The 56,961-nt window shown below is 65.3% G+C and carries 53 protein-coding genes and 1 tRNA gene (2 of these 54 running past the window's edge); 19 read left to right on the top strand and 35 right to left on the bottom strand.

The genetic code is table 11. The features are described from left to right. Window positions 1-228: the final stretch of a multidrug effflux MFS transporter gene (locus ACFB49_RS23075; protein WP_380874120.1), read on the top strand. The gene continues 1,035 nt to the left of window position 1, outside the view; 228 of the gene's 1,263 nt are visible here — the last part of the coding sequence; its start codon lies off the left edge, out of view; it ends in the stop codon at window positions 226-228. Here the strand turns inward: ACFB49_RS23075 and ACFB49_RS23070 are convergent. After that, a complete protein-coding gene (locus tag ACFB49_RS23070; protein WP_380880088.1) occupies window positions 222-4,388 on the bottom strand; it encodes a translocation/assembly module TamB domain-containing protein in 4,167 nt (1,388 codons plus the stop codon). The genes ACFB49_RS23075 and ACFB49_RS23070 overlap by 7 nt on opposite strands. A 23-nt stretch (window positions 4,389-4,411) precedes the next feature. Beyond that, a complete protein-coding gene (locus ACFB49_RS23065) occupies window positions 4,412-6,484 on the bottom strand; it encodes a BamA/TamA family outer membrane protein (RefSeq protein ID WP_380874118.1) in 2,073 nt (690 codons plus the stop codon). A 370-nt stretch (window positions 6,485-6,854) separates the two neighbouring features. Here ACFB49_RS23065 and ACFB49_RS23060 point away from each other — a divergent pair, with 370 nt between their 5' ends. Then, a complete protein-coding gene (locus ACFB49_RS23060; protein WP_380874117.1) occupies window positions 6,855-7,037 on the top strand; it encodes a hypothetical protein in 183 nt (60 codons plus the stop codon). A gap of 9 nt (window positions 7,038-7,046) precedes the next feature. Here ACFB49_RS23060 and ACFB49_RS23055 read toward each other — a convergent pair whose 3' ends face one another. The 6 genes from ACFB49_RS23055 to ACFB49_RS23030 form a co-directional block, all read right to left on the bottom strand. Then, window positions 7,047-7,502 carry an Lrp/AsnC ligand binding domain-containing protein gene (locus ACFB49_RS23055; protein ID WP_380874115.1) on the bottom strand — a complete coding sequence of 152 codons (456 nt, stop codon included), beginning with the start codon at window positions 7,500-7,502 and terminating at the stop codon, window positions 7,047-7,049. Window positions 7,503-7,574: 72 nt separating this feature from the next. Then, window positions 7,575-9,263 (bottom strand): amidohydrolase family protein, encoded by a 1,689-nt coding sequence (locus ACFB49_RS23050; protein ID WP_380874113.1) that lies wholly within the window; start codon window positions 9,261-9,263, stop codon window positions 7,575-7,577. Between the two features lie 91 nt (window positions 9,264-9,354). Next, the gene (locus tag ACFB49_RS23045) at window positions 9,355-11,043 is read right to left on the bottom strand and encodes an amidohydrolase family protein (RefSeq protein WP_380874112.1); all 1,689 of its coding nucleotides are present in this window, start codon (window positions 11,041-11,043) and stop codon (window positions 9,355-9,357) included. A 78-nt stretch (window positions 11,044-11,121) separates the two neighbouring features. Beyond that, window positions 11,122-13,380 (bottom strand): TonB-dependent receptor, encoded by a 2,259-nt coding sequence (locus tag ACFB49_RS23040; protein ID WP_380874110.1) that lies wholly within the window; start codon window positions 13,378-13,380, stop codon window positions 11,122-11,124. Window positions 13,381-13,832: 452 nt separating this feature from the next. Next, window positions 13,833-13,908: transfer RNA gene (locus tag ACFB49_RS23035), tRNA-Ile, on the bottom strand. A 66-nt stretch (window positions 13,909-13,974) separates the two neighbouring features. Continuing rightward, window positions 13,975-15,675 (bottom strand): sensor histidine kinase, encoded by a 1,701-nt coding sequence (locus ACFB49_RS23030; protein ID WP_380874109.1) that lies wholly within the window; start codon window positions 15,673-15,675, stop codon window positions 13,975-13,977. Window positions 15,676-15,852: 177 nt separating this feature from the next. Between ACFB49_RS23030 and ACFB49_RS23025 the strand changes: the two genes are divergently transcribed. Next, entirely contained in the window at window positions 15,853-16,332 is a 480-nt protein-coding gene (locus ACFB49_RS23025; RefSeq protein WP_380874107.1) for an Lrp/AsnC family transcriptional regulator, read from the top strand. Window positions 16,333-16,394: 62 nt separating this feature from the next. Here the strand turns inward: ACFB49_RS23025 and ACFB49_RS23020 are convergent, their stop codons facing one another. Then, complete coding sequence (locus ACFB49_RS23020; RefSeq protein WP_380874105.1) at window positions 16,395-17,636, bottom strand: hypothetical protein; 1,242 nt, start codon at window positions 17,634-17,636, stop codon at window positions 16,395-16,397. Window positions 17,637-17,837: 201 nt separating this feature from the next. Here ACFB49_RS23020 and yaaA point away from each other — a divergent pair, with 201 nt between their 5' ends. The 6 genes from yaaA (at window position 17,838) to ACFB49_RS22990 (ending at window position 26,325) form a co-directional block, all read left to right on the top strand. Then, on the top strand, window positions 17,838-18,608 hold the full coding sequence (gene yaaA, locus ACFB49_RS23015; RefSeq protein ID WP_380874103.1) for a peroxide stress protein YaaA: 771 nt from the start codon (window positions 17,838-17,840) through the stop codon (window positions 18,606-18,608). A gap of 151 nt (window positions 18,609-18,759) precedes the next feature. Then, complete coding sequence (locus tag ACFB49_RS23010) at window positions 18,760-19,092, top strand: hypothetical protein (protein WP_380874102.1); 333 nt, start codon at window positions 18,760-18,762, stop codon at window positions 19,090-19,092. Window positions 19,093-19,214: 122 nt separating this feature from the next. Next, on the top strand, window positions 19,215-21,926 hold the full coding sequence (gene gyrA, locus ACFB49_RS23005) for a DNA gyrase subunit A (RefSeq protein WP_380874101.1): 2,712 nt from the start codon (window positions 19,215-19,217) through the stop codon (window positions 21,924-21,926). 41 nt (window positions 21,927-21,967) lie between these two features. Continuing rightward, the gene (locus ACFB49_RS23000; protein ID WP_380874099.1) at window positions 21,968-23,359 is read left to right on the top strand and encodes an FAD/NAD(P)-binding protein; all 1,392 of its coding nucleotides are present in this window, start codon (window positions 21,968-21,970) and stop codon (window positions 23,357-23,359) included. 294 nt (window positions 23,360-23,653) lie between these two features. Further along, on the top strand, window positions 23,654-24,877 hold the full coding sequence (locus ACFB49_RS22995) for a helix-turn-helix domain-containing protein (RefSeq protein WP_380874097.1): 1,224 nt from the start codon (window positions 23,654-23,656) through the stop codon (window positions 24,875-24,877). A gap of 83 nt (window positions 24,878-24,960) precedes the next feature. Further along, a complete protein-coding gene (locus ACFB49_RS22990; RefSeq protein WP_380874095.1) occupies window positions 24,961-26,325 on the top strand; it encodes a putative bifunctional diguanylate cyclase/phosphodiesterase in 1,365 nt (454 codons plus the stop codon). A gap of 191 nt (window positions 26,326-26,516) precedes the next feature. On the opposite strand, the gene ACFB49_RS22985 is transcribed toward ACFB49_RS22990, so the two are convergent. The 8 genes from ACFB49_RS22985 to flgC form a co-directional block, all read right to left on the bottom strand. Beyond that, complete coding sequence (locus tag ACFB49_RS22985) at window positions 26,517-26,939, bottom strand: flagellar biosynthesis protein FlgN (RefSeq protein ID WP_380874094.1); 423 nt, start codon at window positions 26,937-26,939, stop codon at window positions 26,517-26,519. Next, window positions 26,939-27,235, bottom strand: coding sequence for a rod-binding protein (locus tag ACFB49_RS22980; protein WP_380874092.1), 297 nt, complete (start codon window positions 27,233-27,235; stop codon window positions 26,939-26,941). The genes ACFB49_RS22985 and ACFB49_RS22980 overlap by 1 nt, the downstream gene beginning before the upstream one ends. A 1-nt stretch (window position 27,236) precedes the next feature. Further along, a complete protein-coding gene (locus ACFB49_RS22975; RefSeq protein ID WP_380874090.1) occupies window positions 27,237-28,352 on the bottom strand; it encodes a flagellar basal body P-ring protein FlgI in 1,116 nt (371 codons plus the stop codon). Window positions 28,353-28,414: 62 nt separating this feature from the next. Continuing rightward, the gene (flhB, locus tag ACFB49_RS22970; RefSeq protein ID WP_380874088.1) at window positions 28,415-29,482 is read right to left on the bottom strand and encodes a flagellar biosynthesis protein FlhB; all 1,068 of its coding nucleotides are present in this window, start codon (window positions 29,480-29,482) and stop codon (window positions 28,415-28,417) included. Window positions 29,483-29,485: 3 nt separating this feature from the next. Then, window positions 29,486-30,241, bottom strand: coding sequence for a flagellar biosynthetic protein FliR (gene fliR / locus ACFB49_RS22965; RefSeq protein ID WP_380874086.1), 756 nt, complete (start codon window positions 30,239-30,241; stop codon window positions 29,486-29,488). 3 nt (window positions 30,242-30,244) lie between these two features. Further along, entirely contained in the window at window positions 30,245-30,508 is a 264-nt protein-coding gene (locus ACFB49_RS22960; RefSeq protein ID WP_380874084.1) for a flagellar biosynthetic protein FliQ, read from the bottom strand. 6 nt (window positions 30,509-30,514) lie between these two features. Beyond that, window positions 30,515-30,835: a flagellar hook-basal body complex protein FliE gene (locus ACFB49_RS22955; RefSeq protein ID WP_380874082.1), complete on the bottom strand. Its 321-nt coding sequence runs from the start codon at window positions 30,833-30,835 to the stop codon at window positions 30,515-30,517. 11 nt (window positions 30,836-30,846) lie between these two features. Beyond that, on the bottom strand, window positions 30,847-31,254 hold the full coding sequence (flgC, locus tag ACFB49_RS22950; protein ID WP_380874080.1) for a flagellar basal body rod protein FlgC: 408 nt from the start codon (window positions 31,252-31,254) through the stop codon (window positions 30,847-30,849). Between the two features lie 110 nt (window positions 31,255-31,364). Here flgC and ACFB49_RS22945 point away from each other — a divergent pair, with 110 nt between their 5' ends. The 3 genes from ACFB49_RS22945 to fliP are packed head-to-tail and all read left to right on the top strand — an operon-like array spanning window position 31,365 to window position 32,639. After that, entirely contained in the window at window positions 31,365-31,598 is a 234-nt protein-coding gene (locus tag ACFB49_RS22945) for a FliM/FliN family flagellar motor switch protein (protein WP_380874078.1), read from the top strand. Continuing rightward, on the top strand, window positions 31,598-31,915 hold the full coding sequence (locus tag ACFB49_RS22940) for a flagellar biosynthetic protein FliO (protein ID WP_380874077.1): 318 nt from the start codon (window positions 31,598-31,600) through the stop codon (window positions 31,913-31,915). The genes ACFB49_RS22945 and ACFB49_RS22940 overlap by 1 nt, the downstream gene beginning before the upstream one ends. Continuing rightward, window positions 31,908-32,639 (top strand): flagellar type III secretion system pore protein FliP, encoded by a 732-nt coding sequence (gene fliP, locus ACFB49_RS22935; protein ID WP_380874075.1) that lies wholly within the window; start codon window positions 31,908-31,910, stop codon window positions 32,637-32,639. The genes ACFB49_RS22940 and fliP overlap by 8 nt, the downstream gene beginning before the upstream one ends. Window positions 32,640-32,726: 87 nt before the next feature. Here the strand turns inward: fliP and ACFB49_RS22930 are convergent, their stop codons facing one another. The 13 genes from ACFB49_RS22930 to motA are packed head-to-tail and all read right to left on the bottom strand — an operon-like array spanning window position 32,727 to window position 42,174. Then, window positions 32,727-33,398: a PilZ domain-containing protein gene (locus ACFB49_RS22930; protein ID WP_380874074.1), complete on the bottom strand. Its 672-nt coding sequence runs from the start codon at window positions 33,396-33,398 to the stop codon at window positions 32,727-32,729. 60 nt (window positions 33,399-33,458) lie between these two features. Next, window positions 33,459-33,881: a hypothetical protein gene (locus ACFB49_RS22925; RefSeq protein ID WP_380874072.1), complete on the bottom strand. Its 423-nt coding sequence runs from the start codon at window positions 33,879-33,881 to the stop codon at window positions 33,459-33,461. Window positions 33,882-33,894: 13 nt separating this feature from the next. Next, complete coding sequence (locus ACFB49_RS22920) at window positions 33,895-34,764, bottom strand: flagellar motor protein MotB (RefSeq protein WP_380874070.1); 870 nt, start codon at window positions 34,762-34,764, stop codon at window positions 33,895-33,897. An 8-nt stretch (window positions 34,765-34,772) separates the two neighbouring features. Next, the gene (locus ACFB49_RS22915; RefSeq protein ID WP_380874068.1) at window positions 34,773-35,060 is read right to left on the bottom strand and encodes a hypothetical protein; all 288 of its coding nucleotides are present in this window, start codon (window positions 35,058-35,060) and stop codon (window positions 34,773-34,775) included. A 33-nt stretch (window positions 35,061-35,093) separates the two neighbouring features. After that, window positions 35,094-35,612: a chemotaxis protein CheD gene (locus ACFB49_RS22910; protein WP_380874066.1), complete on the bottom strand. Its 519-nt coding sequence runs from the start codon at window positions 35,610-35,612 to the stop codon at window positions 35,094-35,096. Window positions 35,613-35,616: 4 nt separating this feature from the next. Beyond that, window positions 35,617-36,006, bottom strand: coding sequence for a response regulator (locus ACFB49_RS22905; RefSeq protein ID WP_380874064.1), 390 nt, complete (start codon window positions 36,004-36,006; stop codon window positions 35,617-35,619). 16 nt (window positions 36,007-36,022) lie between these two features. Then, a complete protein-coding gene (locus ACFB49_RS22900) occupies window positions 36,023-37,045 on the bottom strand; it encodes a chemotaxis response regulator protein-glutamate methylesterase (protein WP_380874062.1) in 1,023 nt (340 codons plus the stop codon). After that, window positions 37,042-37,941, bottom strand: a complete 900-nt coding sequence (locus ACFB49_RS22895; RefSeq protein WP_380874060.1) for a CheR family methyltransferase — start codon at window positions 37,939-37,941, stop codon at window positions 37,042-37,044. Before ACFB49_RS22895 ends, ACFB49_RS22900 begins: the two co-directional genes overlap by 4 nt. Continuing rightward, a complete protein-coding gene (locus tag ACFB49_RS22890; RefSeq protein ID WP_380874058.1) occupies window positions 37,938-38,426 on the bottom strand; it encodes a chemotaxis protein CheW in 489 nt (162 codons plus the stop codon). Before ACFB49_RS22890 ends, ACFB49_RS22895 begins: the two co-directional genes overlap by 4 nt. After that, window positions 38,423-40,624: a chemotaxis protein CheA gene (locus ACFB49_RS22885; RefSeq protein ID WP_380874056.1), complete on the bottom strand. Its 2,202-nt coding sequence runs from the start codon at window positions 40,622-40,624 to the stop codon at window positions 38,423-38,425. Before ACFB49_RS22885 ends, ACFB49_RS22890 begins: the two co-directional genes overlap by 4 nt. Next, window positions 40,615-40,980, bottom strand: coding sequence for a response regulator (locus ACFB49_RS22880; protein ID WP_380874055.1), 366 nt, complete (start codon window positions 40,978-40,980; stop codon window positions 40,615-40,617). The genes ACFB49_RS22885 and ACFB49_RS22880 overlap by 10 nt, the downstream gene beginning before the upstream one ends. Beyond that, window positions 40,977-41,306, bottom strand: coding sequence for an STAS domain-containing protein (locus ACFB49_RS22875; protein WP_380874053.1), 330 nt, complete (start codon window positions 41,304-41,306; stop codon window positions 40,977-40,979). Before ACFB49_RS22875 ends, ACFB49_RS22880 begins: the two co-directional genes overlap by 4 nt. Beyond that, entirely contained in the window at window positions 41,290-42,174 is an 885-nt protein-coding gene (motA, locus tag ACFB49_RS22870) for a flagellar motor stator protein MotA (protein ID WP_380874051.1), read from the bottom strand. The genes ACFB49_RS22875 and motA overlap by 17 nt, the downstream gene beginning before the upstream one ends. Before the next feature lie 194 nt (window positions 42,175-42,368). On the opposite strand from motA, the gene flaF reads away from it, so the two are divergent. The 5 genes from flaF (at window position 42,369) to ACFB49_RS22845 (ending at window position 50,403) form a co-directional block, all read left to right on the top strand. Then, window positions 42,369-42,728 (top strand): flagellar biosynthesis regulator FlaF, encoded by a 360-nt coding sequence (flaF, locus tag ACFB49_RS22865; RefSeq protein ID WP_380874050.1) that lies wholly within the window; start codon window positions 42,369-42,371, stop codon window positions 42,726-42,728. Between the two features lie 208 nt (window positions 42,729-42,936). Continuing rightward, a complete protein-coding gene (locus ACFB49_RS22860; protein ID WP_380874048.1) occupies window positions 42,937-45,261 on the top strand; it encodes a PAS domain S-box protein in 2,325 nt (774 codons plus the stop codon). Further along, window positions 45,258-45,908: a response regulator transcription factor gene (locus ACFB49_RS22855; RefSeq protein WP_380874046.1), complete on the top strand. Its 651-nt coding sequence runs from the start codon at window positions 45,258-45,260 to the stop codon at window positions 45,906-45,908. The genes ACFB49_RS22860 and ACFB49_RS22855 overlap by 4 nt, the downstream gene beginning before the upstream one ends. Window positions 45,909-46,095: 187 nt before the next feature. Further along, on the top strand, window positions 46,096-48,003 hold the full coding sequence (locus ACFB49_RS22850; RefSeq protein WP_380874045.1) for a methyl-accepting chemotaxis protein: 1,908 nt from the start codon (window positions 46,096-46,098) through the stop codon (window positions 48,001-48,003). Between the two features lie 975 nt (window positions 48,004-48,978). Continuing rightward, window positions 48,979-50,403 carry a ComEC/Rec2 family competence protein gene (locus ACFB49_RS22845; RefSeq protein WP_380874043.1) on the top strand — a complete coding sequence of 475 codons (1,425 nt, stop codon included), beginning with the start codon at window positions 48,979-48,981 and terminating at the stop codon, window positions 50,401-50,403. A gap of 83 nt (window positions 50,404-50,486) precedes the next feature. Here ACFB49_RS22845 and ACFB49_RS22840 read toward each other — a convergent pair whose 3' ends face one another. The 5 genes from ACFB49_RS22840 to ACFB49_RS22820 all read right to left on the bottom strand — a co-directional run bounded on the left by ACFB49_RS22840 (window position 50,487) and on the right by ACFB49_RS22820 (window position 54,725). Next, window positions 50,487-51,410: a sigma-70 family RNA polymerase sigma factor gene (locus ACFB49_RS22840; protein ID WP_380874042.1), complete on the bottom strand. Its 924-nt coding sequence runs from the start codon at window positions 51,408-51,410 to the stop codon at window positions 50,487-50,489. Between the two features lie 173 nt (window positions 51,411-51,583). Beyond that, window positions 51,584-52,552: a peptidoglycan-binding protein gene (locus ACFB49_RS22835; RefSeq protein WP_380874040.1), complete on the bottom strand. Its 969-nt coding sequence runs from the start codon at window positions 52,550-52,552 to the stop codon at window positions 51,584-51,586. Then, on the bottom strand, window positions 52,549-52,983 hold the full coding sequence (locus ACFB49_RS22830; protein ID WP_380874038.1) for a hypothetical protein: 435 nt from the start codon (window positions 52,981-52,983) through the stop codon (window positions 52,549-52,551). The genes ACFB49_RS22835 and ACFB49_RS22830 overlap by 4 nt, the downstream gene beginning before the upstream one ends. Continuing rightward, on the bottom strand, window positions 52,967-54,304 hold the full coding sequence (gene fliI / locus ACFB49_RS22825) for a flagellar protein export ATPase FliI (protein ID WP_380874037.1): 1,338 nt from the start codon (window positions 54,302-54,304) through the stop codon (window positions 52,967-52,969). Before fliI ends, ACFB49_RS22830 begins: the two co-directional genes overlap by 17 nt. Before the next feature lie 13 nt (window positions 54,305-54,317). After that, window positions 54,318-54,725: a flagellar biosynthesis repressor FlbT gene (locus tag ACFB49_RS22820; protein WP_380874035.1), complete on the bottom strand. Its 408-nt coding sequence runs from the start codon at window positions 54,723-54,725 to the stop codon at window positions 54,318-54,320. Window positions 54,726-54,894: 169 nt separating this feature from the next. Here ACFB49_RS22820 and flgE point away from each other — a divergent pair, with 169 nt between their 5' ends. Both flgE and ACFB49_RS22810 read left to right on the top strand, forming a co-directional pair. After that, the gene (gene flgE, locus ACFB49_RS22815) at window positions 54,895-56,193 is read left to right on the top strand and encodes a flagellar hook protein FlgE (protein WP_380874033.1); all 1,299 of its coding nucleotides are present in this window, start codon (window positions 54,895-54,897) and stop codon (window positions 56,191-56,193) included. A gap of 49 nt (window positions 56,194-56,242) precedes the next feature. Then, window positions 56,243-56,961, top strand: partial view of a flagellar hook-associated protein FlgK gene (locus tag ACFB49_RS22810; protein ID WP_380874031.1) — the beginning only. It continues 1,378 nt past the right edge of the window; the window shows 719 of its 2,097 coding nt (coding positions 1-719); its start codon is at window positions 56,243-56,245; its stop codon lies beyond the right edge, outside the window.

Raw genomic sequence — 56,961 nt, 5'->3', positions numbered from 1 at the left:
GTGGGCCATATCGCCGGCACGGCCTCCTCGATCCAGGGCTTCATCTCCACCGTCGGCGGCGCGCTGCTCGGCATCGTGATCGGCCAGAATTATGACGGCACGACCGTGCCCGTGGTCGCCGGATATACGGTGCTCGGGCTGGTATCGCTGGTGATCGTGCTGATCGTCGAGCGGGGTCGATTGTTCCGCCCGCACCATCCGCCCGTTGCCAGTGAGCCGGCTCAATAATCCTTCGACACGCGGACGTTGCCGCTGGTCCGGCCGATCGTCGAGATGCTGGACAATAAAGACAGCCAGCGCGTGATCTGGAACTCGATCCGGGTGGCCGAATAACCCTGCCCGTCGGTGATCAGCTCAACATAGGTTTTGCGGGTGATATATTTGCCCGCCGCGATCGAGGCCTGCTGGCCGGTGGTGGTATCCGCCGGCAGGATGCGCAGGCGATCGAGCCCGGCGGCCTGACGAACCGCATTGATGGGGTTGAGCCCCGTACCGCCGCCCTGCAGCGACGCGACCGCGGCGGCAAGCTGCAAGGCTTCCGGCGCCGACAGGTTAGTGATGGAGGTGCCGAACAGCAGCCGCGACAGCAACTCATCCTCCGGCAGCGCAGGGATGCTGGCGAAGTTGATCTCCGGCCGCTGGCCGGTGCCCGACACCCGGATGGTGGCGTTGATCCCCTGCGCGTCGGCGCGCGCGACGATATCCAGCACGGGATCGGGCGGCGCTTCGCCGAGGAAGCGGATCGACCCGCGTTCGAGATCGAAGCGTCGGCCGGCAAATTCATAGCCGCCGCGCACCAGATCGGCCCGCCCGCTGATCGCGGGATTGTCGATCGTCCCCTTGATGACGAGATCCGCGCGCCATTCGGAATCCAGGCCGAGCCCCGTGACGACAAGGCGGTTGCGCGCATTGGCCTTGAGATCGAGCCGCCAGGGCATCGGCGGCGTATCCAGCTCGCCTTCATCAACCGGACGGTTGAGTTCGGTCACCTTGAGCCGGGGGATTTCCGCCGCGGCAGCACGACCCAGGCGGAAGCGCGAGCGATCGAGCGAGACATCGCCGCCGATCACCCCGCCACCCTTGTCAGCGGTGATGCGGAGCGGGCCGGTGACGGTGGCGCCGATATCGTCGCGGTTGATCAGCACCGCATCCTTGGCATCGACTGCGATATCCATGCCGAAGACGCCGCCCGCAAAATCGAAGCTGCCGCGGCCGGAGACGCTGCCATCGTCACGCGTCGCGCCGGTAAAGCTGTCGATCACCAGCCGCGAGCCGCCGAAACGGCCTGCGGCCTTGACCCCGGTGATGATCGTGCCGCTGACCGCGCTTTCGAGCCGGGCATTGTCAGTGCGCAGCGAACCGCGGATCTGCGGATCGGCAAGCTTGCCGGTAATGTCGGCGCCGACGGCCAGCGGGCCGGATACGTCGATCGTGCCGATCCCTGTCAGCCGCCACAGCGTATCGGCGGGGCCGTCGTAGCGGAGTTGCGCGAACAGGGGCGCGCTCATCAGGCGATCGCCAAAGTTGCCTTCACCGGACAGCGGCGCGATCCGGGCCTGGGCGCGACCAAGCGTCTTGCCGCCGCTTGCCACCACCGCGCGGGCCACGGCACGATCGCCGGTCAAGGCCGCAGCGATGCCGAGATCGACCGGCGTCGAGGAGAGGACGAGACCCGAACGGGTTAGCCCGCGGACCTTGAGATCGGCGCGGCCGGTCGGCTGGCTGCCTTCGGCCGCACGATAGCTGAGCTTGCCCGTCGCCTGTCCGCCCAACGCCAGCCGCGGCACGACGATATCGAGCACCGACAGCGGCATCTTCTCCAGCCCGGCATCGACCTCCACCGCGTTGGACGCATAGAGACCGCCCAAGGTGGCCGCGCCGCCGTTGAATTGCAGCCGCGTCGTCGCGAGACGCCAGCCTTCGCCTTCCTTGCTGATCGTCGCTGGGGAAACGAGCCGCAGCGGCCGGCCGTCGAGCGTGCCCTGCCCCGTCAAGGTGACGCGGCCAGGCGCGACATCCGCCTCGGTATTGAAGGCGAAGGCGCGGCCGCGGGTGCCGGCCAGCATCGCCGTCACCTTGCCATGGCCGCCTTCCAGCTCTGCCTCCGCCCGCAAGCGGCCGAGCGTGACGTTGCCGCGCCGCACGCCCTGGGCCGCGATCCGGCCGTTGATCGAATTGCCCACAGGATCGAGCCGGATCGACCCGTCGATACGGCCGCGGCGAACGAGGATTTCAGGCGGACCGGGGAAGCTCGCGTCGCGCAACGCGACATGCGCCTCGATCTGCTGCTGGCCGACAACCGGCCGGAAGATCAGTTCGCCATCAAGCCCGCCACCATCCAACGCGAGCCGGCCGAGGAAGCCCCCCGTCTGCGACTGGAGCGCGCCGCTGGCATGCGTGTTGGCGACGTCGAGCGAAGTGATGCCGATGGTCGCCGGGCTTCCCGCCGGCAGCAGGATCTGGCCGTTGCTGGTGAACGGCCCGAGCATCGAGCCGCCATTGGCACGATAGGCGAAGCCCTGCGGATTGGGATCGAGGAACAGCTTCACGTCGCTGAGGCCCAGCGCATCCATCGGCCTTGCCAGAGCGAGGTCGATCTTCGGGCGGCTGATGTCGCCATCGAGCGTCATCGTGAAGGGGCCATATTCGCCCTGCGTGCCGCTCCCTTCGAAATAGAAGGTGCCGTCGCGCCGCCGCATGCCGTTGCCGGTGATGGTGATGGTGGGTCCACGCAGCTTGAGGTTGCGCAGCAGCAGGATGCCGTCGGGGCCACGGACCAAGCCGGTTTCGATCGTCGGCAGGCCACCGGCGAGGCCGGCGAAGAAGGCATTGTCGAACCGGCGTACCCAGGCGCGGCCGGTGCCCTGGACGATCGTGCCGCGTCCATTGGGACCGGGCACGACCTTGAGGTCGCTGGTCACGTCGACGAGGCCGATGCCCGGGATCAGATAGCGCGTCATGCCGCCCGAGACGGTGACGTCGTAGCGACCGGTGACGAGATCGAGATAGAGAGCGAGCTTGCCCTTGAGCTTGTCCGACGAGAGCCGCAGGCCGTTGCCGCGTACCTCCTTCGCCGTCACGTCGAGCACGCCATCCACCGCGAGATTGGCGAGGATGCCACCGGCCACATCGCCCACGCCCGTAACCCGCCGCGCGGTGAGGCGGACGGGTAGCTTGACCGGCGGATCGGACAACTTGCCGCGGCCCTGCGCACGCACCACCTCGAAGCCGGTCTGGTCGAAGGCGGCGCGATCGGCGGTGAGGAGATAATCGAACTCCGCGGCCTTGAACGCACCGTTGAGCAACACCCGAAGACGGATATTGGTGCCCGTCATGTTGGGGAACATCGCGGGCGGCTTGAGCAGTCGGGCGTTGACCTGCACCCCATCGAACGCGCTTTCGGCGAGATCGAGCACGCCGGTCATGTCCATGGTGAGCGCGGGCGAACGCAGCGACAGTGTGGAATCGAGCCGGCGGTTGGCGAGTTTCGCCTCACCGGTGACGAGGATGCGTGGGTCGGTCAGGCGCTGGAGCTTGCCCTTGAGCAAAGGCGAAGGTGCGAGCACGCCCGATAGCGAATAGGCCCCCTCGCGGACGCCGAGCTTGAGATCGACGGCATGAACCGCGCCGATATCGAGCTTGGCGGCGCCGTTCCATATCTTCCACGTCCCATCGCCGGTGACGGCGAGTGCGATCGGACGGTTGGTGCCGGCGATCTTGCCGACCACGCCGCCCGAGGGCGAGGCGAGTTTCGCATCGAGATCGAAGCGATCGCTATCGGGCTCGGCATCCAGCAACAGGCGAAGCTTGTCCCCGGCGTTGGTGCTCGCCGCCAGATCCACCAGCGCGCGGCCATTGCGTATGTCCGCCTTGCCCTTGATCCGGCCCACGCGCCGCTGGCCGGCGACGCCGGGTTCGAGCCGGATCGTCGCGATGTCGAGATCGCCGATATAGATGTCGAAGCCGGGCAGGATCGGTCCGGGCTTCTTGCTGGGATTGAGCTTGGGCAGGTGGTGGAGGATGGCGATGTCGGTCGCCAACCGATCTATATGAAGCGTGTTAGCGAGCCAGGCGCGCGGCCGCCAGTCGAGATCCACTTCCGGCACCTCAAGGAACAGCCCGCGCGGATCATAGAGGCGCAGATCGCGCAGCTTGGTGCGCCCCCAGATCGACCCGTCGATCCGGCCGATGCGAATCTTGAGGCCAGAAGAGGGCGAGAGCGCGGCGATGCGATCGGCCAGGAAGCGATGGCCGGGATCACTATCCACGGCGAGCAGGGCCGCGCCGATGAGCGCGAGGATGCCGAGCAGCCCGAACAACAGCCAGCGCAGCGGCGCCCACAAACGGCGGCGACGACGCGGCGGCGGCGCGGCTTCCTCGGGAAGCATGTCAGCCGGGGGGAGGTCGCTGCTCAAAACGCCTGCCCCAAGGAGACATAGACCGCGACCTTGGCGTCACCGGGCTGCGGGTTGAGCGGCGTGCCGATATCGACGCGGATCGGGCCGAAGCTGCTGTAATAGCGCGCACCGATGCCCGCGCCGTAACGCAGGCCGGTGAATTTCGGCAGGGATTCGGTGTAGATGTTGCCGGCGTCGATGAAGGGCACGACCCCGAAATTGCCGAACCGTACGCGCGCTTCCAGCGAGAATTCGGCGAGGCTGATGCCGCCGATCGGATCGTTGTCGGCATCGCGCGGACCGATATCCTGATAGCCATAGCCGCGCACCGAGCCGCCGCCGCCGGCATAGAAACGCCGCGACGGCGCGATGCGATCACGGCTGGCACCGACGATCGAGCCGACCCGAACGCGCCCGGCGATCGTCGCGCGATCGTTGATCGGATAATAGCCGCTGCCATCGACCTGCATCTTTGCATAGCCGAAGGGGCTGCCCTGGAAGGATAGTTCGGGCGAGACCCGGCCCGACAGGCGGAAGCCGCGCATCGGATTGAGCAGATCGTCCGACCCGTCATAAGCGAGCGTGGTGGGGAGTGCGGCGATGAAGAAGGTGCGCCGCCGCGGCTCGGCCGTGTCGCCGACGACGTCGCGTTCGTCCGAAGCGACCAGTTCGGCCCCGAGCGACCAGGTCCATTTCTTCTGCCAGATCAGGTTGGTCTGGCGTTCGAGCGCCGCGCCGATGGTGAAGGTGCGGGCTTCATAGGCATCGCGATCGGTGTGGCTGGCGACGACCTGCCCGGTCAGCACGCGATCGCGCGCCTTGTAATTGTTCCGACGGAGCACGGCGCCGAGCAACTGTTCCTGCGTACCGCCGACCGCGCGGAAGGTGACCGCGCCTTCGGGCTTGATGAGATTACGGTGCTGCCAGCTCACTTCGGCCCGGAACCCTTCGCTCGTGCCGTAACCGAGTTCACCGGCGATCGTGCGCAGCGGTGCGGGCTCGAGCGCCACAGCCATGTCCACCGTATCGGGCGTATCGCCCATTTCGGGCGTGATTGAGACTGAGGAGACCAGGCTCGTCTGGATCAGCGCGCGGCGGAAATCGTCGACCTTGGCGCTGTCGTAGGCATCGCCGGGATGGAAGCGGGCGATGCGGCCGAGATGCTTGGTCGAGAAGAGCGGCTTGCCGCGGATCTCGATCTCGCCGAAGCGCTTGGCGCCGCCCGGTTCGACGTCGATCGCGATCGATGCGCCATGCGTGTCGTGATCGACGACGATATCCGGCGCGCCGACCTTGCCGAAGGGAAAACCCTCCCGCCCCAGCGACAGGTTGAGATTGGCGACCGCAGCGTTGACTGCGGCGGCATCGACCACATCATCCTGTTTCACGCCGAAGGCGTTGCGCAGCGCGACCGCCTTGTCCCCCGCCGCTTCGAGACCGGTGATGTTGACTTTAGTGAAGCGGAAGACATCGCCCGGATCGGCCGTCAGGGTGACGGTGATCATGCCCGCGCGCTGCCCTTCGACCCGCGTGCGCACGGTCGCGTCATAATAGCCATGCGCGCGCAATATATCGCGCAAGGTTGCCTCATCCTCACGCGCGCGGCGGTCGATCTGGGCGACGTTGGCATCCTTGTCGTCCCCAGCCTCCAGCGAGGAGACCGCGTCGAACTGCGCGCGCAGTTTTTCCTTGTCGGCAGTCAGGCCCTCCAGGCCGGCGACTATGACATGGTAGCGGCGTTCCGCCGCGGCATCGATCTGCTCGGCGGGCGCGGACGACACGGCCTCCGGCGGTTTGGCCGCTTCGCCAGTAACGCCCGGTTGCGGCGGCACCTGGGGTGCGGGTTCGGCCATGTCGACAGGCGCCTCATCCGGAGCGTCCAGATCTGGCCAGGCAATGCCGATATCGGGCATGTCCTGCAGCGGCGACGCGGGATCGAGCGCGTCTCCCGACGGCAGATCGGCAGCGGGAGGAGCCGGCGCCGGCGGTGCAGTTTCAGTCTGCGCCTCGACTGGCACCGACCACGCCAGCAAGGCCGTTGCCAGCGCAAGGCCACCCGTTCTGCGCCGGCGAGTTTCCAACTGCATAAGGCCGGTAACTAGCGCCGCCTGTCGCCGCCCGCCAGCAGGGAAACGCGCGTTCGTCGCCGGTCGGGCCAGAAAGCGCGCCGGGCCATGCGTCGATGCCTCAAATTGCGATCGGGCAACCCCAAATCCGCCGAAACGAAATTGGGGGCGGACAGGTTGCCGACACACAGGTTGATTATAGTCATCGCATCCGCCAGAAGCGCCGCGAGCAAAGCCTTTTCGGCCGTTACTTGAATGACGCCGGCCAGGCCGCGATCGACGGGTCCGGTTTTACTGCCTCAGCGCTGTCTTCCACCCATTGCAAATCATGAGCTTGTCCTGCCCGGAATTTCCGCGGCCGGAAATTGTGGAATATTTTGAGAGAGTTGGAATGAACAACGATCGTCTCCGCGAGATCATCGCTGAAACCAGGGCTTTGCTGGCGGTTCAGGCCGGTGCGGTGAAGAAGCATAGCGACGAAGCCTTCCGGCTGCGTCAGATCGCCGATCAGGTCGAAAAGCTCGACGCGGCAGCGCTGGAACAGGACGCCAATCCCATGCGCGCGGCGGCGTAACGATCGCCGTCAGATCGGCAGCGCGACTTCGTTCTTCACTTCTTCCAGCACGGCATAGGTACGGGTCTCGCGCACGCCGGGCATCTGCACCAGCGTTTCGGCGAGGAAGTTGCGATAGGCGACCATGTCGCGGACGCGGACCTTGATCAGATAATCGAAGCCGCCGGCGACCATGTGGCATTCCAGCACTTCGGGAAGCGCGATCACGGCGGTGGCGAAATCCTTGATCGTCTCGCGCGTGGTGCGGTCCAGCAGCACCTCAATGAACATCATCAGCGAACGATCGAGCTTGGCGGGGTTCAGGAGCGCGGTGAAGCCGGTGATGTAGCCCTGCTCCCGCAAGCGCCGCAGGCGATCGAGGCAGGCCGATGCGGAAAGGCCGCAACGGCTGGCCAGTTCCTGATTGGTGATCCTGCCGTCCTTCTGGACTTCCCGCAGGATCCGACGATCGCTCTCGTTCAGCATGGCCGCGCTTTACTTATCCTCCCGCAAGTGAGGTTCGGGGCGCGACACATGGCCGCGCCCCGTCCTCGGCGCTCACTGGTTGGGGTTGGGCGCCGGGGCACCTGGTTGATTGAGCCGTGCCTTTTCGGACGCGACCATGTCGGCCACTTCGGCGAGCAGCTTCTTGGCGTCGTAAACCACGCCGTCCTTGATCGTGTAGCTGACGCCGCCGACCATCTCCTGCTTGTTGGTTTCCGGGTTCAGGCGCGAATGGCCGGTGCCATAGAGCGTCTTGAGATTGGCGAGCGGGTTTTCCTTCACGATCACCATGTCGGCGAGCATGCCCGGCCGCACCACCCCGGTCGGTGCCGGAACGCCCTTGGGACCCCAAGCCTCTTCCGCGCCCCACATGGTTGCCGAACGCAGGATTTCGAGCGGCGAGAAGCCGGCTTCGCGGAACAGCTCCAGTTCCTCGACATAGGCGAAGCCATAGACCTTGAAGATAAAGCCGGAATCGGTGCCGACCGTCACCCGGCCGCCGATATTCTTGTAGCCGTTCACCAGGTCGAAGAAGTTGCGGTAGAAGCGGTTCCAGGCGAACTCGTTCTCGGTCGTCCAGTCGTAGAAATAGGAACCGTGATTATCACGCGTCGACTGGAAATAATTCCAGAGCTGCGGCGTCGTATATTTGTTCTGCCAATCGGCGTTGCGCGCGCGCATCAGATCCCGCGACGCCGCGTAGATGTTGAACGTCGGGTTGAAGGTGACGTGGTTTTCCTTCTGGTGCTCCAGATATTCCTGCCACTGCGGCGAGTTCGCCGGATAGACCTCGTCCCAGATCTCGGCGATGTCGCCGAAGCGGTGCTGCTCATTATTGTAATTATAATCGAGCGGGAATTTCTGGATCGTCGATCCGTTCAGCAGTGACTCCATATGCCCGTAATAATGGGTGATGGTGTCGAGATGCGCGTCGCCGGCATTGCGGCCGTTGAAATTGGCGACGCCGGTCTGCGCGAGGTGGGCGACGGTGCCCATCTTGTTCTTGTGCGCCTCGTCGATCGCGGCCGTGATGATCTCCGGCGTTTCCTCCGGGCGATTGAAGAACTTGATGCCGTCGATATTGTTCTTGGCGGCCCAGCGCACCCAGAGGCGTGCTTTTTCAGCGGAATCGATGGGGCCGCCGCTCCAGCCCGCACCCAGCGTCTGATAGTTGAAGATGCGCGGCGCCGCGATCTCGTTGGCGGCCGAACGGTTCTTCTCGGAGCTCGCGACCGCCGGATCGGCGAGCGGCACGCCACGCACCGTCGTCACGCCATGGGCGAGCCACAGCTTGTAGGCGTAGCTGACGTCGGGCGCCTTGTCGTTCGCGGGCGTGTGGACATGCGTGTCGACGAAACCGGGCATCACATACATGCCGGTCGCATCGATCTCATAGTCGAAGTCGCGCGGCTCGCGGTCCGCCTTCTGCGGCAGGCCGGGCCAGCCCGCCTGGGTGACGGCGGTGATGCGATTGCCTTCGACGACGATGTCCATCGGCCCGCGCGGCGGCGCACCGGTGCCGTCGATCAGGGTTGCACCACGGATCACGAACTTGCGGAACGGCCCCTTGCTTTCGGCCGAGGTGCGCGGCGGCGCCGGCACGAAATGCGGCTTCGCCCCGGCGACGGCGCCGGTGGCGCCGCCTGCATACCATTCGTCCGGATCATGTGCCGACGCGACACTGGCAAGCCCGGTCGTGGCGAGCGCCAGCGCCGTCAGACGGAGGATCATCTTTCTCATCATGCAACCCCTGCTCAGGAAATCCTGCCGCCCTCTCCCGGCCCGGCAGGATGTGAAACGAAAAGGGGGCGGCCGACACGCCGCCCCAAGTCAATCACGGATGCGGCAAGCCTTCTTCCGGCATGCCCATGCGGCGCTTCTCGGCCTTCACCATCTCCGCGACTTCAGCCAAGAGCTTCTTGGCGTCGTAGATGATGCCGTCCTTCACCGTGTAGTTGACGCCGCCGACCCGCTCGAGCTTCTGGGTCTGCTCGTTCAGCCGCAGAGCGCCCGTGCCGTAGAGCGTCTTGAAATTCTGGAGCGGGTTTTCCTTCACGATGACGAGATCGGCGAGCTTGCCGACCCGCACCGATCCGATCGGCGGCACCGGCTGCCCCTTGGGCTCGTAAAGCGTGAGCGCGCCGTTGAGCGTCGCCGCCATCACCACCTGGTTGGGGTTGAAGCCGGCTTCCTGCAGCATCTCCAGTTCTTGGATATAGCCAAAGCCATAGGGTTCGAAGATGAAGCCCGAGTCCGAACCCGCAGTCACGCGGCCGCCGATATTCTTGTAGTCGTTCAGCAGGCGCATGAACTTGTGGTAGAAATTGCGCCACTTGATCTCGGTGCCCACGGTCCAGTCGTAGAAATAGGAACCGTGATTCTCGCGTGACGATTGGTAGAATTCCCAGAGCTGCGGCATCGTATATTTGTCATGCCAGTCGGCATTGCGGGCGTGCATCAGATCGCGGCCGGCCGCATAGATCGTCATCGTCGGATCGAAGGTGACGTGGTTTTCCTTCTGATGCTCCAGATAGGCCCACCACTGCGGCGACCCTTCCTCGACGCTTTCCGCATAGAGGTTGGCGACATCGCCGAACCGGTCCTGCTCGTCGGCATAGTTGTAATCATGCCGCCAGTTCTGGACCTGGCCGTTCTTCAGCATGGATTCGAAGTGGCCGTAGAAATGGGTGACGGTGCCAAGGCCCGCGTCGCCCGCCTGCTCGGCATTCATCCGGCCGACGCCGATCTGGGAAAGATGGGCGACGGTGCCAAGCTTCAGCTTCTTGGCCTCGTCCATGATCGCCGCCATCACCTCCGGCGGCTGATCCTCATTGTTGATCAGCTTGATGCCGTCGATGCCCTGCTTGGCCGCCCATTGCACCCAGGCGCGCGCCTTTTCGGGCGTGTTCGTCCGGCCGCCGGTCCAGCCCTTGCCCTGGCCGGGCCGCTGATAGGCGAAGATGCGGGGTGCGACGATCTCGTTGCGGGCCGAACGCGCGCGTTCGCTCAGTGAGGTTTCGAGCGGGGCGAGATCGACGCCGCGAACCGTGGTAACGCCATGGGCGAGCCACAGCTTGTAGGAATAGCTGAGGTCCGGCGCCTTGTCGTCGGTCGAACCATGGACGTGCATGTCGACGAAGCCGGGCAGCACATACATGCCTGTCGCATCCAGCTCATAATCGAAATCCCGCGGCTCGCGCCCGGGCTTCGGCGCCAGGCCCGGCGTGCCGGCGGGCAGGATATCGGCGATGACGTTATTTTCGATGACGATGTCGACCGGACCGCGCGGCGGTGCGCCGGTGCCGTCGATCACGGTGACGCCGCGGATCACGACCTTGCGGAACGGACCCGCGCCTTCGCCGGCCTGCCGGGCCGGGGCAGGCTTGGCGCCTGCGCGCGGCTTCACCGCCTCCACTTTCGCCGGCCCCGCCTCATGCGCGACGGCCATCGATCCGGCGACGAGCGCGGCACCGGCCGCACCCAGCACAAAACCCATGCGAACAAGCTTGTTGATCTTCACCATTTGCTAGACCCCTCTTCCCGGAAAACCGACGCTGGAAGGCGGGCTTGCCGGCGTGGAAAGCCGGCAAGCCCAGTTCCGTCAGCGGAACTGCTTCGTCAGGGTCAGGCCAATGGTGCGCGGCGGCGCGCTGTAGGTGATCGTCTTGCCGCCGGTATTCGCGCTCGATGAGCGGCTGTTGATCGCCGCCGCATTGAACACGTTGTTGACGAACAGAACCGCGCTCCATTCGCTGTCCGGCGCCTGGATGCCGAAGCGGGCGTTGACCAGTTCGAAGCCATCGATCTTGCGACGATAGATGTCGAGCGGCGACAACGTGCTGTAGGAGTTGCTGGTATAAGCGGCATCCGCCCGCACCAGGCCCTCGAAGCTGTCCGTCAGCGGGAAGACATATTCAGCCGAACCGCTGACATTCCACTTCGGCACGAAGGCGAGGCGATCGCCCTTGCGGCCGGTCGCAACCACGACGGTGCTGACCTGATCTTCCGACAGCTTGGCATCCGTGTAGCCGACATTGCCGACGAGCGAGAGGCCGTGGATCGGCGTCGCGTTCAGCTCGACCTCGACACCTTCGATCCGCGCCGCACCGGCGTTGGAGATCAGCCCGAAGACCGATCCCGTGCCCGCCGTACGGCCCGAAACCTGCAGGTCGTCCCAATCGATGCGATAGCCGGTGACGTTGAAGTAGAGCCCCTGGGTGAGCTTGGTCTTCACACCCAGCTCATAGTTCCACAGGCTGTCCGACTTGTAGGCGGCCAGTTCCGCCGGCAGGCCGATCACCTGGTTCACGCCACCTGGACGAAAGCCCTGCGCGGCCTGGGCATAGACCATCACGTCCGGATTGATCTCATAGGACGCGTTGAACTTGAAGACGAAGCCGTCCTCGCTGGAGCTTTCCTCCGTATACGGCGTTACCTTCGAGGAGTAATGTTCCTGCCCCTTGTCGATGCGGCCGCCCACCGTCTTTTTATAATCATAATAGCGGGTGCCGGCCGTCAGGGTCAGCTTGTCGAAGAACTTGTAGGAGACCTCCGCAAAAGCAGCCTTCTGCTTCAGGCGATCGTTGATCGTGCGATCGTAGAAGATATTCTCATCCACGAAATCCTGAAGCTGGCCCGTGGTGGGATCTGCCGTCAGCAGAGTGCTGCGCACCGTGGTCTTGCGATCTTCCGAGAACACGCCGACCGTCCAGTTGAACGGGCCATCGCTGGTCGAGCTCAGGCGCAGTTCGTTGGTCCAGTTCTTGATCGACTGCGGCTGATAGAGGCTCGAATAGAGGATACGATCGGTCTGCTCGAGATAGGTCGCAAGCTCGGCCGGTGAGCAGGTCGCGGGGTTAGTGGGGTTGGTAATACCGAGATGGTAGCGCTTGCAGCCAGCGGGATTATCGCGACCGTTGAAGGTGTCGCTGACGTCGCCCACCTGGGTGCGATCACGATCGAAATAGGTGGTGACGCCGGTCACGCTGACGGTTTCGAACTCGTAATTGACGGTCGCGCTGTAGATGCGGTTCTCGTCATAATTACCCGATTCCGAGCGGCCATCGGTGACGTAGCGCTTGCCGGTTTCACCGATCCAGCGCGGGCTGTCCGTCGCGACCTTCTCATAATAGCCGGCGAGATCGATTGTCAGTTCGTCGGTCGGCGTGAAGCGCAGCAATGCGCGGCCACCATAGGACGTGCCGTCATTGATGTTCTTGGTGCCGTAGAACTCATTGTCCACATAGCCGGCGAAGACATTGTAATTGCCGACCACGCGCAGCGCGAGCTTGTCCTCGACGATCGGCACGTTGATCATGCCATCAACCGAACCGCCGACGCCGCCGCCATCGACCGCCGACATGGTGCCGGAAACCGCCGCCTCAAGACGATCGGCCCGCGGCTTTTCATAGATGATACGGACGGTGCCGCCCATCGATCCCGAGCCGTAGATCGTGCCCTGCGGGCCGCGCAGCACTTCGGCGCGCTCGACGTCGAACAGGCGCATGTCGGGCGTGGAGCTGGCGGCGTCGCTGGTGGTGCTCACCGAACCCGAAACCGGCGATTCGTCGTAATAGACGCCGACGGTCGGCTCGCCCGCCGCGGTGACACCGCGCAGGATAACCCGGCGGTTGCCCGGACCGCTGTCGACGATGCGCAGGCTGGGCGTATTGCGGGTCAGATCGGTGAAACTGGTGGTCCCGCCGCGCTGCAGCGAGTCGCCAGACACCGCGGAAATGGCGATCGGCGTATCCTGAAGTTTCGTGTCGCGCTTCAGTGCAGTAACGACGATGTCACCCGAATTATCTGCATCCTGAGCAGAAGCAACTTGGGGGAAAATTATAATTGAAGCACCCATCATCAATGCAATCTTGCTCGAAGAACGAGCAAAATAGCCAAGATCAAAATATTTCGTAAAACTGCTCTGCATTGCGACCCCCTCGTTTAGGCGCGAATTTTTAGCGCAAATTCCTCCTGCTCACAGAAAGCTGCCCTCAGCGTTCTGCGACAATCTCTTTTCTTAGTTTTTATGACGGTAACACCCATCCGATCGAATGTGCGTTGTTTTTTCTGGGAAAAATCGAATTAAATTTTGCAACACAAGTGTCACATCGAATTATCTGCGGAAGGGGCCGCCTTGGTGCATTGCAGCGAATCCTCGCGGGCTAACGAGGTTGCTCCCTCGTTGCACCGTCGGTGCAACCTTGCGGTCGGAAGCGTTGCACATTGTTCGGCAATGTCCCTGTCGATTCGACGCGGATCGATGCCGAAGCGGGGCCTGGCGGCCCAAATCGAGCATTTGGATGAAGACGCTGGTGGGCCCGGCAGGACTCGAACCCGCAACCTAGCCGTTATGAGCGGCCAGCTCTAACCATTGAGCTACAGGCCCCGACCAACGTCGCCTGGCGATAGCGGAGTGAGACGGCGACTGGCAAGCGCGAGAATAGCGGGAGGTTCAGGCCTTTTCCTTGCCAGCCTGTGCCGCTTCGTCGCGGGCCGGAAGGCGCAGCTCGAAGCTGTCCGTGCCGATGTCGAGCCCGCCCCGTGCCGCCACAGCGAGATTGCGGATCAGCCGGAGCGCGAAGCCGAGGCCGAGTACCGGCGCGTCGGGCCAGTCGCCGTCGGGACTGTAGCCAGGATCGAGCAGCGCTCGTTCGTCGCGGGCCTCCAGCAGGCGCGGACGCGATACCGAGAGGCGCACCTGGCCGCCATCGCTTCTGAGCGTGGCGAAGATCGTCTCGCCACGTTCGGCGAGGCCGATCGTTGCGGCCAGCAGCCGCGCGAACATCCGTTCGACTGCGACCGGATCGGCATCGACCGAGGGCAGGCCCTGCGCGACGCGGAAAGCGAGTTTCACGCCGCGCGGACTGGCGGCAGCTTCATAATCGTCATGCAGCCGCTCGATCAGCATCGCCGCGTCGACGGCGGTAGCGGCGCTCCGCACGCGGCGCGATTCGAGGCGCGCCGCCATGTCGAGATCGTCGACGGCCGCCAGGAGGCGATGCCCCTGATCGAGGATGTCCGCCGCGCGATCGCGATAATCGAAGCCGGCGGGCCCCAACATCTGCCGCTCGATCATCTCGGCAAAGCCGACGATGGCGTTCAGGGGGGTCCGCAATTCGTGGACCAGCTGGCGCAGTGCATCCGGTGCGAGGCCCGAACCATAGAGGCCGGCCGCCATTGCCGGCTGGGCGGCGATCTCATCCGCACGCGGACGGCGGGCGGTGCCGCGATAGCCGGTAAAGCGGCCGTCATGGTGATCGAAGAAGGGCACGGCGGAAATCCGCCACTCGCCTGATGCTTCCCCATCGCCCGGCACGCTGAGCCGCGCGTCGCGGAACGAGGCACGGCGGCGGAACGCGCCTGCCGCATGGCCGTCCACGCCATGACCATATTGTTCCGCCGCCACGGCGATGACGATGCCGACCAGCGGCCCGCGCGGCGCACCATCGACCCAGCGGATCATGCCATCCGGACCGGTTTCGAAGCGGAAATCGGCAATGCGATCCTCGGCATCGGCGGCGGTCCGCGGCTCAGGCGTTCGCGGATCGGCCCGATCGCGATAGGCCGCGATGCGATCGAGCAGGTCACGGATCTGCATGTCGCCATCGGCGGCTTGCGAAACCGGTGTCTCCTCGAAAGCCTGGCTGACGGGCGATTCGACGGAACCGATCGCTTCGTTGGCGGCAACCGGCGCCATATCCGCCGCAACCCGCGTGCCGATCACGAAGTCGCTGGTGCCGAAGCTGTCGAGCGCGGACTGCACGGATGACGGCAGATCGCGGCGATGGCGCAGCAAGGCGCGGGCGGCGGGCGCCAGCTTGGGCAGCAGTTCCAGCCATTCTTCCTTGCGGAGTTCCACCGAAGAAATCAGCGGCGCGGCGATCGCCGGCGTATCCTCGGCCACCAGAGCGACCAGCTTCGCCGGCACCCGCCGGCCGGCGATGATGCGCACGCTTTCGGCCCGCACCGCGGCTGGCACGTCGCCACGGATGCTGCGCAGCATGGCAAAGGCTTCGCGCGCGCGCCGCCCGCGAACCGCGCCATCGCGATCCTGCGCCAATATGTCGACGATCTGCCGCCAGGCAGCGGTGCGCGCGCCTTCGTCGGCCAAAGGCCGTGCAAGCACTGTCGCAAGCTTGTCGTCGAAGCGCACCCAAATCAGTCCGTTTTATGAGGCGGCCGGATAGGTCGCCATGCCCCGTTGTTTGAACCTCGTTAGCCCCATGGGCGGCAGGGGAAAAGACGCTTTTATGGGACGTCGCATAGTGGGACAATTGCACAAACGCGAAATATTCTTATGTTCGCGACAACTTAGATGGAAGGAAATGCCGTGGCTGCGAGGTTTCCCCTCGATTCTATCGACAGAACTATTCTGTCGGCGTTGCAGAGCGAGGGACGGATCACCAATGTCGACCTGGCGCGCCAGGCCGGGCTGACCGCGCCGCCCTGCCTGCGCCGAGTCCGCGCGTTGGAGCAGGCGGGGGTGATCGAGAGCTACCACGCCAGGCTGAACGCGCCGGCATTGGGCTATGGCATCATGGTGTTCGCGCTCGTCAGCCTGAAAAGCCAGGCCGAGGACGAGTTGCGCGCGTTCGAGGAGCATGTCGCGGCTCTGCCCGAAGTGCGCGAATGCCACATGCTCAATGGCGAGATCGATTTCATCCTGAAGATCGTCGCGCACGACCTGCAGGCCTTCCAGAGCTTCCTGACCTCGAAGCTGACCCCGGCGCCCAATGTCGCCAGCGTCAAGACCTCGCTGACGATCCGCACCTCGAAGGACGATCCCGGCATTCCGGTGGACGCCGACTGAGAGACAAAAGAAAAGGCGGCCGGACCGAAGCCCGACCGCCCCTTCTAACGGATAGTTCCGGATCAGCCCTGCTGGTCGATCCAGATGATCCAATATTTGGCAAGCGCCTGGCGCGGGCCGGTGATGGACGAGAAGACCTGCTTGGCCTCGTCCTTCTGGCCCGAGCGGGCCAGCGCCATGCCCAGACGGGTGTTCACGACATTGGCGTCGACGCCGCCCTTCTGCAGCGCGAGCTTGTAGAGCTCAGCCGCCTTGGCATAGTCGCCATAGCCGAGATAAGAGTCGGCGGTCGCGCGGGCCGCAACGCCGTTCGCCGCCTTGGCGGCCGAGGCCGCCGCCGCCGGCAGATCGGCCTTGTCGGCCGCGATGCGCGAATTTGCCTGATCGCTGAACGCCTTGACGTTGCCGCCCGGCGTCAGCTTCAGCATGCCGGCCGCGACACCCTCGTCGATGACGGCCTTAGCCTCGCCCGGATACTTGATGTAGATCTGCTCAGCATAGCTGTAATAATCGGCCTCGCCCTTCATCGCCTTGGCCGTCCGCATCAGGCGCATCAGATCGAGTTCATAATCGGCGTCGATCTTGTTGAGATCACGATAGGTGATCAGCGAGTCGCGCCAATTATCCTGGGTCGGGTAGGCCTTCAGCCAGGCCTGGCTGATGCGCTCCACCTGCGGGCCGAGCTTTGCCTTGTAGCCGATGGCGATGCCGCGGCCATAATAGTCGCTCGGCAGCGGCGTGCCGGATGCTTCGGCGCCGGTGATCGCCTGGTCGAGCAGGGTCAACGCTTCCGCCGGCTTGCCCAGCCGGTCCTTGGTGTCGGCCGAAAGCGCGTAGACGTCGTTCGACTTTTCGCCCGACTGGATTGCCTGGGTGAACGCCTGATCCGCCTTGGTGTAATCCTTGCCGTCATAAGCGAGCAGGCCGCGCACCTTCCAGAAGTTGCCGGCGTTGGCTTCGGGCACCTTGCCGCTGGCGAGCATCAGATCGAGCGCCTCGGCCTGCAGCTTCTTGTCACTGGTCTGGCGGGCGATGTCGTAGGAGATCGAACCCGCATAGAATTTGTCGTCAGGGGTCACCGCACCGGCGCGGGCCTCGGCCGCCTTGGGCGCCGCCGTGGCGACATCCTTGGGCTCCTTGGCCATCGCAGCCTGCGCCGCCGCCAGCGCTTCGCGCACGGCCGGGGTCAGTTCCGCCTTGGGCGCCTTCTTTTCCTTCGCGGCCAGCACGGGCTGGACGCCGACCACCGCCACGCTGGACACCGCGAGCGCAAGGCCCAGCGTGATCGTCGAAACCATCTTCATGTCTTCAAGCCTCCTCTGGGACCGGGGGACGTCCCTTTCGCGCGCCTGACTACCCTGCCACCGCACGCCGCACAAGATTTCGCCACCGTCGCCGGCGGCTATGATGGAATGCCGGTGAACCGCGCTTTAACCAGAAACAGCACGCGACCGCGCCCACGGTTTCCTCTTTTGCCCGGCGCGGCTCTGCGATAGGCGCAGACGATGCTCGCCTTATTGTCTCCCGCCAAGTCGCTCGATTACCAGCGGCCCGTCCCTCCCTTCGCCACCACCGCCGCCCGCTTCGCGGGGGAGGCGGATGTGCTGGCCACTGCCGCCGCCAAGCTAAGCGCCCGCAAACTCGGCGAACTGATGCATATTTCAGATAAGTTGGCGACGTTGAACGCCGATCGGTTCCGCGGTTTCGCCGCTGCCGAGGAACGGCCGGCACTCTATGCCTTCAATGGCGACGTCTATATCGGCTTCGAGGCGCGGAGCTTGGACGACGCGGCGATCGCCTTCGCTCAGGATCATGTCCGCATCCTTTCCGGCCTCTATGGCCTGCTTCGCCCGCTGGATCTGATCCGGCCCTATCGGCTGGAAATGGGCACGCGCTGGGCGCCGGGACGGGCGAAGAATCTCTACGGCTGGTGGGGCGACCGCGTAAGCGTGGCCATCGCCGACGATCTGGCGGCGGCCGATACCGACGTCCTGATCAACCTCGCCAGCCAGGAATATTGGGGCGTGGTCGCCCAGCATCCGCCGGTAGACGCGCGAATCATCACGATCGATTTCAAGGAGCATGGCCCCAACGGCCTGCGATTCAACAGCTTCGCCGCAAAGCGCGCGCGCGGCATGATGGCCCGCTGGATGTGCGAACACCGCATCGCTCGACCGGAGCATCTGAAAGCTTTCGACAGCGACGGTTATGCGTTCGACACGGCGGGTTCGGAAGACGATCGCTGGCTGTTCGTCCGCGGGGAAGTAATCGCCTGATCCATCGATCCGGCCGCATCGCAACACTTAACCCAGCAACCAGAGCAACGATAAAAACGGTAGCGAATCGATAGTTAGCAGAATCGCAATTGCTGACCGCTATAAAAATGGTGCATTGCAACCAAGATGAAGTGCCAAAGGGAGCACTACCGTGGCGCGACTTCGCAGCGGCCTGGCAGGAATTTGTGCGGCTGCCGTCCTGATGGTCGGCGGCGCGTCTTCTGCTGACGCGGCATTATTCGTGAAGGTGGAGAGCGATGTCCCTGTCCCGACATCCAATGACGTCGCGCCATCCTCAAACCAACTTGAGGAGGCCGGCGCCAGTTCTGATCCGAGCAATCCCGCTCAGCAGTTGCTTGCCGAGAACGGCTCCCCTGCCCAGCCCTCTCGCGCCGGTTGGGTCCCGCTGGTTGGCGCCCTGATTCTCGTGGCCTATCGCATGCGCCGGCCCGACGGGCGCAAGCGTATCGCGTCGGCGGTGTAACAAGACCGATATTTCATGCCGGAATCGCCGCCTGGGCTGGCGCGGAGGCGGCGCTTGGGCTAGGGGCATGAGGTCGCGCCCCCGCGCGCGCAATTGCCTTTTCACGACACACGGATTTCATCTTGGCCAGCGTCCCGCCGTCCACCGAAAACAGCGACATTTCCCCCGTCTCGATCATCGACGAGATGAAGTCGAGCTATCTCGACTATGCCATGTCGGTGATCGTCAGCCGCGCGCTGCCCGACGTGCGCGACGGGCTGAAACCGGTGCACCGGCGCATCCTCTATGCCAGCCAGGAAGGTGGCTTCGTCCCCGGCCGGCCGTATCGCAAGTCGGCCAAGATCGTCGGCGACGTGATGGGTAATTATCACCCGCACGGTGACGCCCCGATCTACATGGCGCTCGCGCGCATGGCGCAGGATTGGTCGATGCGCGTGCCGCTGGTCGACGGCCAGGGCAATTTCGGGTCGATGGACCCCGATATGCCGGCGTCGATGCGCTACACCGAGGCACGGCTTGCCAAGCCCGCGATGGCGCTGCTGCAGGACATCGACAAGGATACGGTCGATTTCGGCCCCAATTATGACGGTTCGCTGCAGGAGCCGCTGGTGCTGCCGGCGCGCTTCCCGAACCTGCTGGTCAACGGATCGGGCGGCATCGCCGTCGGCATGGCCACCAACATCCCGCCGCACAATCTGGGCGAGGTGATCGCGGCCTGCAAAGCCTATATCGCCAATGGCGGCATCACGTCTGAAGAACTGCATGAGATCATCCCCGGCCCGGATTTCCCGACCGGCGCGTTGATCCTCGGCAAGGGCGGCGCCCGTAATGCCTATCTGAACGGCAAGGGCTCGATCATCATGCGTTCGCGCCATGTGGTCGAGGAGGGCCGCGGCGACAAGCGTTCGATCGTGCTGACCGAAATTCCCTACCAGACGGGCAAGAACGCGCTCGTCGAGGGCATTGCCGAGGCCGCCAAGGACAAGCGGATCGAAGGCGTTTCGGACATCCGCGACGAATCCAACCGGCTCGGCGTCCGCATCGTCATCGATCTCAAGCGCGATGCGACGCCGGATGTGGTGCTCAACCAGTTGTGGCGCCACACCAGCGCGCAGACCAGCTTCCCGGCGAACATGCTCGCGATCCGCGGCGGCCGCCCGGAAGTGCTCTCGCTGCGCGACATCATCGAGGCGTTCGTCAAGTTCCGCGAAGAGGTCATCACCCGCCGCTCGAAGTTCGAGCTGTTCAAGGCGCGCGAGCGGGCGCACATCTTGCTCGGCCTCGTTATCGCGGTGACCAATCTCGACGAGGTGGTCCGCATCATCCGCGCTTCGTCCAGCCCGGCGCAGGCCCGCGCATCCTTGCTCGCGCGCGAATGGCCGGTTGCCGAGATCGCTTCCTATATCCGGCTGGTCGAAGCCGTCGAACATGAGGTGGAAGGCGACAGCTACCAGCTCAGCGACGCACAGGTCCGCGCGATCCTCGACCTTCGCCTCCACCGCCTGACCGCGCTCGGCCGCGACGAGATCGGTGACGAGTTGGCCAAGCTTGCCACCTCGATCGGCGAGCTCCTGGAAATCCTCGGCAACCGCGCGCGGCTCTACGAGGTGCTCGAAGGCGAGCTCGACCTGATCGCCGCCGAGTTCGCGACCCCGCGCAAGTCAACGATCGCGCCCGCCGGCGACGATATCGACGACGAGGATCTGATCGAGCGCGAGGAGATGGTCGTCACCGTCACGCTCGGCGGCTACATCAAGCGCACCCCGCTTGAGGCGTTCCGTGCGCAACGCCGCGGCGGCAAGGGCCGTTCGGGCATGGGCACCAAGGAAGAGGATGCCGTCGGCGAACTGTTCGTCACCTCGACGCACACGCCGGTTTTGTTCTTCTCCAACCACGGCAAGGTCTATCGCAAGAAGGTGTGGCGTCTGCCCGAAGGCGCGCCGCAGGCCCGCGGCCGGCCGATGATCAACCTGCTGCCGCTGGCGGCAGGCGAAGTCATCACCACCGTCCTGCCGCTCCCCGAGGATGAGGCGGAGTGGGGCAAGCTGCATGTGATGTTCGCGACCGCCAAGGGCACGGTACGGCGCAATTCGATGGACGCGTTCACCAACGTGCCGTCGAACGGCAAGATCGCGATGCGCTTCGACGAGGAGAGCGAGGACCGCCTGATCGGCGTCGCCTTGCTGACCGAGGAAGATGACGTGCTGCTCGCCACCCGCCAGGGCAAGGCGATCCGCTTTGCCGCGACCGACGTGCGCGAGTTCCAGAGCCGCACCTCGACCGGTGTGCGCGGCATGACCCTGAAGGACAGCGACGAGGTGATCTCGCTCTCGATCCTCCGCGGCTTCGAGGCCACCACCGAGGAGCGCGACGCCTATCTGCGCGCTGCCCCTTGGAAGGAGAATGAGAACGAGTCGACGCTCGACGCCGCCCGCATGGCGCAGTTCGTGGACGCGGAGGAATTCATCCTCACGGTCTGCGCCAACGGCTATGGCAAGGTGAGCTCGGCCTATGAATATCGCCGCACCGGCCGCGGCGGCCAGGGCATCGGCAATATCGACAATATCGCCCGCAACGGCCCCGTTGTCGCCAGCTTCCCGGCGCATCATGGCGAACAGCTCATGCTCGTCACCGATCAGGCGAAGATGATCCGCATGGGCCTCGATTCGCTCCGCGTCATCGGCCGCAACAGCGCCGGCGTCCGCCTGTTCAACGTCGCCGATGACGAACATGTCGTCTCGGCCGCGAAGATCGCGGAAAGCGACGAGGATCAGGCCGAAGGCGAAGGCGATGCCGAAGCGCCCGAGGCCGGCGAGGCCCCGTCGCAGGATTGATCGGTGACTGGCCGTGACGGCTTGAACCCATGGCAGCCCGCATGGAACGGGCTGCCATGAACCCGAACGGCCAGCGCCCCGTCCGCCATGTCGCGATCATCGGCGCGGGCTTTTCGGGTGCGTTGCAGGCGATCAACCTGCTGCGGCATGAAGGCCCTTCGGCCACGCTGATCGAACGGCGCGGCCATCTCGCGCGGGGTGTCGCTTATTCGGCGGCGCATCCCGATCATCTGCTGAACGTCCGCGCCGCGAACATGAGCGCGCTGCCCGACGATCCCGGCCATTTCGCGCGCTGGCTGGCCGCCACCCATCCCGAACATGCCGACGGTTTCGCGCCGCGCATCGTCTATGGCGACTATCTCGGCGAACTGCTCGGCAACGCCGCCCGATCCGCGCCGCAGCGGCTGGCGATCCGCTCCGGCGAAGCGGTGGATGTCGCCTTCTCGCCCGACGGCGCGACCGTGCAACTGGCGGATGGAAGCCAGATCGCCGCCGATGCGGTGATCCTCGCCCCCGGCAATCTGCCGCCGCACCAACCGCCCGAGCTTGCCGCCGCGGCGCTCGATCCTGATCTTTATGCCCCCGATCCCTGGGCGGGCGACATTGCCGAGGGGTTGGCCGACGATGATGTCGTGCTGGTGATCGGCAGCGGCCTCACCATGGTCGATGTCGCGCTGCTGCTCGATGCGCGGGGCTTTCGCGGACGGATCATCGCCTTGTCGCGGCGCGGCCTGCTGCCGCGCGCCCATGCCCCGATCCCGCCCTCCCCCACACCGCGCCTAAGCGAGCGGCCGAGCCTGTGCGCCACCGAGCTGCTAGGCTTCGTGCGCGATCGCGCCGAGGCGATCGGCTGGCGCGCGGCGGTGGATGAGCTGCGCCCCTACACTCAGGACATGTGGCTCGCCGCCGCCCCCGAGGATCGTGGCCGCTTCCTCCGCCATCTGCGGCCATGGTGGGATGTGCATCGCCACCGCCTCGCCCCGCAGGTCGCAGCACGGGTCGCCGCGTTGCAGGCGAGCGGGCGGCTGGAGGTGGTGGCCGGAAAGCTCGCCTCTGTGAGCGCCAATGGCCGCACCACGCGCGTCGCCTGGCGCGCCCGCGGCAGGGACGATCTGGTCGAGGTCGCAACCCGGCGGATCGTCAATTGCAGCGGCCCGCAAGGTGATCTCAACCGCACCGCCGAACCTCTGCTCCGCGCGCTGATCGATCGCGGCCTGATCCAGCCTGATCCGCTGCGGCTTGGCATCCAGGTCAACCAGCAGGCAGAGGTGATCGACGCCACCGGCAACGCCAATCCGCGTCTGCTGGCGCTGGGGCCGATGACACGCGGTGCATTCTGGGAAATCGTCGCGGTGCCGGATATCCGCGTTCAGACCTGGTCGGTCGCGCGCCGACTATCCAATGCCCATTGGGTCGGCGGCGAGGGACTTTAAGGCTGACATCGCTGTCAGAACAAGTTTCCACGGCCCGTCCACAGGTAAAGCCTCGAAGAAAAGCTGTCCGAAATCCAGGAGCTTAATGAGGCTTTACCTTGCGGGTCGGACGGCAGCGTCCACCCCACTTATGGCAGCCACGAAACGGGATTATTTGCCCTAATTAATGTATGTAAATGTTATCGTTAATCCCATATTATTGACTATGCCGCGAAAGCGGGTCCATATCGCCGCTGACAGCTTGGGGACAGCAGTTAATATGGTAGCCAAAATAGCGCATTGGCGGCGATCGCCATGAAGCGCGGCTCATCGGCAGCCGAAAATGGCGCCCGCCGCAACGTCGGCAAATTAAGGAGCAGGATCGCCGCGTCGCAGGATATCCTGATCGACCGCCATCGTGCGACCGTTTTTCCCAACACTATTCGGGATCATCGCAAGCGGTGCGGTTATCCGAAATTGCTGGGGCTCGCCCAGACGATCCCGGATATCCCATATATCCGCCTGTCCAAGATCGAACGCGGTGAAGTGTTCGCCAAGCCCGAGGAATTGGCGGTCATCGCCAAGGCGTTGCGCTGCAACCCGCAGCAATTACTTGTCGATATCGACGATCCGGACTTCGACATCGCCGCATGGGCTGCCGACATGCAGGACCCCGCTGACTATGACGCGGCGGAAGATCGCTTCGCCGTGCTGCTCGCCGCCGCGCTCCGCGCCCGCCGCGAAGCGGACCCGGCGCTGTCGATCGCCGCGCTCGAAAGCGTTCATGGCATTCCGCCAGTCATCCTTTCGCGGCTCGAAAATGCCTTCAAGACGATCGACCGCTGGAACGATGCCACGGTCGAGTCCATCTGCCGCATCTTCGGCGTGGCCGACGTCGCGGCACTGCGCAAGCATGTCGCGAAGGCCCATCAGGACGGTGCGCTTGCCGGCCATGTCGATGCCGTGGCCCATCCTGATCTGCGCATCGCCAAGACGCGCGGCCGGGTCGCCGCCATCCGAGACGCGCTGAGCGGCAAGCCCGCGAAGACGGTGACGACCAAGACGCCTCCACCGCTTCGCATCGTCAGCGCCGATACCGTGCCGGACACCGCATCTGTGCCCACCACCGAATTGCCGCCCGTGCTCGCCGCCATCCAGGCGGCCGACAACGCGACGGTGCGGCTGGTGCCCGTATTCGGCACACCGTTCGGTGACGGCCTGATCGCGCGGACGCCGACCGGCGACACGGTCGAGGCACCACGCAGCGCCGGCCCGCGGGCTTATGGCCTGCGCGTCTGCCGTCCGACGCTGGGCCCCGCCTTGCCCGCCCGCGCGACCGTGATCGTCGATCCGGATCGCTTTCCTTCGGCCGGCGGCATTGCCGTGGTCCGCGAGGCGGATGGGCTCCGCCTGCTGACGATCAGCTTCGGCCGCGACGGGCGGATGATCGGCTATAGCCAGCATCCCGACCGCGAGATCGCGATCGACGCGGTGGATCCGGCCGATGTAGCGACGGTGATCGGGGCGCTTTTCGAATAAGCCGGCATTGATTCCGCCGAACCGCCCCCGGAACGTCCATCCCATCCTATAATGGTCCTGATAGTATGAGTCAGGACGCCGGCATGCGTGAACCCCGCGTTGCGGAATGGAAATGGGTAAGCGCGGTTCGGACGCTCGCGGCGAACATTCTGTCCCCGTCGCCCGCCGAGCAGGCGCGCCCCGTCGAGCGGCGCCTGCTCTCGGCCACGGTCGACGCGGCCCGGACAGCCGCACCCGCCGACACGATCTCGATGCTGGTCGTCAATCTCGATCGCTTCCGCCAGGTCAACGCGGTGTCCGGCCACGCCGCGGGTGACAGGGTGCTCGCAGTCACGACCGACCGGATCGCGCAACTGGCCCACGCCGCCGGCGGGCAGCTCGCCCGCCTGGGCGGCGATGAATTCGCCTGCATCATCGGCCATGCCGACGGCGGCGACGCGCCCTTCGCGCTCGCGCGGCGCATCGTCGAGGATATCGCGCGGCCGATCGAACTTGCCGGCCGCAGCGTCGAACTGGGCGCATCGATCGGCATAGTCCAGGGCGAGGCGGCACAGTCGGCCGACGATCTGCTCCGCGCCGCGAGCATCGCCATGGGTCGCGCAAAGCGGGAGGGCGGCGCCACCTTCCGCCTGTTCGAGCCGACGATGGATTTCGACCTGCGTGACCGCGCCGCGCTGGAGGACGATCTCCGCGGTGCGATCCGCAACGACCAGTTCCTGCCCTTTTTCCAGCCGATCTTCGCGCTGCGCTCGGGCGATCTCGTCGGCTTCGAAAGCCTGGCGCGGTGGCGCCATCCCACGCGCGGTCTGATCGATCCTTCGGTCTTCATCCCGATCGCCGAGGATCTCGACCAGATCAACGAGATGTGCTTCGCGCTGCTCCGTCAGGCCTGCCGCGATGCGCGCGACTGGCCGGCGCATCTGACCTTGTCGATCAACGTCTCGCCGCTGCAGATCTCGAACCCCGATCTGCCGCTGCGCATCCTCCAGATCCTCTATGCTGGCGGCCTCGCGCCGGGGCGCCTGATCGTCGAGATCACCGAAAGCGCGCTCGTCCACGATCTCGACGCCGCGCGGAGCTCGATCGCATCGCTGCGCAATGCCGGCATCAAGGTCGCGCTCGACGATTTCGGCACCGGCTATTCCAGTCTGCACCATCTGCGCGAACTGCAGTTCGATCGCATCAAGATCGACCGCTCCTTCATCGAAACGCTCGACAGCTTCGCCGGCGACAAGATCGTCCGCGCCATCGTCGATCTCGGCCACGGCCTCGGCATGCCGGTCACCGCCGAGGGCGTGGAAACGATCGAGCAGGCCGACAGCCTCTCACGGCTGGGTTGCGCTTATGGCCAGGGTTTCCTGTTCGGGCGCCCGATGCCGGCCCACGCCACCCTCGCGCTGATCGCCGAAGCAGAAACCGCCAATGGCGAGCGTCGCGCAACGGCTTGAGGGTCGTCCCAGTTGCCGAATCGCGGACATTCTCCCCTCCTGAAAGGGAGGGGTTGGGGGTGGATTGCGAAGCCGATGGGCTCAATGCCCGTCGGCGTAGCTCCGCACCGCGCTGGATGGGCTCGCTCCGCTCGCTACCCACCCCTCGATCCCCTCCCTTTCAGGGAGGGGAGAAATAGCTCCGCCTCGCCTCAATATTCCGAGTTCACCGAAATCGGCGCCGCGAGATCGGCGTTGGTCAGCCCACCCGCGGCCGAATAGGTGGCGGCACGGCGGTTGGCAAGGCGGCGGGCCTCACTGGCGACGGCGCCCATCATCTCGATCGAAAGGTCGATCTGCCGCTCAAGGATGGCTGCGTTGGCGGCGGATGCGTCGCCCAGCGCCAGCAAGGTCGCGGTCAGTTGCTCGCGGCCTTCCTCATCCATCGCCTTGGCCCAGTCCGGCCGCTCGCGCTCCAGCCGCGCAAGCTCGGTTTCGAGCACGCCGACCAGCCGCACCTTGGCAGCCGCGAGTTCGGCGAGATCGCGGCCGCGCTCGCGCATGCCCAGCCGCTCGGTTTCCTCGTTCATGATCAGCGTGAGTGACGCCATGACGTCCATCGCATTATTGGCCATTAGCGGCGCCCCCCCTGCATCTTGATGATCTGATCGAGCACCGCGGGTGCGAGGCCGACGCCGCCGCGCTTCGCGATCTCGTTGCCCATCTGCTCGGCCAGCACGCCGCGGAACATCTCCTCGCCATGCCCGCCGGAAAATTCGTCTCCGGTCTCGACCATCTCCATCATCAGCTTGGTCATCTGGCCGATGAACACGGCTTCGAACTCGCGCGCGGTGGCCGCGGCGTCGGCGCGCGGCTTGGGCATTTGCGGCCCCGTCGGCGCGGCCATCGTCGCGGATGAAATGTCGCTCATCCTATTGCACCTCGATTTCGGCCTGGAGCGCGCCGGCGCCCTTCAGCGCCTGCAAGATGGTGATCAGGTCGCGCGGGCTGACGCCGAGCGCGTTCAGGCCCGACACCAATGATCGCAGCGACGCCCCTTCGAGCACCGCCAGCGATCGGCCGCTGCCGTCGTCCACGTCGATGCTCGTGCGTGGCAGCACCACCGTCTCCCCGCCCTTGGAGAAGGGTTCGGGCTGCGACGCGATCGGCGTCTCGCTGACGCTGATGGTGAGCCCGCCCTGCGCGATCGCGACCGGGCTGATGCGGACGTCCGCGCCCATCACGACGGTGCCCGCCGCCTCGTTGATGACGATCTTGGCCGGCTGGTCGACCGCGACGGGCAGATTCTCGATCCGCGCCACCAGTTCGATCAACGAGCCCGAATAGCCGCGGCCACCGATCTCGACGGTCGACGGGTCGAGCACTTCGGCCACGCCCGGCTGCGCACTATTGATGCTCTCGGCGATGCGGTGCGCCGTGGTGAAATCGGGGTTCTTGAGCGCGAGTTTCAGGCTCGTCGCCGACTTCAGATTATAGGGCACTTCACGCTCGATGATCGCGCCGCCCGCGATCCGCGCGGAGGTGGAAACACCCCGGCTGACGCTCGCGGCCGCGCCTTGCGCCTTGAAGCCGGACACCGCCACCGGCCCCTGCGCCACGGCGTAAATCTCGCCATCGAGCGCGCGGAGCGAGGAGACCAGCAAGGTTCCGCCTTGCAGGCTGGTGGCATCGCCCAGCGCGGACACCTGCACGTCGATCTTGGAGCCCGAGCGCGCGAAGGGCGGCATCGTCGCCGTCACCGATACGGCCGCGACATTCTGCGTCCGCATCTGGGTGCCGCGGATGTTGACGCCCATCCGCTCCAGCATCGCCTGCATCGTCTCTTCGGTGAAGGGCGTGTTGCGGATGCGATCGCCGGTGCCCGGCAGGCCGACCACCAGGCCGTAGCCGACAAGCTGGTTGCCGCGGACATTTTCGATATCGACGATGTCCTTGATCCGCGGCGCGGCCACAGTCGGGGCCGCCGCCAGCAATGCGGCCGAAGCCAGCAGCAGGGCGCGCGCCCCGAAGGTCAGAGAGGTTCGCATCATATTCCTTATAGGAAGAAGCGGCGGCCGGGACGGCGACCAGGCGGGGATTTTGCGGGCGATCATGCCAGCCGCCGGGCGAGCCGCATGACGTAGCCGATAATTTCCGCGACCGCGGCATAATGCTCGACCGGGATCGGGTGATCGATCTCGACCGCGGCATAAAGCGCGCGGGCGAGCGGCGGGCTTTCGACGATCGGCACCTTGGCGCCGGCCGCCACCTCGCGGATCTTGAGCGCGACCGCATCGACACCCTTGGCGACCACCACCGGCGCGGCCATCGCGCCATGATCATATTTCAGCGCGACCGCATAATGGGTCGGGTTTGTGATGATCACGCTGGCGGTCGGCACCGCCGTCATCATCCGCCGCCGCGCGCGCTGCATGCGGATCTGGCGGATGCGCGCCTTGATCTTGGGGTCGCCGTCGCTCTGCTTGATCTCGTCCTTCAGCTCCTGAAGGCTCATCCGCATCTTCTGCATGTAAGCACGGCGCTGATAGATGAAGTCGAACAAGGCGAGCAGGAGGACGAGGATCGCCACCGTCTTGATCATGCGATAGACGATCTCGCCCGCCGCCTGCCCGATCGCGCCTGGGCCGGAACCGATAAGCTGGTCGAGCGCCACCGCCTTGGGCCAGGCGACGATGATGGCGACCGTGATGATCACCGCGAACTTGGCGAGCGTCTTGCCGAACTCGACGATGGCGCGCTTGCCGAACAGGCGGTTCGCGCCGTTGAGCGGCGACAGCTTCGACCATTTCAGCCCAACGCGCGACCAGTTGAAGGACGGGCGTCCCTGCAGGAACAAGGTCAGGAACGCGCAGCCGACCAGCAGCCCGGCGATCGGCGCGAGCGAAACCGCAAAATGCGCCATCACGCCGCCCATCAGATTCTGCGCGCCCGCGGGTTCGAGCGAGAAATCGTCGGCATTGCCCCACAGTCGCACGAACATCGTGCCGAGCCGCGCGAGCGTCCACGCCGCCAGCCCGCCGGCGACGACGATCATCGCGACGAACATCGCCGCGTGCCGCATTTCCGGCGCGGTGAAGATGTCGCCCTTGGCGCGGGCGTCGTCGAGCTTCTTCTGGGTCGGCTCTTCGGTCTTCTGGTCCTTGTCCGTCTCGGCCATGGCTCAGAGGCTCCAACCATTTTGCAGGAAGCTCGCCATCGCTTGGGCAAAGGTGGTGAGCATGGTGCCGATCACTACCGCGAACAGCGACAGGCCGAGCAGGATGTTGAGCGGCTGGGTGATGAAGAAGACCTGGATCGCCGGCGCCATGCGCGCGGCCAGGCCCAGGGCAACGTTGAAGAGGATGCCATAGACGAGCAAAGGCGCGGCGAGGCTGAGCGCGAGGCCCATGGACTGCCCGACCGTCGTCATCGCCAGCCGCGCGAAATCCTCCGCCGGCGGCAGCCCGCCGACCGGGAAGATCGCATAGGACTGGACGATCGACGCGATCCACAGATGGTGCACACCCAGCGCCATGCACGTCACCACCGCCGCGACGCTGACGAAGCGGGCGAGCAGCGGGGACTGTCCCCCCATCGACGGATCGGCGATCAGCGCGGAAGACAGGCCCACCTGCATGCTGACGATCGACCCCGCCATCGCAGCGGCGTGAAACAGCATGCGGATGATCATGCCCATGCCGATCCCGACCATCGCCTCGGCAATGATGATGCCGGGCAGCGCGCGATCCGATTGCAGCACCGGCGTCACCTGCCCGTTCAACAACCCGAACAGTCCGGCGGTGAAGCCGAGGCCGAGCATCAGTCGCACGCGCGGCGGAACGGCGTCCTCCGAAAAGGCCGGGAGCAGCATCAGCACCGCCCCGACCCGCGCGAACAGGATCAGGAAGGCCGTCGCGTCGAAGGGGAGGTCAGCCATGGATCAGCCGGCGACGATGATGTCCGCGATCCGGTCCATAAACGCGGATAGCGCCTGGCCGATCATCGGCAGGGAAAGCAGGAGGACGATGCCCAGCACCAGCAGCTTCGGCACGAAAGTCAGCGTCATTTCCTGGATCTGGGTCAGTGCCTGGAACAGGCCGATGGCGACACCGACGATCAGCGAGGCGATCAGCATCGGCCCGACGATCGTCAGTGTCAGCAGCAGCCCGGCCTTCGCCAGTTCCATCGCCTGAAAGGAGTCCATCGGACGTCAGATCTGCATGCGCATGATTTCGGTATAGGCGTTCACCACCCGATCGCGGACGGCAACCACGGTGTCGAGCGCGGTTTCGGCCGCGCCGATCGCGGTGACGACGTCGATCAGGTCGCCCTTGCCGGCAACCTGCTGGGCGCTGGCGGCCTCGGCGGTGCGCAGCGAGGTGGCGGCGTCGGTGACGAAATGTTCGATCATCCCGCCGAAGCCGCCCGATGCGGGCGCCTCGCCGGCACTTTCCATTGCGCCGGCCTTGGGCGCGGCAGTGTTCATCGCGCGGCCATAAGCGGCCACGGCGTCAAGGGCTCCAATGGACATGATGGTCTTCCTTATTTGATCAGATCGATGGTGCGCATCGTCAGGTTGCGCGCGGATTCGATGGCGTTGAGATTGGCTTCATAGGATCGCTGCGCCGCCTTCATGTCGGCGCCTTCGACCAGGCCGTTGACGTTGGGGCGCAGCACATAGCCGGCGGTGTCCGCGGCCGGGTTGCCTGGCTGATAGACACGGCTGAAGGCCGTCTTGTCCCCTTCGATCGACTTCACCTTGACGTTGGTCGCGCCCGTCGCGCGATCGACCTCCGTGGTGAAGGTGGCGACGCGCCGACGATAGGGATCGCCGCCCGCCGTGCGCGCGACGGAATCCGAGTTGGCAAGATTTTCGGCGATGACGCGCATCCGGAGCGACTGCGCACGCAGGCCTGAGGCGGAAACGCCGATCGATGACTTCAAATCCATGCTTTCCTCCGGCCGGCTCAGGCGCCGGCTTTTCTCTTATAGGCATTTTTTGCCTACCCCGGCCGTTCTCCCAAAAATTAATCCTATAAAAACTCTGAAGGAGACGCCTCATGTCCGTCCTGGAAGGAATACCGATCGATATGTCGATCGTGCTCGGATCGACGAGCCTGCCCATCCGGCAGGTGCTGAAAATGGGCCGCGGCGCGATGATCCCGCTCGATTGCGGGCATAGCGATCCGACGCTCGTCTATGTGAACAACCAGTTGGTGGCGAAGGGCAAGGTGCTCGTCGACGGCGAGCATATGTCGCTGGAGATCACCGAAGTCGTGCAGCGGTCGCGCTGATGGACTTCCTCTCGCTGCTGCGCACTTTGGGGTCGCTGGGCATCGTGCTCGGCCTCCTCTGGGGCGCGCTCTGGGCGGTCCGCCGCTACGATCTCAAGCTCCCCGGCTCGCTGATGGGCAGCCTCGGCGGCCTGATGGGCCAGAACGCCGCCCCCCGCCGCGTCGAAGTGATCGAGCGCCTCGCGATCGACACGCGCCGCTCGGTCGCGCTGATCCGCCGCGACAATAAGGAACATCTCGTGATGATCACCCCCGAAGGTCTGCTGATGATCGAGGCCGGCATCCCCGTGAACATGAAGGCCAAGGCCAATGCGTAAACTCCTCGGCCTGGCCGCGATCACGCTGATGATGGGGCTACCTGAAGTCGCCATGGCGCAGAGCGTGACCGCCAATCTCGGCGAAGGCTCGATCTCGGGCCGCGCCATCCAACTCGTGCTGATGCTGACGGTGCTCAGCCTCGCGCCCGGCATCCTTATGACGGTGACGAGCTTCACCCGCATCGTCGTCGCCCTCTCGCTGCTCCGCACCGGCCTCGGCGCGCCCGGCGTGCCGCCCAATCCGGTGATCATCAGCCTCGCGATGTTCCTGTCCTTCTTCGTGATGGGGCCAACCTTCGACACCGCCTGGAAGCAGGGCGTGACGCCCTATAATGAGGGTCGGATCAACGAAGCGCAGGCGTTCGAGCGGACGTCGAAACCCTTTCACGGCTTTATGCTGAAGCATGTCCGCGATGAGGATGTCCGCCTGTTCGTCGAGCTTTCCGGCAAGAAACCCACGCCGCGCGCCGAACTGCCGATGACGACCTTGATGCCGGCCTTCATGATCTCCGAACTGCGCCGCGCGTTCGAGATCGGCTTCCTGCTGCTCCTCCCCTTCCTCATCATCGATCTCGCCGTCGCGGCGGTGCTGATGGCGATGGGCATGATGATGCTGCCGCCCGCCACCATATCCTTGCCGATGAAGATCATCTTCTTCGTGCTGGTCGACGGCTGGGCACTGATCGCAGGATCACTGGTCAAGAGTTTCGGCGGGCCGGGTTGATCTCGGCCCGACCGCATTCCCAAGATAAAAACGGGCGCAGCACTCAGGTGCCGCGCCCGCCTTCATTTATTCGATCGGTTCGAACAATCAGCCCAGCCGCGCCCCGTCATAACGCACCTTGGGATCGTTCAGCCATTCGGCCAGCGTCGCGAAAGCGATCGACTGCATGAAGGCGATGCCCACCGCTTCACCCCGCACCCAACGGACCACCGCGCGCATCGGCTCGAGGCCCGGCACGGCCAGGGTCAGCATATCGTCCTTGGCCAGCGGAACCTTGGTCTCCAGCTTGGCTCCGCCCTGCGACAGATCCGTCAGCGCGACCCGATGGCTCTTGCCGGTGACGCGGATCTCCGCGCGGCAATTGGTCGGCATGCGCGGCGAACGCGGCTGGGGCAGGTTGCTCGGCCGGCGGACGGTCGAGGATTCGGCCAGCAGGCGATCGACGTCGATCGGCGAATCGAACTGGACGCCGATCGATTTGCGATCGGTCCAGCGCACCGCCCCCGTAACGACATCGCCGTTGCGGAATTCGATTCGAATCGCTTCACCGATGGTGAATTTCGCGCGCACCTCGGCCTTCAGGCCACCTTCGGAAAGGTTACGGATGCAGCACAATGCATCGAAACGGTCGCTCGTTACGCGTCCGATCAGCAGCAGCGTCATCGTTCGCGGCGCGCGCGGGGTTAACAAAGGCGCCGTGCGCGCGGGCATCCACGCGTCGTCGGCGGCGTCGAAATTATTGTGGGGCAAGGGATTCATGGCGTTCACCTCGTCCAAATGCTCGTAAAATCCTTACGTTTTCGTTGACCGAAAACGCGATTAAGCGGGTGAAGCCTGCGTCACCACCGCGCGCCGCACGACATCCTTGCCATAGGCTTCGGCCGCCGCCTCCAGCACGACCTTGCGGAACGCGCTTAGGCTGGGCACCAGTCCGTCCGGTCCGCTCGCCATCGGCGTGCGATAGGTCCGCATGTTGATGGCGTTCAGCAGCACCGGCAGCTTGGCCTCGACAATTTCCCTTTTGTCGCCAGCCACTTCAAGCTGCACTTCGAACGACACATAGGAAGCCAGCCGACCGTCGCCGAACACCAGAGGCGCCAGCACCGGGCCGGTCGGCACGAATTCCAGCGGCGGCTGGGCCTTCTGCTTGGGGCCGAGCACCAGGCTCGTCCCGTAAGCGGCACCACCGCCCACGCCCATGCCGACTGTCAGCACCAGCGCCCCCAGGATCAGTTTCTTCATCGGAAAGCTCCTCCTAGAACTTGAAGCTCGCGTCGCGCGGCAGCGCCGGCGGCTCGGCCAGGATCACGATGGTGATGCGCCGGTTTTCCGGGCGATCGGGCTGGTCGGGATAGACGGGCTGGGTGCCGGCCTTGGCCACCACCTCCGAAAAACGGTCGGCAGGCAGGCCCGCGTCGATCATCGCGGCGCGCGCGGCCAGCGCGCGGTCGCTCGAAAGCCGCCAATTGGCCAGGCTCTGCCCGCCGGTGGAATCGGTATGCCCTTCGATCGCGACCTGCGCGCCCGCCTTGATCAGCTTGCGGGCAACCTGGCCGAGCATCTGGCGCGCATAATCGTTGAGCTCCGCCGTGGGGCCGCGGAACATCGAGCGATTGGCGCTGTCCATCAGATGGACGCGCAGCCCGTCACGCGAGGATTCGACGCGAACGCTGCGCGCCTCGCTCGGATTTTCGGGCGGTTTTTCCAGCGAGATCATCATTTCGTCGGCGAGCACGCGCAGCGCCGCTTCGGGCACCTCGGCGGTGCCGCCGCGCGCCGCGCCGTTGACGCCCGATTCCGCCGATGGCTGGCCGAGCGACTGTTGCTGATCGGCCTGGGCGCGACGCCCCCGCCCGCCCAGCCCCGGCTGGTTACCGGGCGAAGTGGTGAGCGTCGCCGCCGGCGCATCGCGCGCGGGCGCCGGGGAGAAATATTCGGCCAACCCCTTGAGCTGCGCCTTGTTGGGGTTGGCCAGCAGCCAGAGGAGCATGAAGAAGGCCATCATCGCCGTCACGAAATCGGCATAGGCAACCTTCCACGCGCCGCCATGATGGCCGGCATGCTTGTGCTTCTTGACCTTGCGCACGATGATCGGCGCAACGTCCTCGCTTTGTCCGACGGCCATGACCGTCCTCAGCCGATCGCGGCGCGCAGCCGCTCCTGAACGACGGTCAGCCGCACGCGATCGATGGCATCCGGAATCGCCTGCCCCTGTGCCACGCGATCCAGCAGATCGGCGCTTTCATCGGCATGTTGTATGACCAGATCGAACGACTGGAGCTGATCCATATAGTCCATGCAGAAGCGCTCGTCGGCGACGAGGATTTCGGCAAGCTGTTCGATCAGCGCCCGCACGCCGCGGATCTCGTCCGCCACCGCCGCGCACAGCGATGTCGCTTCCTGGCCAATCTGCGTCATCATCATTGCTCGACCGATCTTTCGTTCGTGAATTGCTCAAAACAGTTCGACATCGCCGTCGGGCAGCGCCACCGGCTTCACGGGCATCACCGGCGCGGCATCGGCGACGAGCTGGGATCGGACCCGCCCTTCATAGGGCATGAACTCCACCTTGCGGGCGCGCGTGCCGCCCAGCTCGCACCGGCCGATCTCGATGCCCTCCGTCTCCATGAAACGGCGGGCGAAGGCGGCATTGCTGCTGCCGATCGATCCCAGCCCCGCGATGATGTTGGCACCCCCATAAAGATGGGCGCGCAGCCGCGTGCGCGTGGCGCCCCGCTGCATCATCGCGTTGATCAGCAGTTCCATGGCGTGGACGCCATAGCGTTCCTGCCCGGCGCGTTGGCCCGCATCGTCCAAGCCGGGCTCGCCCAGCAGGAAGTGGTTCATGCCGCCGACGCGCGCCACTGGATCCTGCAGGCACACGGCCACGCAGGAACCGAGCAGTGTCGAGATGATGACGCCGGGTTCCGCCGTCACCCGATGCTCACCCTGGATGATGGGGATGCGTCGCATGGGATCAGGTCAGCTCGCCGAAGACGCGCTCGATCTTTTCCTTGAGCGCCGCGGGCGCAAAGGGCTTCACGACATAATTGTTGACGCCCAGTGCCGCGGCCTTCTGGACGATCTCCTTGTCGGCGGAGCCGGTGAGCATGATGAACACCGTCTTGCCGATCACCGGGTCCTGTCGCACCGCCTCCAGGAACTGGAGCCCGTCCATATCGGGCATGTTATAGTCCGAGATGATGAGGTGGACGCGATCGGTCTTCACCGAAGGCAGCGCCTCGACGGCGCCCGCCTTGTCGCGAATATCCTTGAAGCCGAGATCCTGGAGGGCGCGACGGATCATCGCGCGCATGCTCGTCTGATCGTCGACCACCATAACCTTAATTGCAGACGCTGCCGGCATGAACCGCTCCCAAACCCTACTTCCTGCACGCCGCGAGGATCGCCTCGGGCATCGCCGTCAAACTCAGTTCCCGCTCGACCGCCCCAAGTTCGAAGGCGGCGCGCGGCATTCCGTAAACCACGCAACTCGACTGGTTTTGCCCCATCGTCCGTGCGCCCGCCTGGCGCATGGCCATGAGGCCGGCCGCGCCGTCACTGCCCATGCCGGTGAGGATGACCCCCACCGCCCGGGCACCGAGCGCCGCAACCGAGTGAAACAGCACATCGACGGAAGGCCGATGGCCACCGACCGGATCGGTCGGGCGGAGGCGGATATGGCCGGCAGTGCCGCCGACCAGTTCCATATGATTGGCCCCCCCTGGTGCAATATAGACGGTGCCACGCTGGATCGGCATTCCGGCGACCGCTTCCACCACCGAAACCCGCGATTCCCGGTCGAGCCGGGCTGCGAAACCGTTGGTGAAGGCCGCCGGCATATGCTGGACGACCAGCACCGGCGGGCAATCGGGCGGCAGCGCGCCGATTACCGAGAACAGGGCTTCCACCCCGCCCGTCGACGCACCGATCGCGATCACGACATCGCGCTGGCCGGGGCCGGAGGAAGCGACCGGCGCCAGCCGCGTCGGCCCCTGCCGCACCGATGACCGGGCGGCCGCCTTCACCATCGCGCGCAGCGCATCACCGTCGCGCGCGATTTCCAGCGGATTGCCGGCCGGCTTGGCGATGCAGTCGACCGCACCCAGGCGCAGCGCCTCGATCGTCACTTCCGCACCGCGCGCCGTCAGCGTCGAACACATGATCACCGGCATCGGCCGGAGGCGCATGATCTTTTCCAGGAAGGACAGGCCGTCCATCCCCGGCATCTCGACATCGAGCGTCACGACGTCGGGGTTGAGCTCCTTGATCATCTCGCGCGCGGCATGCGGCTCGGGCGCCTGGCCGACGACCTCGATTTCGGGGTCGGCGGAAAGGATGCGGTTGAGCACCGCGCGCATCGACGCACTGTCGTCGACGATCAGGACACGGGTGGCGCGGCTCATCGGCTGCCTCCCCCGGCCTTGACGTAGATCGTCTGCCCGACCGACTCCATCGCCGCCGCCGCCGGCCCGATCAGCCGTTCGGAATGGCCGATATAGAGGTGGCCGCCCGGCGCGAGCATCTCGACGAAGCGCGCCTCGAGCTCGGCTTTCGCCTTGTCGTCGAAATAGATCATGACGTTGCGGCAGAAGATCACGTCATATTGCTGTCGCATCGGCCAGCGATCGAAGAGGTTGAGCACGCGCGCCGTCACCAGTTCGCGCAGCTCGTCCGCCACCACGAAATCGCTGCCCTGCGGCCGCAGCCAGCGGTCGCGATAGGCGGCCGGGATCGGCTGCACGGTCGATGCCGAATAGACGCCCTTCGCGACGGACTCGACCACGGGTGGCGAGATGTCGGTCGCGAGCAGCTTCACGTCGCCCTGGCGCAACCAGGACGCGCTCGCGGTCCCGTCGCCCGCCAGGCACATCGCGATCGAATAGACCTCCTCGCCGCTGGAGCAGCCGGCCGACCAGATCCGCACCGGCTTGCGCGCGCGGGCACTGGCCTGCAGTTGCGGCAGCACGTGGCGGCGGAGGTGATCGAAATGATGGTCCTCGCGGAAGAAGTGCGTGTGGTTGGTGGTCAGCGCCACCACCATCGCCGCCCGCTCGGTCGCATCCCTGCGCACCAGCGCGACATAGTCCGAAAAGCGCGTCAGGCCATGATCGCGCAGGCGCCGGCTGAGCCGCGAATGCACGAGCACGATCTTGCTTTCGACGAGGTGGATGCGCGCATCCTCCATCATGATCGCGGCGATCGCGCGGAACTCGGGCAGGCCAAGCTCCGCGGTCGCCGCGAGCGTGGAGGATTCCGCTCCCTCGCCGGACGCCGGGACAGGGGCGACGCCGTGTTTCACGCGGCGAGATCCATCAGCGGGCGGGTGAGGCTGAGCGATTCCAGATCGAGCAGCAGCACCATGGTTTCGGCATCCTCGCTGTCCTGAACGCGGCGCTCGATCTTCACGAGGCCGGCGATCATGCTCGGCTCGATCGATTCCACATGCGGCGCGGGCTGGATCTCGCTGGCCTGGATGGCGACGATGTCGGCCACCTCATCGACCAGGAAACCCGCCTGCCGCCCGGCGATGCTGACCACCAAGATGCAGGACCGCGAATGGAGCGCGCTAGGCGACCAGCCCATGCGTTCGGCGAGGCCGATCACCGGGATCACCGAACCGCGCAGATTGGTGACGCCCTTGATGTAGGATGCGACGCCCGGCAGCGGGGTCGGTTCTTCCCACTCGCGAATTTCGATCAGCGAGCGCATGTCGATGCCGAACATCTGCTTGTCGAGAGTGAAGGTGACGATCTTGCGCTCGTCCTGCTGTTCGATGCTGCTCATGCTGCCATTCCTTTCAGGGCATATTTCGCTTGAGGCCCGGTGGCGGTGACGAGGGCGTCGATATCGAGGATCAGGCCGATGGAGCCGTCGCCAAGGATCGTCGCGCCGCCAAGGCCGCGGATCGGGTGCAGATTGTCCTCGAGGCTCTTGATCACGACCTCGCGGCGGTTCTCGATCGTGTCGACCATCAGGCCGACATGCCCAGCGCTCTCGCTCTCGACGATGATGACCAGTGACTCTTCCGGGCTGCGGCGGTCATTGGCCTCCATGCTGAAGATCTGGCTGACCCGCCGGATCGGCAGATAGGTGCCGCGCAGTTCGATCACCTCCGTATTGGGTGATGTCGGCTTCACCTGCCCGGGTTCGGGCTGGACGGTCTCGATCACATTGGCGAGCGGCAGCACGAAGCGCTGCTGGCCGAGCCGGACGATCATGCCGTCCAGGATCGCGAGCGTCAGCGGCAGCGCCATCGTGAAGACCGTGCCTTCGCCCGGCACCGACTGGATCTCGACCCTACCGCCGAGCGCCTCGACGTTCGATCGCACCACGTCCATGCCGACGCCGCGGCCGGAGATGTTGGAGATAGTCTCCGCCGTCGAGAAGCCGGGCGCACAGATCAGGCTGTCGATCTCCTCGTCCGACAGCTGGGCGTCGGCGCTGATAATCCCCTTCTCGATCGCTTTGGCGCGGACGCGCTCGCGATTGATGCCGCGGCCGTCATCGGACACGCGAACGATGATGCGCGCGCCCCTCTGTTCGGCCGAAAGGCGGATCGTGCCTTCGGCGGGCTTGCCCTTGGCCACCCGCTCCTCGGGGGATTCGATACCATGATCGACGGCATTGCGGATCATGTGGGTCAGCGGGTCGCCGATCTTCTCGATCACGCCCTTGTCCACTTCGGTCGTCTCGCCGCTCGTCTCCAGCACCACCTGCTTGCCGGTTTCGACCATCAGGTCGCGCAACATGCGGGGCACGCGGGAGAAGGCCTGGCGGATCGGCTGGGCGCGCAGCGACATCACATTGTCCTGGATCTGGCGCGTCAGCCGCGACAGTTCGGGCAGTTCGACGCGCTGCTGGTCGGCCGGTGCCAGCCGGTCGGCCAGGATCGAGCCATGGATGACAAGCTCACCCACCAGGTTGAGCAACTGATCGAGCTTGGTGAGATCGACACGGATCGACTGCGCCACCTGCGCCGCAGGCGCGTCGCCTGCGGGGGCGACAGCAGCGACGGCCGCTGCGACAACGGGGGCAGGCGCGGCCGACGCCACCACTTCGACGACGGCAGCGGGGGCATCCACGCGCACCGGCTCGGGTGCCGCCATCACCAACGGTTCCGCCGCCGCGGCCCGGCCGATCTCGATCACCGAATCCGGCGCGACGAAGTCGAAGCAATCGCGAATGTCCTGCTCCTCGACGCTCGCCGGCAGCTCGATCGTCCAGCCGAAATAGGCTTCTTCGGGATCGAGATCGCGCAAGCCCGGCAGCGTGGAGGCATCGACGGCTATGATCTTGCCGCCCATCGCCTCCAGCTCGCGGACGATGAACAAGGGCTCGCTGCCATTGGCCAGCGCCGCACGCGATGGGCCGAAGCGCACCGTCCACGGGGCGGGGGCGGCAGCTTCGGCAGCGCCGAAATCGTCGAGATCGACCGACACCGGCTCGAAGCCGAAGGGATCGAACTCCTCGACCATCGCGGCGACCGGCGTGAAGCCGAAATCATCCTCCTCGGCGGCCGGAGCGGACGCCGCCACCGGTGCCGGTGCCGGCGCGGGAGCCGCAGCCTCGCCGCCGGGCGCGCCCTTGGCTTCAAGCACCGCGTCGAGCGCCGCCAGCATCGCCGCATCGGCCGGCAGCGGAACCTGCCCCTGCGCCGCTGCAACATGGTCCGAAAGGATGTCGAAAGCGCCGAGCATGATGCGCGTGACTTCGGCGGTCGGCGCGATCTTGCCGCCACGCACCTCGTCCAGCACATTTTCGAAGCGGTGCGAGAATGCGAGCAGAGCGGCATGGCCGAACGCGCCCGATCCACCCTTGATCGAATGGACAGCGCGGAACACACCGGCGATCACATCCGCCGAAACATCGCCTGCGGCCATCGCCGACAGCCCCTGTTCGGCAACCGCCAGGCCCTCGGCACATTCCTCGAAGAAGATTCCCTGGATCTCGTCCAGTTCGTCGTTGCCGCTGCTCACGGGCACACGCGGCGGATCGCCGCCCCCAGCTTGGTCGCGTCGAACGGCTTGGTGATCCAGCCGGTGGCGCCGGCCTCGCGGGCGCGGGCCTTCTTCTCGTCCGAAAATTCGGTGGAGAGCACCAGGATCGGCGTGCCGCGGAACTCGGGCACGACGCGGACCGCCTCGATCAGCTCGAACCCGTCCATCTTCGGCATGTTGATGTCGGTGATCAGCAGATCGGGCTTTACCTCGTGCATCCGCTCAAGACCGTGAACACCGTCATTGGCGCCCTCGATGCGGAAGCCCTGGGCGGTGAGCGACGTCTTGAGCAGCATCCGCATGCTGGCCGAGTCATCGACGGTCAGGATCAACTTGCTCACTGGATGGTTTCCTCATGGGCGCTGAGGCCGAGCGCATCGGCCAGCCGGCAGGCGTTGACGCGGTCGACGAACGCCGCGCTGGGATTGATGATGGCGAAGGCCTGGCCGTTCTGGTCGGCCTCCGCCTTCGCGGCGACGAGAAGCTGGAGCACGGCCTGGCCGACACTTTCGACCTCGTCGGCGTCGATCACCATCTCGCCATCGAAATCGGCAGCAAGGACAAGGCGGACGCGAAGGTCTTCGGCCGTGACGGTGGAACCGTGGACGGGCAGGCGGAGCGAGCGATCCTCGCCGGCCATTTCCGCCGGATCAGACGGCAGTGGCATACATTTCATCCTTGGCTTGATCGAGGGCGGTCTCGAGTTCCTGGAAAGAGGGGGCGTAGCTGGACGGCGTCATGCGGCGCGCCAGTTCGATCGCCACCTGCGTCGGCAGCCCCTGGGCGTGGGCGATGATCGCGGTCTTGACGATCGAATAGGGTTTGAAGTCGGCGTCGATGACCTGGTGCAGCTTCGACGCGATCGGCCCGACCAGACAGTAAGCGAGCAGCACGCCCAGGAAGGTGCCGACCAGCGCGCCGCCGATCATGGCGCCCAGGACTTCGGTGGGCTGATCGATCGAGCTCATCGTCTTGATGACGCCAAGCACGGCCGCGACGATGCCGAGCGCGGGCAGGCCGTCCGCCATCATCTGCAGCGAATGTTGCGGCAGCAGTTCCTCGGCATGATGCCGCTCGATGTCATTTTCCATGGCTTCGGCGATCTGGTGGGGATCCTCGAAGTTCACGGTCATCATCCGCAGATAGTCGCAGATGAATTCGATCAGTCCCTTGTCGGCCAGCAGGCGCGGATAGCGGCTGAAGATGGTGCTCTCGTCAGGCACGTCGAGGTGTCGTTCGATCGCCGTCGCTCCACCTTTGCGAAAGGTGGAAAGCAGGGTGAACATCACCGCGAGCAGGTCGCGATAGTCGTTCTCGGTCCAGCGCGATCCCTTGAACACGCGCATGACGCCCTTCCAGGCCTTCTTGGCTGTGGGCAGCGAATTGCCGAGGATGAAGGCGCCGATGGCGGCGCCGGCGATCGCCATCATCTCATGCGGCAACGCATGAAGGATCACCATCAGGTTGCCGCCCGAAATCAGGAAACTGCCGAAGACGCAGACCAGGATGACGACGAGGCCGATACCGTTGAGCATGTGGGAAACCTGAAAAGTGGAGGCCGAGGCCGGTTCCCTGATTATAGGATGAACTCGGATGGGTCGGCGCAGCGACATCGCTTTTTCCGCGGCGGCGCGGATTTCTCGGCGGAATGCACACGAATATTGCCGCGCTTCATCCGCGGCCCGCGGCTTCGTCCTAAAATGGTAGCTGGACAATCCAGGGAGTAACCATGTCGCTGAACGCCTATCGTCGCGCCCAGTCGATCGTCGAAACGCCGCGCGCGACCGAACATCGCCTGATGAGCCAGATCACCGGCGAGCTGATAGAGGCGCGCGATGCCGGGCTGTACGGCGCCGCGCTGATGCCCGCCCTGCATCGCAATCGCGAGGTGTGGGGCACCTTCGCCACGCTCTGCGGCGCCCCCGGCAACCGCCTGCCCGACGAACTGCGCGCGACGATCATCTCGCTCGCTCTGTGGGTCGAACGCTATAGCAGCGCCGTGGCGACCGGCCGGGATTCGATCGACGATCTGATCCAGGTCAACCGCGCGATCATCGACGGCCTCGCCGGAATTCCGCAGGCCGCCTGATCGTCTGGAAGTATTGCATTTTATTTCATATGGTTACTGAAATATAGCGGCGGCATCAGATCGGCCGGGTGGATTCTACCCATCAGTCTATTCTGACCCAAACCTAAAGTCCGGTTTGCAATCAACCTTTGTTGCGTTAGCCCTTTATCCGGGCGGTTTGTAACGGGTAGCATATCGGATGCATGGATCGGATCCATTGCAGCGAAGGATGGACTCCGATGTCGGCCAATGGCCGGGATGGACGCCCTATGGCTGCATCGGCCTGGCATTCTTCATCTGCGTTCTCGTGCTGTTCGGCTGGGGTCTCGGCAATCTCACCGTGGCCGGCTTCGGCAGCTCGATCTATGTGATGCAGCCGCTGACGGCGGTCAGCTACATCTTCATTGCGTTGGCATTGCTGGCCTCGATCCGCCAGCAAAGCGGGCTTGTCATCCTGCTGGCCGTGCCTGCCCTGGGCATCGCGGGATCGGCGCTGCTGCAATATGTCACCGGCCTCGAACTGGGGGTCGATCGCCTGCTATTCGGCGACAAGGTGGTGGGCTTGCCACGCCTCAACCCCGGTCGCCCGGGACCGATGCCAACGGCGACGATATTGCTCCTCGGCACGGCGGCCCTGCTGTCGGTCAAGGCGGGGCATCGCCGCAGCCAGATCATCGTCCTGATCGCCAGTCTGACCTTCGGCATCTCGATCATCGCCGGCATGGCCCTGCCGCTCGGCGTGGTCGGGCACATGCCCCATACCCGCAGCGTCATGGTTTCGGTGCCCACCTGCATCACCACGCTCGCGCTCGCGGCGGTGCTGATCGCCTGGCGCCACCAGTCGGGATGGCCCGGTCTGCTCTCCGCCCGCGGCGTCGAGGGGCGGACGCTCAGGACGGTCTTCGTCCTCGTCCTCCTCGCCCCGGCGCTGATGGCCCTGGCCAGCCTTTGGGCGCTGACGCTGCCCGGCAGCACGCCGGCCGTCGTCGAGATGGCGGAGGCCGGCGCCTTCATCGTGCTGGCGACGGGTATCCTGTTCTGGGCCTGGACGCGGATCGCGCGGGAAAATGGCGAGCGCTGGGCCGTCACCCGCGCGCTCGATTCCGCGCCGATCGTGCTCACCAACGAAGCCGGCACCATCCTCCATTGGTCCAAGGGCGCCGAGCGGCTCTACCAATGGACTGCCGAGGAGGCGATCGGCCGCAACAAGCACGAACTGCTGGTCGCCCGCGGCGCCGATCATTTGGCTGACGTCGTCGGCTGCCTGAATTCGGGCGAAGCGCGCGAGAAGGAGATCGTCGAATATCGCCGCGACGGGTCCGAACTGCATGTGCTGGAACAGGCGCGGCTGCTGCCGATCCGCAGCCAGGACGCGCCGCTGATCGTGCTGTCGATGACCGACGTCACCGAACGCGAGCAGCGCGCCGCCGTGCTTGCTGCCCGCGAATCCGAAATCCGTTCGATCCTGGAGGCCTCGCCCGACGGCATCCTCACCATCGATGCGGATGGGCGCATCCGATCCTTCAACCCCACCGCCGAACGCCTCTTCGGCTACGCCGCCAAGGATGTCCTTGGCCACGATCGGCGGATGCTCCTTCCTGTCCGCTTCCGCACGGATTTCGATGCCGACTTTTCGCGGCTCATCGCCGACAAGGCCCACCCCGGTCCGACCCTCCAGCACATCATCGGCCTGCGCAGCGACGGCAGCGAATTTCCCGTCGAGCTCGCGATGGGCACGGCACAGCTGGGCGACGAGCGCATCTTCACCATCTTCATCCGCGACGTGACCGAGAAGATCGCGGCGCAGGACCGGCAGACCGAACTGCGCGAGGAATTGCTCCACGTCTCGCGTCTCAGTGCGATGGGCGAGATGGCGGCCGGCCTTGCCCATGAGCTGAACCAGCCGCTTGCCGCCGCCACCAACTTCCTCGGCGCGGTGGAAATGCTGCTCGCGGCAGATGAAGCCAGCTCGCCCCGCGTGCGCGAACTGGTCGGACTCGCCAGCAGCCAGACATTGCGAGCGGGCGACATCATCCAGCGCCTGCGCGCCTTCGTCTCCAAGGGTGAAGTCGACGTCCGGGCCGAGCCCATCGCGGATATCATGGCGGATGCGATCGGCCTTGCGCTCACCAGCATGGAACAGCAGCGGGTGGACATCCGCTACGATCTCGATGCCGCGCGGCCCGTGATCCTCGCCGATCGCGTCCAGATCCAGCAGGTTCTCGTCAACCTGATCCGCAACGCCATTGATGCGCAGGAAGATCAGGTCGGCGTTCATCCGGAGATCCTGCTGATCTCGCGCGGTGCGACCGACGGGATGATCGAGATCAGCGTGTGCGACAATGGCCCCGGCATCGCCCCGGAAATCCTGCAGCGTCCCTATGAGCCCTTCATGTCCACCAAGGCCGGCGGAATGGGCATCGGCCTGTCGATCTGCCGCCGCATCGTGGAATTTCACGGCGGTCAGCTTCGTGCGGAGAACCGGGCCGAAGGCGGCGCCTGTGTCCGCTTCACCGTGCCCGCCTTCCAGCAAAATGCCGAGCTCGCCGCATGACCCGCCGCAACATCTATATCGTCGAGGATGACGATCTCGTGCGCTCATCGCTGGAAAGCCTGGTGTCCGTGCGGCCTGACGTCGACGTTCGCAGCTTTGCGTCCGGCGATGCCTTCCTGGCCGAAATCGAGAGGTTGGCGCCGGGTTGCCTGGTGCTCGATCTCCATATGCCCGGCAAATCGGGGATCGATGTCCTGAAAGTGATCGGTGACGATCCCGCGCGCTTTGTCGCGATCGTGTTGACCGGTCAGGGCGACGTCTCGCTCGCCGTGCAGGCGATGAAGGCGGGCGCGGTCGATTTCCTGGAGAAGCCGTGCAGCCATCGCGCGCTGATGCAGGCGCTAGACACGGCGATCGCGCGGCTCGAACATTCGAGCCAGGAAGCGATGCGCGTCGAAACCGCGACCGCAAAACTCGCCTTGCTATCCGCGCGCGAACGCGATGTGCTCAAGGGCCTGGTCGAAGGGCGATCGAACAAGGTGATCGCCTTCGATCTCGACATCAGCCCTCGCACTGTCGAGATCTATCGGGCCAAGTTGATGGAAAAGCTTGAAGTCCGCAGCCTTTCCGAAGCGCTGGGCATCGCGTTTGCAGCCGGCATGTTCCCCGGCACCTCATCGACGGGGGAGCCGCACCCCCTGGCCTGATCGGTCGAACGCCGCAGCGGTGGCGGGTTTTCGTCCCCGCTCGCGCCCGCCCGTCCGTCCTTCATCCTATAATGTTTGTGGCTGCGAGCGTCCGCCCGGAGCTGAACGGTCGGACCGGCGTCGATCCGTGGGGGCTTTCAGCTCCGGATCGGTGCCGCGCACAAACAAATCTCATGAAGGAACCGAGATGCTGGAACTTGTCCAGAACTGGCGCCTGCCTCGAAAGATGCTGGTCGCATTCACATTGATCGCCGTATTGGTCGTCGCTCTCGGCGTCTCGGGCGTGATCGCCAACCGCAAGCTCGGCAAGATCGCCGACGAACATGTCGCGTCGAGCCTCGCCGGCGCCAGCGCGATGTCGGATATCCGGGGCTATATCCGCGAATATCGCATCCTCGTTTATTCGGTCGTCACCGCGCGCAGCGACAGCGAGCGCGCCGAGCTCAGCAATCGCCTTGAAAAGAATCACGAGAATATCGACAAGGGCATCGAGGATTATGATGCCGTGATGGGCGAGGAGTTCGCCGCCGACATCACCGCTTTCAAGACGACCGTCGAAACGCTCAAGTCCGTCAACGAGCGTGTCTTCACCCTCGCCAAGAGCAACCAGCCCGAAGCCGCGATGGAAGTGCTCAAGACCGACGGCAAGAAGGCGTCACACGCCGCCATCGGCGCCACCAACGCGATGATGGAAAAGGTGCTGAAACTCGCCCACGATCGTGGCGACGAGGGCAATGCCTTCTCCAGCAACGCGCTGATCTTCATGTCGGTGATGATGCTGCTGTCGGTCGGCCTGCTGGTGGTGATCTGGAACCTGCTCAACCGCACGCTCGCCAAGCCCATGGCCGAACTGACTACCGTCACCACCAACCTTGCCGAAGGCCGTGAAGCGGTCGTGCCGCATCGCAACCGCCTGGATGAGCTTGGCGAAATCGCCAAGGCCGTCGAGCAGTTCCGCCTCGCCGCCGTCGCCCGCCAGGAGGCCGATCGCAAGCAGGCGGAGGAGCAGGCGCTCGTAACCGCCACGCTCGGCGATAGCCTCGCCGCGCTGGCGCAGGGCGATCTCACCGCCGAGGTGAAGGCCGATTTCCCGGCCGGCGTCGCCACGCTCAAGACGAACTTCAACGATGCGATCGAGAAATTGCGCGAGATGATCGGCGCGGTTTCGGTGAGCGCCGCCGGCATCCGCACCGGATCGCAGGAAATCGCCCAGGCGTCCGAAGATCTCGCCCGCCGTACCGAGGGCAATGCCGCCAGCCTGGAGGAAACCTCCGCCGCGATCGTCCAGATCGACGATCGTCTGAAGGCAAGCGCCACCGCCGCCGGCAAGACCGTCGAGCGGGCCGATGAAGCGCTGGCCACCGTCACCGGCGGCCGCGCCATCGCCGAGGAAGCCGTCCAGGCCATGGACCGGGTCAGCCTCAGCGCCAAGGGCATCGACCAGGTGATCGAAGGCGTCGACAAGATCGCCTTCCAGACCCGCGTTCTCGCCATGAACGCCGCGGTCGAAGCCGGTCGCGCCGGCGATGCCGGCCGTGGCTTCGCGGTCGTCGCCGATCTCGTCAGCGCGCTCGCCATGCGCGCCGAGGAGGAAGCCAAGCGCGCCCGCGATCAGCTCACCGTCACCCAGACCGACATCGTCACCGCCGTGGACGCCGTGCAGCGGGTCGATAATGCGCTGCAGAACATCTCGGGCGGCGTCGGCGAAGTCCACGGTTTGCTCGGCCAGATGGCCGACGACAACCAGGCGCAGTCCGCCGCGATCAGCCAGATCAGCGTCGCGATCAGCACCATGGACCAGTCGACCCAGCAGAATGCCGCGATGGTCGAGGAAACCTCGGCTGCCGCGCGCAACCTGACGACCGAAGTCACCTCGCTCGCCGAGCAGGCAGCCTTGTTCCGCGTCGACAATGGCGCCCGCCGCCCGGCCGCCCGTGCGGTCGCCAGCTCGCCCGTAACCAAGGCCGTCCCGTCCAGACCGGCCGCCAAGTCCTATGTCTCGCCGGTGAAGGCCCTGCCCGTCCCAGCAATGGCCCAGGCCAATGCCGCCCGGCGCCTGAATGGCACCAATAATGAGGACTGGTCGGACTTCTGATCCGATCCCGTCCTCCAAGGAAATTGCGCCCGGTGGCTCCCAGCCGCCGGGCCTTTTCTTTTTGGCCTGGGCTGCGTGGATACATTCCGATGCTGAACGATCGTCGGGTTTCGAGAAGTGTCTAGCCGCGCCCGAAAGGCAGGAAAGTCGGGAGTCCGGACTGTCTGCTTAGGGAACGAGAGCCGCGAAAGCTGACGCTGACGTGATCTCGAAGACGATCATTTGCAACCGTCTTAGGCAGACGATAGTCATCGGGCGATCGCGCGCATGGCAGGTAATGTTGATGCTCTGGATTTTGGCAATTCTATCAGCCGATTACCAACCGGATTATGTGGAACGAGAACTCATTGCCAAATGCGCCATTGATGTGCCTCGGCAAGCCAGGATGTCGTACGCAGGCGACCTGTGGCGTGTTATGTATGACCCTGCGCTCTCATCCGCCCAGCTAAAATGCTTGGATGATTGGGCAAGGAATTTCCCAAAGTTGCAGGGTATAATTCCTTGGGCGCATCCTGATCTCGATTGCTCCAACGAAGCATGGGGCCGGAGAGCAGACGAATTTCCGCACCGTCCCGAAGAGATAAGTCGGATTCGTACCAAATATGATGCATGCGTCATGCGCAAAGGGAAAAGCCGATAAAAGCTTGCTCTGCGTGCCGCGCGTGAACCCCTCCTTTTGAAAAAGACAGCGCGAATAATCCGGATGGCCCGAACCGGCGGCGGCTTTGGGGAGTTATCCGTTCGTGCTCGATCGGCAGCAATGTCGGCGTGTCCTGACAGGCAGGAATTTGGCAGAAATTACGGATAGCTGCCATTTCGAGAGGCTGTGCCGGGCCGCCGCCCGCATCGGCCGACAACATCCCTTCACGCCCGCGACTTCTGAACCCCCGCCAGTATCAGCAAGCAAGCATGACCAAAATCGTTTAGGATCGCCATCGCACGAAAGGCCAACGGCCGCGGGAAGCGGGGTGGGCGATGAGGATTGCATCTGCTCTGACGCTGGCCGCCCTGTTGGGCGCGTTCCCCCTGTTCGCGCAGACCGCACCGCTGCCTGAGGAAGCGCCCTATCTGGATGATCAGGGCGAAGAAGTCTTCGGCCCCAATTATCAACCCGCCTCTCCCACAGACAGCGGCACACCTTTGCTCGTCGGCCAGCCGGCGGGCGGCGCCGTCGTCGATCAGGCGGTGGAGGCGATGAACCAGCAGGAGGCAGCGCGCACGATCCAGCCCGAGGCCGCGTCGCCCGAAGCCTCGCGTTCGCCGCAGCCCATGCCCTTCCCCCTGCTGCGCTCCGTGCGCGAAACGGCCAACATGCCGCGCTGGCGCTCCCGCCCTGCCGCCAGCCGCTCTCACCCAGGCCCGGCGGCCGCGCCCGCCGCGCTCGATCAGGAGATGATCGTCCACTTCGTCTATGTCGGCCAGGGCGCGGGGGCGATCGTCGAGTTTCCCTGCGGCGTCACCGTGATCGACACCGGCGGCGAATATCGCAGTGGAGACAATGGCGGCAAAATGTTCACCGCCTATCTCGAATCCTTCTTCGCCGCCCGCCCGGCGCTCAACCGCACGATCGACGTGCTATTCACCTCGCATCCCCACAAGGACCATCTTTTCGGCCTGTCGCTGATGGGTTTCGGCGACGCGGCCGGCGCGTTCAAGATCCGCAACATCGTCGACAATGGCCAGACCGGCACCGAAGGCTCGCTCGCCGCGCAGACCAAAGCGCGGGAAGCCGCACGCGCCGCGGGCGCCAATTACAGCGCGGTCGAATTCGCCAACCAGACCTCCGCCACCGGCTCCACCAATGCGGTCATCGATCCCATATCCTGCCCGACGATCGACCCCAAGATCACCGCCTTCTGGGGCAGCCGCAACGATGCGCTTGTCGGCGCGAGCGCCGCCGAAGCCCGGCGCTACATCTCCCCCAACAACCACAGCGTCGTCGTGCGGATCGATTTCGGCAAGGCCAGCCTGCTCTTCATGGGCGATCTGCAGCAGGAAGGGATCGACGACATGCTCACGGAATATGAGGATAACCTCAGCGCGTTCGACGTCGATGTCCTCCACGTCTCGCACCATGGCGCCGAGAACGGCATGTCGGACCGGCTGATCGAGGTGACATCGCCCAGGATCGCAATCCTCTCGATGGGCGACCGCTCCTCCACTGCCGCCTCCACCGCCTTCGACCACGGCCACCCCCGGCTCAGCACGATCGCGCTGATGCAGAAGCAGCCCGAAATCGTCTCGAGCCGGCGATCCCCCAAAACCTTCTGGGGCGCGGAGAAGGAAGAAACGCCCTTCAAGGATGTCGTCATCCGCCGTGCCATCTACGGCACCGGCTGGGAAGGCACACTGCGGCTGAAGGCCAAGGCCGACGGGACGTATCGGTTCGTGAAGCCGTAGCCAACGGGACGGCCCCGCACGGCGTGAGCCGGCGGGGCCGTTGGGCGCACGGGGCCGTCGCCCCGCGGCAGAAGGGTGAGGGGTCAGGCGGCCGGGGAGGCGTCGCCGGCAGCCGCGGTCTTGCGGACGCGGGCGCGGACGGCGCCTGGGCGGCGATATTCGGCCATCATCATGAACTTGGGTTCGCTGCCGGCGAGCTCGGCCATCGTCTTGGCGGCGCGCTTGGTGATCTGGCGGATGCGTTCCTTGGTGACACCAGCTTCCTCTTCGACCGCGAAGGGCATCGTCTCGAACAGGCGGCGCTCGACGATCTCGCGGTTGCGGGTCAGGCGCTGCTCCAGCTTCTCCAGCTCTTCCGGATCGATGCCGTGGATGCGGGGCTTGGGGCGCGCCGGCAGGTTGTGCTCGATCTCGCACGGCTGGTTGAGCACGCGCTTCTTGGCGCGCGGACGGCGGCGGAGTTGACCCATTGCGGTGGTCCGCAGATGATCGACATAGCTGTCGACCAGCGACGCGGTGGCGCGGCCCGCCAGATAGTCCGACGCCGCGGATTCGGTGAGCGACAGCGCGTCCTCGTCCTCGATGATCGCTTCCAGCGAGGCTTCCTCGCCATCGACACCGTGGACGACCGCGTTGATCGAGATGGTGGTCGCATCGACCTTCTTCGCCGACGGACGCTGATCGGTCATCAGCCGGAAACGAAGGCTCTGCAGTTCCCCCCGGATCTGCCAGTTAACGAATGTGGTGAACTGCGCCTTTTCCGGCTCATAGGCCTGGATGGCGCGGTGGACGGCGATGGCGCAGGCCTGCTCGGCATCGTCCCAGTGCGCGGCCAGACCGTACTGGCGGATGAAGTGGCGGATGCGCGGCGCAATCAGCTTCAGGATGCGCGCGAAAGCCCGATCGACCTCGACGCGCTGTCGGGCCGTGGGCTTGGCGCCCTCCGCGGCCGTGTTGGCGATAACCGCGGCAACAGCCGCTTCCAGTGCGATCGTCGTCTTAGACATTGGATGCCCTCCCGTTTGTGGGGACGAGACGCCGACCGTCTGTTCCCCCTCACCGAGGACAAGATTCGCCGGAAAAGGTTAACAAACGATATTCTCCCATATTGCCTACGTATTTATCCTATAAGTGACGTCAGCAGGAATCGCGGAACCCCGCCAATTCCGCGGAGTTTCCGTCAGCCGACGGAGACGTCTTTCTGGAAGCGAGCGGTCTGCAGATTGCGGCCGACATAGTCGTTCAACCACGCACGATGGGCGCTGGGCGCATCGCCGGCCGCACTGATTCGCTGTTCGGCCGCGGCACGGCCGACCTGCGCGTCGAGCAACAGGCGCGCCCGTTCGGGATCGAGCCCGCCCTTGAGGTAACGGATGGCGTCGCCCAGGCCGAGATGATGGCCGAGATAAGCGAGTTCAGCCACGCGAGCTTCGCCCGCGCCGGGATCGACACCGACGCGCTTCAGCTTGTCGAGATTCGACCGTGAATAGTCCGCAATCGCCTGGATCGAGGCATCGCCGTCATAGCGCAACGCCAGCAATTCCGCGCGCGCATGGGCGCGCACCTTGCCATTGGTGTCCAGCCAGCCGCGGTCGCGCGCCGTGGCGTTGAGCCAACTGCCGCGACGCTCGGTCTCGCCTTGCCATGTGCCGCTCAGGAACTGGCCCAGCCCTGCCGCGCTGGATCGCGGGTTGCGTGAATAGACCAGCCAGCGGCCGTCCGCACCCTTGGCGGATTCGGCATGAACGATCGCAGCCAGTGCCGCGGCCGGTATGCCGGTGCGCTCCGCCGCTGCCTTCAACGTGCCGGCATAGACCGAATTAACTCCAAGCCCACCGACCCCATCCTTATTATAGGATGATCGCAATGAGCGCTCCTCATCGGGCTCGACGAAGGCGCGCGGCTGCGGCGGTGCCGCCATCAGCGTCGCACGGGGCGCAGCCGGCTGACCCGTCTCCAGCACCGCCAGCAGCGAATCCATGCTGAATTCGGGCGCCGCGGCATCCATGGATCGCTCCGTCCCACCCGTGGCCTCGCCGCCCAGTGCGGCCTGCCACAATCGGTTGGAAAGTTCGGACCGCGCCTGCTGAAAGATCAGCTCGGCCTTTTGCTGGGTGTCGAGGCGCGTCGAATCGATGCGGCTGATCATGCCCGCGCGCGGCGCTGTGCGTATCGCGTACGGATGAAGGCGCTCGCGGCGCGATCGTCGATCTGCGCCTGCTCGGCATTGGCGATGGCGCGCTCGGCCGATGAACGGAAGCCATCGGCGGCGGTTTCGATCGCCTTGAACGATCCGTAAGCGGCGGCGGCCTTGGTGCGCAGCCGCGCCAACTGCGCATCGATCAGCGCCTGATCCTCGCGCAGCCGCGCCCGCTCGGCACACATCCGCGCGACATAATTATGGTAGGAAAAATTCAGGTCGTCGGCCGCGGCCGCCGTCTCTCGCTCGATCGTGGCGTCCACCGCCGCGCGCGAATTTTCGATCTGGACGAGCTGGTTGACCTGCACGTTGATCGCGACGCGAACATCGTCGATCTCGCGCTGCTGCACGCGCAACGCGCCATCAAACGGGGTCTTCATCCTGGCCCTCCAAAATCGCCGCGAGAGCCGCGAAGCTCTCCTCGGCAAAGCCGCGGTCATTCTTGCCCTGGGTGAGCAACGCCTCGATCTGCGGCGCGAGCAGCACCGCCTGATCCACCTCGGGGCTGGCGCCGGCGCGGTAAGCGCCGAGCCGGACCATCTCCTCCATGTCATTATAGGTGGAAAGCGCGCGGCGGGCGGCGACACGCACGCAATTTTCCTCATCGCTATGCGCGTGCGGCAGGGTACGCGACACCGATTTGAGGATGTCGATCGCCGGATAGCGGCCGCGTTCGGCGATCCGCCGGGTGATGACGATATGCCCGTCGAGAATGCCGCGCACCGCGTCCGCCACCGGCTCATTATGGTCGTCGCCATCGACGAGAACCGTGAACAGTCCGGTGATCGATCCCTGCCCCGCCAGCCCCGGCCCTGCCCGCTCCAGCAGGCGCGGCAGCTCCGCGAACACGGTCGGCGTATAGCCCTTGGTCGCCGGCGGCTCGCCGCTCGCCAGACCGATCTCGCGCTGCGCCATCGCAAAGCGCGTCACCGAATCCATCAGGCAGAGCACGTTGAGACCCTGGTCGCGGAAATATTCGGCGACGGCCAATGTCGTCCATGCCGCCTGCCGCCGCATCAGCGCGGGCTCGTCCGATGTCGCGACGACGACGACGCTGCGGGCAAGCCCCTCCGGCCCCAGATCGTCCTCGACAAATTCCTGCACCTCGCGGCCGCGCTCACCGATCAGGCCGATCACCGCGACATCGCATTGGGTCCAGCGGGCGAGCATCGACAGCAGTACCGATTTGCCGACGCCCGAACCGGCGAACAGGCCCAAGCGCTGGCCGCGGCACAACGGCGCGAAGATATCGAGCGCACGCACGCCGGTTTCGACCTTGGCACCGACGCGGGCGCGAGCGGAGGCAAGCGGCGGCATCGCCTTGATCGGCCGCGGCTCGGCTCCGCACAGCAGCACGCCCTTGCCATCGACCGGCCGGCCGAGCCCGTCGATCATCCGGCCGAGCCAGGCCGATGACGGCCGCAGCGAGAATTGCCCCGCGCCAAGATCCGCCCGCGCGCCCGAGGCGATACCCTGCGGATCGCTGAACGGCAGGCAATGCGCGACGCCACGGTCGAGCCCAGTGACTTCGGCATCGACCACGCCGCCCGGCGCGGCGAGGCTGAGGCGCGATCCGATCTGGGCGGCGCCCGCCAGCCCTTCGACCTCGATCAGCGCGCCGCGCACGGCGACGACGCGGCCGAAGCGCCGGTCGGGCGAAAGCGCGCGCAGCCCGGCTGCGGCGGAAGCAAGTGTCAGCATGACCAGGCGCCGGTCAGGCGGCGGCGGTCGCGATCGGCCGGGCCATCGCCGCGGCCTCATAATTCATCAGCCAGCGGCAATCGGCCAGCGCGCGATAGAAATCGGACATCGCCGCCTTCTGGGCAAAGCTGATGCACATCGCGCGGGCCTCGGCCGACGACAAGGCGTCCATCAGTTCGCGGACCAAGGTGACGATGGCATCCTGATGGCGCGTCTGATTGGCGGGGTCGATATAGGCCATCATGCATGCGAAATAGAGCCGGCGGGCGGGCGTGTTCGCTTCGTCCGGGTTCATCACGTCGCGGCCGCGCAGCAGCGCGACATTATTTTCCACCGCCAATTCGGTGCGGCCCACGGCGCGCAGCACCGCGCCGTTGACGATGATCTTTTCGCCATCGCGAAGGGTAATCCGAAGCGCCATCTGTCCCTCGATATCCGTTTTCCTCATTATAGGATCACGGCGCGGCATCGGCCTGACAGCTAGGAAAATTTTGCCGATATTTGGTCGGCCCTTCCGTCCTCCTATTATGGCTGTGGATCAGGCAGGCGCTCCCAGGCGGCTGGCCGGCCACCACGCACGGGAGAATTTTGTGAGCCTTTATTCCGCACTTTACGCCGGCGTTTCGGGTCTCGGTGCACAGGCCAGCGCGATGGCAACCGTCGCCGACAATATCACCAACGTGAACACCATCGGCTACAAGGGCGTCTCGGCGGATTTCCGCACGCTCGTCACCGACGGTCGCGTCCGTACCAGCTATTCCGCGGGCGGCGTCTCGGCCGCGCCGCAGGCGATGATCTCGAAGCAGGGTCTGCTCCAGGCATCAAGCAGCCTCACCGATATCGGCATCGACGGCGCCGGCTTCTTCGTCGTCCGCTCATCATCCGATCCCAATGCGGAGATCGCCTTCACCCGCGCCGGATCGTTCAAGCCCGATCCCGCCGGTTTTCTGCGCAACACCAGCGGCTTCTACCTTCAGGGCTGGCCGCTCGACGCGCAGGGCAATTACGTCAACACCGGCAATCTCAATGCGCTCGAACCGATCCGGCCGAACTCGCTGACCGGTGCGGCGCTGCCGTCGACCAAGGTGCAGCTCCGCGCCAACCTCCAGTCCACGACGACGCCGGTCGCCGCCTACACCGCGGGCGATATGGCCTCGGGCACGGTGACGCCGCAATTCTCGCGCTCGGTCGACGTCTATGATCAGCAGGGCAATCCGCACCGCATCACCTTCGGCTTCGTCAAGACCGGCGTGAACCAGTGGTCGACGGAAATCTATGCTGATCCGGCCAGCGACGTCACCGCACCTGGCGGCCTGCTCGCGAGCGGCGACGTGATGTTCAACGCCGACGGCAGCCTCGATCTCGCGGGCTCGACCGCGGCTCTGTTCGCCGATCTCAACCCGACCTGGACGAACGGTGCGGGCTCGGTGCCGATTGCGCTCCAGCTCGGCGATGATGGCGGCCTCAACGGCCTCACCCAGTTCAGCGGTGAATCCGCCCTCCTCTCCTCTTCGGTCGATGGCGGCATGCTCGGCACCGTCGCCTCGGTCGAGATTTCGGCGGAAGGCGTCGTCAGCGCCATCTTCGAAGACGGCACCTCGCGCGCCATCTACCAGTTGCCGCTCGCCACCTTCCAGAACCCGGACGGCCTCACCCGCCTGGGTGGCAACGCCTATGCGATGTCGCAGGAATCGGGCAATTTCGCGATCAACAAGCCGGGCTCGCTGGGCTCGGGTGCGATCGCGGCAAGCTCGCTCGAAGCCTCCAACGTCGATCTGGCGCAGGAATTCACCAACATGATCCGCTTCCAGCGGGCCTACAGCGCATCGTCGAAGATCATCACCACGGTCGACGACATGCTCCAGGAAGTCAGCAACCTGAAACGCTGATCCGATTACCGACCGCATCCGCAATCTGCCAGCCAAAGGATAGTTTCCCTTGTCTTTGAACGAGATCCTCGGTTCCGCCATGTCCGGCCTCGCCGCGTCGCAGGCGGGGATGCGGTCGGTATCCAACAATATCGCCAATGTCGGCACCGCCGGTTACGCCCGCGAACGCGTGGCGCTCAGCACCGGCGTCACCAGTGGGCGCGTCAATGGCGTCGTCGTCGGCGAGCCTGAGCGCGTCGCCGACAAATTCCTCGAAAGCGCGGTCTATCGCCGCGCCGGCGATATGGGGCGGTCCGAAGCCGCCTCCTCCTATCTCGATCGGCTGCAATCCTTGCTCGGCGCGCCGGGCGCGGAATCGGGCCTTGCCGCGCGTCTGTCCGCCATCGCCACTTCGGCCCAGCAGATGACGGGCCTGCAGGGATCGGCCCAGGCGACGGCGAAGTTCACCGCCGACGTGCAGGATACGATCAGTTCGCTCAACCAGCTCGACCGTGACGTCGCCAGCCTGCGCGCCGATGTGGAATCCGAAGTCGGCTACACGGTCGAACGGGCAAATGTGCTGCTGCGTCAGATCCACGATCTCAATGACGAGGTCGCGCGTCTCGACGGTCTCGGCCGCAGTTCCGCGGGCGCCGCCGATCGCCGCATGATCGCGCTTGAGGAACTGAGCGGGATGATGAAGGTCAATATCCGCGAACAGCCCGACGGCCGCGTCACGATCGATTCCGCCTCCGGCCAGGTGCTGCTCGACAAAAGGCTGCGCCAGCT

This window comes from Sphingomonas sp. DBB INV C78 (genome assembly GCF_042693015.1).
GTDB lineage: Bacteria > Pseudomonadota > Alphaproteobacteria > Sphingomonadales > Sphingomonadaceae > Sphingomonas_E.
The sequence above is the reverse complement of the archived record's forward strand: the minus strand, read 5'-3'. Positions and strand labels throughout refer to the sequence as shown.

Excerpts from the sequence above, each read along its gene's own strand:
- ACFB49_RS23070 (WP_380880088.1), bottom strand. The coding sequence starts at position 4,388 with ATGCTTCCCGAGGAAGCCGCGCCGCCGCCGCGTCGTCGCCGCCGTTTG.
- ACFB49_RS23065 (WP_380874118.1), bottom strand. The coding sequence starts at position 6,484 with ATGCAGTTGGAAACTCGCCGGCGCAGAACGGGTGGCCTTGCGCTGGCA.
- ACFB49_RS23060 (WP_380874117.1), top strand. The coding sequence starts at position 6,855 with ATGAACAACGATCGTCTCCGCGAGATCATCGCTGAAACCAGGGCTTTG.
- ACFB49_RS23055 (WP_380874115.1), bottom strand. The coding sequence starts at position 7,502 with ATGCTGAACGAGAGCGATCGTCGGATCCTGCGGGAAGTCCAGAAGGAC.
- ACFB49_RS23050 (WP_380874113.1), bottom strand. The coding sequence starts at position 9,263 with ATGATGAGAAAGATGATCCTCCGTCTGACGGCGCTGGCGCTCGCCACG.
- ACFB49_RS23045 (WP_380874112.1), bottom strand. The coding sequence starts at position 11,043 with ATGGTGAAGATCAACAAGCTTGTTCGCATGGGTTTTGTGCTGGGTGCG.
- ACFB49_RS23040 (WP_380874110.1), bottom strand. The coding sequence starts at position 13,380 with ATGATGGGTGCTTCAATTATAATTTTCCCCCAAGTTGCTTCTGCTCAG.
- ACFB49_RS23020 (WP_380874105.1), bottom strand. The coding sequence starts at position 17,636 with ATGAAGATGGTTTCGACGATCACGCTGGGCCTTGCGCTCGCGGTGTCC.
- yaaA (WP_380874103.1), top strand. The coding sequence starts at position 17,838 with ATGCTCGCCTTATTGTCTCCCGCCAAGTCGCTCGATTACCAGCGGCCC.
- ACFB49_RS23000 (WP_380874099.1), top strand. The coding sequence starts at position 21,968 with ATGGAACGGGCTGCCATGAACCCGAACGGCCAGCGCCCCGTCCGCCAT.
- ACFB49_RS22995 (WP_380874097.1), top strand. The coding sequence starts at position 23,654 with ATGAAGCGCGGCTCATCGGCAGCCGAAAATGGCGCCCGCCGCAACGTC.
- ACFB49_RS22990 (WP_380874095.1), top strand. The coding sequence starts at position 24,961 with ATGCGTGAACCCCGCGTTGCGGAATGGAAATGGGTAAGCGCGGTTCGG.
- ACFB49_RS22985 (WP_380874094.1), bottom strand. The coding sequence starts at position 26,939 with ATGGCCAATAATGCGATGGACGTCATGGCGTCACTCACGCTGATCATG.
- ACFB49_RS22980 (WP_380874092.1), bottom strand. The coding sequence starts at position 27,235 with ATGAGCGACATTTCATCCGCGACGATGGCCGCGCCGACGGGGCCGCAA.
- ACFB49_RS22975 (WP_380874090.1), bottom strand. The coding sequence starts at position 28,352 with ATGCGAACCTCTCTGACCTTCGGGGCGCGCGCCCTGCTGCTGGCTTCG.
- flhB (WP_380874088.1), bottom strand. The coding sequence starts at position 29,482 with ATGGCCGAGACGGACAAGGACCAGAAGACCGAAGAGCCGACCCAGAAG.
- fliR (WP_380874086.1), bottom strand. The coding sequence starts at position 30,241 with ATGGCTGACCTCCCCTTCGACGCGACGGCCTTCCTGATCCTGTTCGCG.
- ACFB49_RS22960 (WP_380874084.1), bottom strand. The coding sequence starts at position 30,508 with ATGGACTCCTTTCAGGCGATGGAACTGGCGAAGGCCGGGCTGCTGCTG.
- ACFB49_RS22955 (WP_380874082.1), bottom strand. The coding sequence starts at position 30,835 with ATGTCCATTGGAGCCCTTGACGCCGTGGCCGCTTATGGCCGCGCGATG.
- flgC (WP_380874080.1), bottom strand. The coding sequence starts at position 31,254 with ATGGATTTGAAGTCATCGATCGGCGTTTCCGCCTCAGGCCTGCGTGCG.
- ACFB49_RS22945 (WP_380874078.1), top strand. The coding sequence starts at position 31,365 with ATGTCCGTCCTGGAAGGAATACCGATCGATATGTCGATCGTGCTCGGA.
- ACFB49_RS22940 (WP_380874077.1), top strand. The coding sequence starts at position 31,598 with ATGGACTTCCTCTCGCTGCTGCGCACTTTGGGGTCGCTGGGCATCGTG.
- fliP (WP_380874075.1), top strand. The coding sequence starts at position 31,908 with ATGCGTAAACTCCTCGGCCTGGCCGCGATCACGCTGATGATGGGGCTA.
- ACFB49_RS22930 (WP_380874074.1), bottom strand. The coding sequence starts at position 33,398 with ATGAATCCCTTGCCCCACAATAATTTCGACGCCGCCGACGACGCGTGG.
- ACFB49_RS22925 (WP_380874072.1), bottom strand. The coding sequence starts at position 33,881 with ATGAAGAAACTGATCCTGGGGGCGCTGGTGCTGACAGTCGGCATGGGC.
- ACFB49_RS22920 (WP_380874070.1), bottom strand. The coding sequence starts at position 34,764 with ATGGCCGTCGGACAAAGCGAGGACGTTGCGCCGATCATCGTGCGCAAG.
- ACFB49_RS22915 (WP_380874068.1), bottom strand. The coding sequence starts at position 35,060 with ATGATGACGCAGATTGGCCAGGAAGCGACATCGCTGTGCGCGGCGGTG.
- ACFB49_RS22910 (WP_380874066.1), bottom strand. The coding sequence starts at position 35,612 with ATGCGACGCATCCCCATCATCCAGGGTGAGCATCGGGTGACGGCGGAA.
- ACFB49_RS22905 (WP_380874064.1), bottom strand. The coding sequence starts at position 36,006 with ATGCCGGCAGCGTCTGCAATTAAGGTTATGGTGGTCGACGATCAGACG.
- ACFB49_RS22900 (WP_380874062.1), bottom strand. The coding sequence starts at position 37,045 with ATGAGCCGCGCCACCCGTGTCCTGATCGTCGACGACAGTGCGTCGATG.
- ACFB49_RS22890 (WP_380874058.1), bottom strand. The coding sequence starts at position 38,426 with ATGAGCAGCATCGAACAGCAGGACGAGCGCAAGATCGTCACCTTCACT.
- ACFB49_RS22875 (WP_380874053.1), bottom strand. The coding sequence starts at position 41,306 with ATGCCACTGCCGTCTGATCCGGCGGAAATGGCCGGCGAGGATCGCTCG.
- motA (WP_380874051.1), bottom strand. The coding sequence starts at position 42,174 with ATGCTCAACGGTATCGGCCTCGTCGTCATCCTGGTCTGCGTCTTCGGC.
- flaF (WP_380874050.1), top strand. The coding sequence starts at position 42,369 with ATGTCGCTGAACGCCTATCGTCGCGCCCAGTCGATCGTCGAAACGCCG.
- ACFB49_RS22860 (WP_380874048.1), top strand. The coding sequence starts at position 42,937 with ATGGACTCCGATGTCGGCCAATGGCCGGGATGGACGCCCTATGGCTGC.
- ACFB49_RS22855 (WP_380874046.1), top strand. The coding sequence starts at position 45,258 with ATGACCCGCCGCAACATCTATATCGTCGAGGATGACGATCTCGTGCGC.
- ACFB49_RS22850 (WP_380874045.1), top strand. The coding sequence starts at position 46,096 with ATGCTGGAACTTGTCCAGAACTGGCGCCTGCCTCGAAAGATGCTGGTC.
- ACFB49_RS22845 (WP_380874043.1), top strand. The coding sequence starts at position 48,979 with ATGAGGATTGCATCTGCTCTGACGCTGGCCGCCCTGTTGGGCGCGTTC.
- ACFB49_RS22840 (WP_380874042.1), bottom strand. The coding sequence starts at position 51,410 with ATGTCTAAGACGACGATCGCACTGGAAGCGGCTGTTGCCGCGGTTATC.
- ACFB49_RS22835 (WP_380874040.1), bottom strand. The coding sequence starts at position 52,552 with ATGATCAGCCGCATCGATTCGACGCGCCTCGACACCCAGCAAAAGGCC.
- ACFB49_RS22830 (WP_380874038.1), bottom strand. The coding sequence starts at position 52,983 with ATGAAGACCCCGTTTGATGGCGCGTTGCGCGTGCAGCAGCGCGAGATC.
- fliI (WP_380874037.1), bottom strand. The coding sequence starts at position 54,304 with ATGCTGACACTTGCTTCCGCCGCAGCCGGGCTGCGCGCGCTTTCGCCC.
- ACFB49_RS22820 (WP_380874035.1), bottom strand. The coding sequence starts at position 54,725 with ATGGCGCTTCGGATTACCCTTCGCGATGGCGAAAAGATCATCGTCAAC.